The organism is Streptomyces mangrovisoli, from assembly GCF_000974985.2.
GTDB lineage: Bacteria > Actinomycetota > Actinomycetes > Streptomycetales > Streptomycetaceae > Streptomyces > Streptomyces mangrovisoli.
In genome coordinates, this window is record NZ_LAVA02000068.1 from 1 (window position 1) to 43,561 (window position 43,561).

Below are 43,561 nucleotides of genomic sequence, written 5' to 3' on the forward strand. Positions count from 1 at the left end.
CCCGGCCACCCGGACGTGGAGGTCACGGAAAGGTCTCGTCCGGGGTACTGACTCCGACCCCCCGATGTGGCTAACATCACGCCAGCGCGGCGATGTTGCCGCGGGGTTACGGAGGTGCGACGTGCTGCCAGTACGGGGACGAGACGGCCGTGGCGCCAGGCGTGCCCGCATCCTGGGCACGCGCACCGCGTGGACCTCCGTCGGCGACGGCGACTTCTTCTGCCCCGGCTGCGGCGGCGACCGCAACTACCAGCGCCTCACCGGCCGCCGTCGGCTCACCCTGCTGGGCCTGCCCGTGCTGCCGCGTGGAGTGACCGGACCCGTCGTCGAGTGCGCCTCCTGCCGCGCCCACTTCGGCGCCGACGTCCTCGACCACCCCACCACCAGCCGCTTCTCGGCGATGCTCCGGGACGCCGTGCACACCGTCGCGCTCGCCGTGCTGGCCGCGGGCGGCGCCTGCGCCCCCACCTCGCTCGCGGCAGCGGTGACCGCGGTCCGCGCGGCCGGCTTCCAGGAGTGCACCGAGGACCAGCTCGGCACCCTGGTCGAGGCGCTCGCCGCGGACACCGGCCGGCTCTTCGACCAGCCGTCCGGCGCGGGCCTCGCCATAGAGCTGCACGAGGCGCTCGACCCGCTCGCCCCGCACCTCGCCCCCGGCGGACGCGAGGCGATCCTCCTCCAGGGCGCCCGCATCGCCCTGGCCGACGGCCCCTACACGCCCGCCGAACGCGACGTCCTCGCCACCGTCGGCGCGGCGCTCACCATCTGCTCCACCGACGTCACCCGGCTGCTGGCGGCGGCCCGCACACCGTCGTAGGCCCCGCGCCGCCCCGGGCCCGCCGCCGTAGCCCGTACGGTTGGTGACGGAGTCGGCACGGGTGGCGCCGGGGAGCATCACAGCGTGATCACCCTGAGCCGCACCCTCCTCGCCACCGCCGTGCTCCTCGGCCCGCTCACCGCCGCCGCCCCGCCCGCCGCCGCCTCCACCGGCTCCGTCGGCTGCACCGCCTCGGTCCCGTACGTCTCCGGCGAGGGCGGGTACGCCACCTACCGCATCCCCGCCGTGGTCACGACCGCGCGCGGCACCCTCCTCGCCTTCGCCGAGGGCCGGCGCAACGGGCCCGCGGACTCCGGCGACATCGACGTGGTGCTGCGCCGGTCCGGCGACGGCGGCTGCACCTGGGGCCCGCTGCGGGTGGTGGCCGCGGGCCGCGGTGACACCCGGGGCAACCCGGCCCCCGTCGTCGACTCCCGCTCCGGCGCGGTCGTCCTGCTGACCAGCTACAACAGCGGCGCCGTGACCGAGGCACAGATCATGCGCGGCGAGGTCACGGCGGAACAGGGCCGCCGCGTGTTCGTGCAGCGCAGCCGGGACGACGGGCTGCACTTCGACGCGCCCCGCGACCTCACCGGCGCGGTCAAGCCGGCCGGCTGGCGGTGGTACGCCACCGGGCCCGGACACGCCGTCGCGCTCACCCGTGGCCCGCACGCCGGACGGCTCGTCGTCGCCTGCGACCACTCCTCCGCGCCGCCCGCGGGGTCCCCCGACACCGGCCAGGAGGCCCGCTACTACGGCGCCCACGCCCTCTACAGCGACGACGGCGGCCGCACCTGGCGGCTCGGTTTCGTCGACGCCTCCCGCGACGGCGTCGACAACGCCAACGAGACCACCGCGGCGCAGCTCCCCGACGGCAGCCTCTACCTCAACGCCCGCGACCAGCGGGGCGGCAGCACGGGCAACCGGCTCGACAGCGTCTCCACCGACGGCGGCCGCACCCTGGAGCGGGCGTTCGCGGTCCAGCACACCCTGGACGACGTGCCCGTCGTCGAGGGCAGCGCGCTCCAGCTGACCGGGCCCGGCGCCCCGCTGCTGTTCTCCGGTCCGTCCACGCCCGGGGTGCGCAAGGCGATGGCCGTCTGGTCCAGCGGGGACGCGGGGCTGACCTTCCGCAAGGCGGTCACGGTCTCGCCGGACCGGGCCGGGTACTCCGACCTCGTGCAGGTCGATCGGTCGACGGTCGGGCTGCTCTACGAGACGGGTGCGGCGGGCACGTACGACACGATCACCTTCCGCCGCCTCCCGATCGGCGCCCTCGAAGCCCCCTGACCCCTTCCGCGCCGTTCCCCGCGCCCCTGAATTCTGCGGGCCGGTGGGGGCTGATCGCGCAGTTCCCCGCGCCCCTTGGATCCACCGGCCGGTGAACCCCCACGGGCCCGTCGCGCCCGTTCGCGCAGTTCCCCGCGCCCCTTTCAGGGGCTTCTCGCAGCCGTGCCCCGGAAGGGGCGCGGGGAACTGCGCGACCGGCCACGACGGGCCCGCACATTCCAGGGGCGCGGGGAACTGCGCGAAATGGCCCCACCGAACCCGCAGATTTCAGGGGCGCGGGGAACTGCGTGACAAATGACCCCGCCGGGGTTACAAGAGGCCCGCGCTCGCCAGGTACTTGCCGACCCGTTCGACCTCCTCCGGAGACAGCGGTACCTGGGGCTCCGCCGTCGCCGGGCAGTCGATGACCCCCCGCAGATGCAGCGCCGCCTTGAACGCCCCCAGCGCCGACGAACTGCCCCCCATCCGGCCAGGATCCCCCGCCTCGACGAGCCCGAACAGCGCGCACAGCCGCTCCTGTTCGGCCCGGGCGCGCTGCCAGTCACCCGCCCGGCACAGCCGCACCAGCCGGACGTACCCGTGCGGGTCGACGTTGGCGAGCCCCGGCACCGCCCCGTCCGCGCCCAGCGCGAGCGCCGAGTCGACGAGCAGTTCGGAGCCGGTCAGCACACCGAACCCGCTGACGCCCGGCCGTTCGCGCGCCCCGGTGACCACCTCGCGGAACCCGGCCAGGTCGCCGCTGGAGTCCTTCAGCCCGGCCAGCACCCCCTCCGCCGCGAGGTCGAGCACCAGCGGCGCCGGCAGCTTGCTGTGCACGGCCGACGGGATGTCGTAGGCGATGACCGGGACCGGGGAGGCCGCCGCGACCAGCCGGAAGTGGCGGGCGATCTCGGCCGGGTGGGTGCGGGTGTAGAACGGCGCGGTCACCACGACCGCGTCCGCGCCCGCCGCCGCGACCGACCGGACGTGGTCGATCACCCGCGGGGTGGTCATGTCGATGGCCCCGGCCAGCAGCGGCAGCCGCCCGCCGATGTGCCCCGCGACCGTCTCCACCACCAGCCGCCGCTGCGCGTCCGTCAGATACGCGGCCTCCGACGACGAGCCGAGCACGAACAGGCCGTCCACCCCGGCCTCCACCAGATGGTCGACGAGCCGGGTCAGGGAGCGGACGTCCACCTCGCGGTCCGGTGTCAGGGGCGTGCAGACGGGCGGTACGACACCGGTCAGCGGGGCGGGAAAGGTCATCAGGGCTCCCTGGGATCCGTCTGGTGCACGAGGTCGCGGGTGGACCGGTCCTCCTCCACAGGATGGTGGCAGCGGTAGCGGTGACCGGGCCGCGACGCGGCCGAGAAGTCCGGCATCCGGGCCACGCACGACGCGTCCGCCTTCCAGCAGCGGGTGCGGAACGGGCAGCCGCTCGGCGGGCGGGTCGCCGACGGGACGGGACCGGTCAGCGGGATCGGGTCGATCGGCGCGAGCAGACCGGGCGTCGCCGAGAACAGCGCCCGGGTGTACGGATGCCGTGAGCGGTCGGTGACCTCGCCCGCCGGGGCCTCCTCCACGATCCGCCCCAGATACATGGTGATCACGCGGTCGCTCATCCGCCGTACCGTCTGGATGTCGTGCGAGACGAAGACCAGCGCGAGGCCGAGCCGCTCCTTCAGGTCCAGCAGCAGATTGAGGATCTGCGCGCGCACCGACACGTCCAGCGCGCTCGTCGGCTCGTCCGCCACCACCAGCGCCGGGTCCAGGGCGAGCGCGCGGGCGATGGCCACCCGCTGCCGCTGCCCGCCGGAGAGCTGTCCGGGCAGCGCGTCGGCGAGCGCCGGGGGCAGGCCCACCAGGTCCATCAGCTCCCGCACCCGCTCGGCGCGCGCGGCCCGGGTGCCCCGGGCGTGGACGTCCAGCGGGTCGCGCAGGATGCGGTGGACCGGCAGCCGCCGGTTGAGCGCCGTGGACGGGTCCTGGAAGACCATGCCCGCGTTCGCGCCGACCGTCGTACGGCGTTCCGCGGGCGGCATCGACCACAGGTCGCGCCCCTGGAACGACACCGAACCGGCGGTCGGCCGCTCCACCCCCACCAGCACCTTCGCCAGGGTCGACTTGCCGCAGCCGGACTCGCCGACCACGCCGACCGTCTCACCGGGCGCGACCGTCAGATCGGCGCCGGTCAGGGCGTACACCCGGTCGCGGGAGAACAGGCCGCCGCTGCGCGCCCGGTGCACCACGTGGGCGTCGGCCAGCCCGACGACGGCGGTCCCCGCGGGGCCGGCGGGCGCGGTGGGCCCGGGGCCCGGCCGTCCGTCGTCGCTCACGCTCGCGGTCACGTCACGGCCTCGCTCTCCGTCGTCAGCAGGTCGACCGCGGGATGGTGGCAGGCGGCCGTGTGGGTGGGCGGGCCCGCCGGGGCCGGGGCGGTGCTCCGGCACACCTCGCTCGCCCGCGGGCAGCGGTCGGCGAAACGGCAGCCCGCCGGGAAGTCGGCCGGCGACGGCACCACGCCCCTGATCTGCGTCAGCCGCTCCGCCGCCGACTCCAGCGACAGCACGCTGCCGAGCAGGCCGCGCGTGTAGTGGTGGGCCGGTGCCTCCACCAGGTCCGCGGTCACGCCCGTCTCCACGATCTGGCCGCCGTACATCACCGCGACCCGGTCGGTGACGTCGGCGATCAGCGCGAGGTCGTGCGAGACGAGGACGAGGGCGAAGCCGAGTTCCGCGCGCAGCCGCAGCAGCAGCTCCATGACCTGCGCCTGCACGGTGACGTCCAGCGCGGTCGTCGGCTCGTCGGCGACGATCAGCCGCGGGTCGCGGGAGAGCGCCATGGCGATCAGGACGCGCTGGCGCTGGCCGCCGGAGAGTTCGTGCGGGTAGGCGCGCAGGGTGCGTTCGGCGTCGAGCCCGACCAGGGTGAGCAGCTCCGCGGGGCTGCGCCGGCCGCCCCGCCGCACGAGCTGCTTCAGCTGGGCGCGGATGGTCATCGCCGGGTTCAGCGAGGACAGGGCGTCCTGGTAGACCATCGCCATCTCGTGGCCCAGCAGCCTGCGGCGGACCCGCGGCGGACCGGCGAGCAGGTCCAGGCCGTCGAAGAGGATCCGGCCGGTGACCCGGGCGCCTGGCGGCTGGAGGCCCATCACGGCGAGCGCGGTCAGCGACTTGCCGCAGCCCGACTCGCCGACCAGGCCGAGGACCTCGCCCGGCCCCACCGCGAAGCTGATGCCGTCCACGATGTCCACGCCCCGGTGCCGGCCGGGGAACGCGATCCTGAGGTCCTCCACCCCGAGCACGGGCGCCGCGTCGACGGGCAGCGGCGGACGGGCCCGCGCGCGCAGCCGCAGCGCCGCCTGCGTGAGCCCCGGCAGCCGTACGACATCGCCGGTGCCCGGCTCCGGCGCCTGCGGGCGGTCCTCCTCGCGCACCTCCACCTCGCGGGCGGCGGGCGCCGCCCACGCGTCGGAGACGCCCTCGGAGAGGATGTTGAGGCTCAGCACCGTCAGCAGCATCAGCAGCCCGGGGAAGACGGTGGCCCACCAGCCGCCGGTCAGCACCATGTTCTTGCCGTCGGCGATGACGCTGCCCCAGGACGGGTCGGGCGGCCGCACGCCCGCGCCGATGAAGGACAGCGACGCCTCGAAGACGATCGCCTCGGCCACCTGGACCGTGCAGAAGACGAGCACGGGCGCCGCGCAGTTGATCGCCACGTGCCGCCACACGATGTGCGGGGTGCGGGCGCCGATGACCCGCTCGGCGGTGACGTAGTCCTCGCCGTACTGGTCGAGCACGTTGGCGCGGACGACACGGGCCACCGGCGGGGTGAACAGGAACGCGATGGCGCAGATCAGGACGGTGATGCCGCCGCCGAAGACGGAGACGAGCACGGCGGCCAGCGCGATCCCGGGGAACGCCATCACCACGTCCAGGCAGCGCATCAGGGTCTCGTCGACGCCCTTGCGCGAGGTGGCGGCGACCGCGCCGAGCAGGGCGCCCACCACGAGCGCGAGCGCGGTGGCGCCGAGGCCGATCGCCAGCGACCAGCGGGCGCCGTACATCAGCCGGCTGAGGATGTCGCGGCCCAGGCTGTCCTGGCCCATCCAGTGCGCGGTGGAGGGGTGGCCGGTGCCGTCCACGGGGTCCTGCTGGTCGAGCGGGTCGTGCGGGGCGAGGACCGGGGCGAGCAGCGCCACCAGGACCACCAGGGCGAGGAAGCAGACGGCCGCCCTGGACGGCACCGGCAGCCTGCGCCAGCCGCGCAGCCGGATCCCGGGCCGGGCGAGCGCGCCCGCGAGCGCCTTCCGGCTGAAGGTCATGTCGCCTCCCCGGGGCGCGGGTCGAGCGGCGGACGCGTCATGTCGCCCCCCGCAGCCGTGCGTCGAGCGGCCGGACGGTCATGTCGCCTCCCGGAGGCGCGGGTTGAGCAGCAGGTAGAGGACGTCGATGACGAGGTTGACGACGACGAAGCCGGTCGCGGTGGTCAGCACCACGCCCTGCACCACGGCCGGGTCGCCGTTCTGCACGGCGTCGATCATCAGCTTCCCCATGCCGGGCAGCGAGAAGATCGTCTCGATGACGACCGCGCCGCCGAGCAGATAGCCGACCCGCAGCCCGAGCACGGTCAGCGGGTTGACGAGCGCGTTGCGCAGCACGTTGCGGCCGACCACCACCCGGGCCGGCAGCCCGCTGCCGATCGCGGTGCGGACGTAGTCCTTGTCCAGCTCCTCCACCACCGACGTCCGCACGATCCGGGTCAGCTGCGCGGCCACCGGCAGGGAGAGCGCGAGGGCGGGCAGGGTCATCGTGCGCAGCCAGCCGGTGAAGGAGTCGGCCGGGTTGATGTAGCCGCCGGTGGGGAACCAGCCCAGGTCGACGGCGAGGTACTGGATCATCAGCAGCGCCAGCCAGAAGGAGGGCGCCGCGACCCCGGTCAGCGAGACCACCCGGATGATCTGGTCGGGCAGCCGGTCCCGGTGGATCGCCGCGGTGACGCCGCCGACCAGGGCCAGCACCACCGCGATGCCGAGGCCCAGGAAGGTCAGCTGGAGGGTCAGCGGCAGCGCGGTGGCGACCTGGTCCAGCACCGGCGCCCGGGTCAGCGCCGAGGTGCCCAGGTCGCCGTGGAGCAGATCCCCGACGAAGTGCGCGTAGCGCACCGGCAGCGGGTCCAGCAGGCCGTTCTGCTCGCGGAAGTCGTGCAGCTGGCGCGCGGTGGGGTTCGCGCCCTGGAAGAACGCGGACGCCGGGTCGACGTCCGAGAACCGCATCACCAGGAACACGAACAGCACGATCCCGAGCAGCAGCGGCACGAGCAGCGCGATACGCCGGGCCAGGATGCGGACGACGGCCGTCATGCCGTCAGGCCCACTTGGCCTGGAGGAGGTTGATGCCGGGGTACGGCTGTGCCCTTATGCCGGTGAGCCGGTCCGGGTTCCAGGCGGTCATCAGCTCGTTGTGGACGACCGGGTAGAGCACGGCCTGTTCGGCCACGGTGTCGACGTAGTCCTGGATCATGAGGGTCTTCCGCGTGGCGTCGGGCTCCTGCGCCGCCCGGTCCATGTCCTTGAAGAGCTGTTTGGCCACCGGGTCGCCGGCCCAGCGGGCGTAGCCCATCCACAGGTTCTGCGGGCCGTAGTTGTAGTGCATGATCAGGTCGGCGTCGAGGCCGAACTGATTGGGGTTGGAGGCCGCCGCGACCACCTGGTAGTCCTGCTTCTGGTCCATCTTGGTGAAGACGGCCGTGGTCTCCTGCGGGGCCAGCGTGGTCTTCACGCCGACCGCGTCCCAGGACGCCTTGATCGTCGGCAGGCAGTCGACGATCCAGCTGACGTTCACCGCCAGGATCTCGATCTTCAGCCCCTTCACCCCGGCCGCCTTCAGCAGCGCCTTGGCCTTGTCGGGGTCGTGGTCGTAGACCGTCTTCGCGCGACGGTAGGCGGGGTTGCCCTCGTTGAGGAAGGACGAGGACGGCCTGCCGTGGCCCTTGAGCGCGACCCGCACCATCTTCTCGGTGTCGATGGCGTAGTGCAGGGCCTGCCGTACCCGTACGTCGTCGAACGGCTTGTGCTGCGTGTTGAACATCAGGAACAGGTTGTTCATCCCGGCGCCGCCCGCGACGGTCAGCCCGCCCTTGCGCAGCTGGGTGATGTCGGCGTAGGGGATGTTGTCGGAGATCTGGGCGCCCGCGCCGCTGCCGGAGATCCGGGCGACGCGGGGTGCGGCGTCCACGATCGTCAGCCAGTTCATCTTCTTGAAGGCGGGCGGGCGGGGGCCGTTGTACTTGTCGTACGCGGCGAAGGTGGTGTTCGACTTGGGGTGGTGCGCGGTCTGCCGGTACGGTCCCGAGCCCACCGCGAGCCCCTTGATCGCGTCGTCCCAGGCGCCGGGCCGGGAGAAGACGTGCTTCGGCATGACCTTGGCCAGGGTGAGCCGCGAGAGCCCGTCCGGGAAGGGGTACTTGAGCACCAGCTCCACCGTCCGCGCGTCGACCTTGCGGGCCTCCTTCAGCCAGCTCGCGAAGAAGCCCTTGGCGAGGGTCTGGGTCTTCGGGTCGAGGATGTGGTCGTAGACGAAGACGACGTCGTCGGCGGTGACCGGCTTGCCGTCGTGGAAGGTCGCCCCGGAGCGCAGGGTGAACCGCCAGGTGGTGGCGGAGGCGTTCGCCGGTACCGCCGTCGCGAGGGCCGGGTAGGGCTTGCGGGTGATCGGATCGGTGTCCAGCAGGCCCTCGTAGATGTGGTTGTTGGCCGCCATGGCGAACGCGGACGCGGTCTGCGTCGGGTCCCAGCTGCCGTCGTTGCCGTAGCCGATCACCGCGGTCAGGGTGCGGCCGGTGCCGCCACCCCCGGTGTCGTTGGTCGACGCGGGCCCCGACGAGCAGGCCGCGAGCGACGAGGAGAGGGCGGCGGCCGCGCCGAGCGCGCCGGAGTGGATCAGGAACGACCGGCGGGGCAGCGCCGGCACGTCGTGGGTCACGTCGCGCACGGTTCCTCCAGCGAAGGGGGGTCTGGTGGATGGAGAGATACGACGTCCTACGTCCTGGGTCAGCGCGACCATAGGAGCGGCGGTGAGGAGGGTCAAGGGATCGCACACGAATGGCGTAGCCGTCAGAGGTCGGACCAATGGCGGGTCGGAATGGCCGAGTTGACTACCTATCAGGGGAAGTGGTCCACCGGGTACCGCCGGACGTGGGACGTGGGACGTCCGATGCGCGTACGATGCGGCGCATGGCCGGGGAGTCCAGGAACAGCCGGTTGCAGCGCCAGGTCGTCGAGCTGATCCTCGACCGCGGCCTCGGGCCCGGCGCGCCCCTGCCCACCGAGGCCGAGCTGACGGCGGGGCTCGGCGTCAGCCGCAACTCCGTGCGCGAGGCGCTCAAGGCGCTCCAGGCCCTCGACATCGTGGAGATCCGGCACGGCCACGGCACCTATGTCGGGCGGGCCTCGCTCACGCCGCTGGTCGACGGGCTGACCTTCCGCACGCTGACCCGGCACGCGGGCGACCCCGGGGCCCTCGCCGGGATCCTCCAGATCCGCGAGGTGCTGGAGGAGGGGCTGGTGGGCCGGGCCGCCGAGACGCTCACCGAGGCGCAGCTGCGGCGCCTGGAGCGGATCGTCGCACGGATGGAGGCGGCCCGCCTGGCCGGCCGGCCCTTCCCCGAACTCGACCGGGCCTTCCACGAGTTGCTGTACGCGCCGCTCGGCAACGCGCTGGTGCCGGAGCTGCTCGGGGTGTTCTGGACGGTGTTCAGCCGGGTCGCGCGGGCCCGCGGCTGGACCGACGACCCGGCGCCCGGGACCACCGTCGGCCGCCACCGCGACATCGTGACGGCGCTGCGCGCCCGCGACGTGGCGGGCGCGCGGCGCGCGATGGCGGTCCACTTCCGCGGCATCGAGGCGCGGGCGGCGCAGGAGTCGCGGGGGGTGGGCTGAGCCGCGGGTCCTTCCGGCCTACGGCAGGGTCTTCTCGTACTGCGGATCCTGGTCGGAGTCGTAGACGAGCTTGCCGTGGGCGTCGTAGCCCTTGATGTGCGGTGTCAGGGTGACCTTGCGGTCCAGGCTGCCGGTGGCCACGAACCAGCCGTGGTCCAGTACGGCCACCGAGTGCGAGTTGCCGTAGGAGACCGTCACCTTCGCCACCGACGGGCGCACGGTGCCGATGTCCCCCCAGCGGAACGGCAGCTTCCAGGCGCCCTTGTCGAGGGCGGACTCCTGGTAGAGCTTGCCGGCGTTCATGTCGGGGACGACTGCCGCCGAGCCGTCCTGGCCGCTGCCCGAGGTGTTCAGGCCCTCCGCCTTGCCGCCCTTGACCGTGCAGATCAGCCGCGTCCGGGAGGCCGCGTGCGAGTCGGCGGTGACGGCCACGACGTAGATGCCGTCGCCGGGGGCGTTGGTGTCGCCGGTGGCGGGCATCGCGAGGATGATCCGGTAGTCGTGGGCGGTGCCGAGGCCGCCGCTGACCCCGGACATGCTCGCGAACTCGGAGGAGAGGCAGGCGCTCAGCCCGTCGCTCGCCTGCGCGAAGGTGATGCCGTCGAGCAGCTGGTCGCCGGTGGCGGGTGCCGCGGGCCCGGCGGCGGCGGTGGTCCCGGACGGCGTGGGCGGCGCGGACGACGTGGCGGGCGCGGAACCGGAGGGGTCCGGCACGGGCGTGGTGGCCGTCGAGGCGGGCGTGGTGGTCGCGGGCCGTGTCACCAGCACGGAGGGGGTGGGCGCGGCGGGGCTCGACGTCGTGTGCCCGCCCAGCGCGTACGCCCCCACGGGCACCGCCGCCAGGGCCGCGAACGCCGCCCCGGCCACCACGATGCGCTGCCTGCGCTCGATCATTCCACGCCTCCTGATCGTGTGGTACGGCACCGGCGACGGCCGGATGTCGTGTGCGCCTTCGGCCAGCAGGTCCCGCAGCCGGTCCTCGAACTCGGGGTCGCCCCAGGCCCGTTCCCAGGCGCGGGCCCGGGACTCGCCCTCCGCGGGCTCCGGGGACGCGGCGCCGGAGCCGAAGTCCCGCTCCCCACCCTCGAACTGCTCTTCCCCCCACCCGTTCTCACTCATCGACTGCCTCCCCGCCCCGTGGACGACTCGTCCGCGACCCGGGCCAGCCCCGGGAGCGCGCGCAGTTTCGCCAGCCCCTTGGACGCCTGGCTCTTGACCGTGCCGGGCGAGCAGCCGAGCACCTCGGCCACCTCCGCCTCGGACAGGTCCTCCCAGTACCGCATCACCACCACGGCCCTTTGCCGGGGCGGCAGTTGGGCCAGTGCGCCGAGCAGCGCGCCACGCTCGGCGATCCGGCCGACATCCCCGTCGGCGGCCGGCGGCTCGGGCGGAGCCGCGGTCAACGCCTCCTGCACCCGCCGCTTGCGGAAGCGGTCGCTGTTGCAACTGACCAGCATCCGGCGGACGTACGCCTCCGGATTGTCCGTACGCGCCACGCGCCGCCAGGACCGGTACGCCTTTGTCAGGGCGGTCTGCGTCAGGTCCTCGGCGTGGTGGGCGTCGCCCGTCAGCAGATACGCGGTGCGCACCAGGTGCGACCAGCGTGCTCTGACGAACTCCTGGAACTGGCCCTCAAGTTCGGCCTGCATTCGGTTACCCCCTCGCCCTCCAGACCACCGCCCACCCGGATTCGGTTGCCCGGCCGTTCCACCGGGGTTCGCGGGAATCCGGCCGCGGCCCGGTGGGGGCTGATCGCGCAGTTCCCCGCGCCCCTGAAGATCGTCCAGGGCCCCCACCGGGCCGCAGGGTGTTTTCAGGGGCGCGGGGAACTGCGCGAAGGGCCCCCACCGGGCCGCGGTGACCCACTCCCTCCCCGGCCCCCGGGCCGTACGGGACAATGGGTCCATGAGTCTGTTCCGTGATGACGGTGTCGTGCTGCGTACCCAGAAGCTGGGTGAGGCGGACCGGATCATCACCCTGCTCACCCGCGGCCACGGCCGCGTGCGGGCCGTGGCCCGAGGCGTGCGCCGCACCAAGTCGAAGTTCGGGGCACGGCTGGAGCCGTTCTCCCACGTCGACGTGCAGTTCTTCGCCCGCGGCAGCGAGCTGATCGGCCGCGGGCTGCCCCTGTGCACGCAGAGTGAGACCATCGCTCCCTACGGTGGCGTCATCGTCTCCGACTACACCCGCTACACCGCCGGGACGGCCATGCTGGAGACCGCCGAGCGGTTCACCGACCACGAGGGCGAGCCCGCCGTCCAGCAGTACCTGCTGCTCGTCGGCGCCCTGCGCACCCTCGCCCGGGGCGAGCACGCGCCGCACCTCGTCCTCGACGCCTTCCTGCTGCGCTCCCTCGCCGTCAACGGCTACGCCCCCAGCTTCGGCGACTGCGCGAAGTGCGGAATGCCCGGACCGAACCGGTTCTTCTCCGTGGCCGCTGGCGGCAGCGTCTGCGTCGACTGCCGGGTCCCCGGCAGTGTCGTACCCTCGCCGCAGACCCTGGTCCTGCTCGGCGCGCTGCTTACGGGAGACTGGGAGACCGCGGACGCAACCGAGCCGCGGTACGTCCGGGAGGGGAGCGGGCTGGTGTCCGCCTATCTCCACTGGCACCTGGAACGCGGGCTGCGCTCGCTCAGGTACGTGGAAAAGTAAGGGAGACGAGGAGCACATGGTCGTACGCGGGATCCTGGGCCGCCAGCGCCGCGAGTACAGGACGCCGGAGCCGCACCCGTCCGGCGCGCGGGCGCCGAAGGTCCCCGGCGAGCTCGTCCCCAACCATGTGGCGATCGTCATGGACGGGAACGGCCGCTGGGCCAAGGAGCGCGGGCTGCCCCGCACCGAAGGCCACAAGGTCGGCGCCGAGCGCGTCCTCGACGTCCTCCAGGGCGGCATCGAGATGGGCGTCGGGGCGATCTCCCTGTACGCCTTCTCCACCGAGAACTGGAAGCGCTCGCCCGACGAGGTGCGCTTCCTCATGAACTTCAACCGCGACTTCATCCGCAAGACCCGCGACACCCTCGACGAGCTCGGCATCCGGGTGCGCTGGGTGGGCCGGATGCCGAAGCTGTGGAAGTCCGTCGCCAAGGAGCTCCAGGTCGCCCAGGAGCAGACCAAGGACAACGACCGGCTGACCCTCTACTTCTGCATGAACTACGGCGGCCGGGCCGAGATCGCCGACGCGGCCAAGGCGCTCGCCGCCGACGTCGCCGCCGGCCGGCTGGACCCGGACAAGGTCAACGAGAAGACCCTGCAGAAGTACATGTACTACCCGGACATGCCGGACGTGGACCTGTTCCTGCGGCCGAGCGGCGAGCAGCGCACCTCCAACTACCTGATCTGGCAGAGCGCCTACGCCGAGATGGTCTTCCAGGACGTGCTGTGGCCGGACTTCGACCGCCGCGACCTGTGGCGGGCGTGCATCGAGTTCGCCTCCCGCGACCGCCGCTTCGGCGGCGCCATCCCGAACGAAGAACTCCTCGCCATGCAGGGCCGCCCGACCACCTCGGACGAGGCCGGCGCGTAGCCGGGGGAAATCCTCCGGCCGCGGCCGATCTTTGCCACTACGATCCCGCCTCATGGTCATGGACATGGGGCGGGACGCCGAACAGGCGGCGGTGGAGCTGGAGTTCCAGCCCGTCGTGAAGGACTTCTCAGGGCTGCTCAAGGAGCGCCGGCGCATCACGAAGGCGGGCCGCAGATCGCTGTGGGTGGCGCCGCTGGTGATGCTCATCGGCGTCGCGGAGATCGCCGGCTCGCTGGCCGGTCAGGACACGAGCGTGCCCGTGGCGTGCGGGTTGCTGGCCGGGAGCGTGGCGATGTGGTTCATGCCCCACTTGCAGGGCCGGGCCTTCCAGCGGCTGGCGGCCCGCAACGGTGTCATGCGCACGGTCGTGACGGACGACGGGGTGACGGTGAGCAACGCCAACACCACGACCACGGTCAGGTGGCCGGCCCAGCCCCGCTACCGCGAGACCGCCGACCTGTTCGTCATGTTCAGCGATGACAAGAACGCGAGCTGCTTCACCGTCCTGCCCAAACGCGGCCTCGCCGACCCCGCGGACGCCGACCGGCTGCGCGCGATCTTCGACCGGCACCTCGCCCGCATCTAGTGCTGCGACCGGAAAGGTTCACCGGCTCGCCCGCGCGCAGGCGTCCCCTCGGGCGGCCTCAGCCCGCCGCGGGCGGCGCCGCGCAGTCCGCGCACGTGCCGAAGATCTCGACCGTGTGCGCGACGTTCACGAAGCCGTGCTCGCTCGCGATCGCCTCCGCCCACTTCTCCACCGCCGGGCCCTCCACCTCGACCGCCTTGCCGCAGGAGCGGCAGACGAGATGGTGGTGGTGCTCGCCGGAGGAGCAGCGGCGGTAGACGGACTCGCCGTCGGAGGTGCGCAGCACGTCGACCTCGCCCGCGTCGGCGAGGGACTGGAGGGTGCGGTAGACCGTCGTCAGGCCGACCGAGTCACCCTTGTGCTTGAGCATGTCGTGCAGTTCCTGCGCGCTGCGGAACTCCTCGACCTCGTCGAGGGCCGCCGCCACGGCGGCACGCTGGCGCGTGGAGCGACCCCGCACGGGTCCGGCCGTCGTCACCGTTGCCTCCTCGACACGTCTGCCTCCTGCCCGGCCATTGTGCCAGCAGGGGCTGTGCCCGGTCAGGCGCCGACCCCGTCGGCGGTGGAGCGGGCGGCCGGAATCGCACGCTCCGCGAGCGGTGCCGCCTCCGGGCTCACGGCGGCCGCCGCCGCGCGGGCACGGCGCCGGGCCAGCGGCGCGGCCAGCGCGGTGAGGAGGACGAACACGCCGATGGCGAGCAGCACGATCGTCGCCCCGGGCGGCACGTCCTGGTAGAAGGAGGCCGTCGTGCCGCCGAGCGCGACCGCCACCCCGATCACCGTCGCGAGCACGAACGTCGCCCGGAAGCTGCGGGTGAGCTGCTGCGCCGCCGCGACCGGCACCACCATCAGCGCCGAGACCAGGATCAGGCCCACCACGCGCATCGACACGGTCACGGTGACCGCGGCGGTCACGGCGGTGAGCAGGTTCAGCGCCCGCACGGGCAGGCCGGTCACCCGGGCGAACTCCTCGTCGTGGGCGACCGCGAACAGCTGCCGGCGCAGCCCCAGGGTCACCAGGATCACGAACCCCGCCAGGATCGAGATCGCGGTGATGTCGGCGGGGGAGACGGTCGTCAGGGACCCGAAGAGATACGAGCCGAGGTTGGCGTTGGAGCCGTTCGGCGTCAGGTTCACCAGCATCACGCCGCCCGCCATGCCGCCGTAGAAGAGCATCGCGAGGGCGATGTCGCCGCGGGCCTTGCCGTACCAGCGGATCAGCTCCATCAGCACCGCGCCGAGGACGGACACGGCGGTCGCCATCCACACGGGGGAGGAGTGCAGCAGGAAGCCGAGGCCGACGCCGGTCATCGCGACATGGCCGATGCCGTCGCCCATGAGCGGCTGGCGGCGCTGCACGAGGTGGATGCCGATGGCGGGGGCGGTGATGCCGACCAGCACGGCGGCGAGCAGCGCCCGCCGCATGAAGTCGTAGTCGAGGAGGTTCATCGGATCGGCAGACCCCTGGAGTCGGCGCCGTCGCCGGCGTGCGGGTGGTGGTGTTCGTGGCCGTACGGCAGAGAGCCGTCCGCGGTCCGCGGGGGCGGGCCGTCGTGCACCACGCGGCCGTCGCGCAGCACGACCGCGCGGTCGATCAGGGGCTCCAGCGGCCCGAGTTCGTGCAGGACGAGCAGAACGGACGCGCCGGAGGCGACCAGTTGGCGCAGGGTCGTCGCGAGCACCTCCTGGCTCGCCAGGTCCACGCCCGCCAACGGCTCGTCCATGACCAGCAGTTCGGGCTCGCTCACCAGGGCGCGGGCGATCAGGACGCGCTGCTGCTGGCCGCCGGAGAGGGCGGTCACGGTGTCCTTGGCGCGGTCCGCCAGGCCGACCAGGCCGAGGGCGCGGTGCACCGCGGCGCGGTCGGCGGCGCGGAACGGGCCGAAGCGGGTGCGGGCGAGCCGTCCCGAGGCGACGGTCTCCGCGACCGTGGCCGGCACGCCGCCCGCGGCCCCCGCGCGCTGCGGCACATAGCCGACCCGCGCCCAGGCGCGGAAGCGGTGCCGCGGCGTGCCGAACAGCTCGACGGTGCCCGCCGTGGCCGGCACCTGGCCGATCAGGGTGCGGATCGCGGTGGACTTGCCGGAGCCGTTGGCGCCGAGCAGCGCGACCACCTCGCCGCGCCGGACCGCGAGGTCGACGCCGCGCAGCACGGGGCGCGCACCGAGTTCGGCGTGCACGCCGCGCAGCGCCACGACGGGCACGGCCGGATCCTGCGCGGGAGTGTGGGTACCGGTCACTTCGCCCCCAGGGCCGTACGCAGTGCGGTGAGGTTGGCGTCCATGACGGCGAAGTAGTCCTTGCCGCGGGACGTGGCGGTGATGCCCTCGACCGGGTCGAGGACGTCGGTGCGCAGGCCGGTGTCGCCCGCGACGGTCTTCGCGGTCTTGTCGCTGACCAGCGTCTCGTAGAAGACGGTGGTGACGCCGTCGGCCTTCGCGATGTGCTCCAGGTCCTTGATGCGGGCGGCGCTGGGCTCCGACTCGGGGTCGAGGCCGTTGATGGCCTCCTCGGTCAGGCCGTAGCGCTCGGCGAGGTAGCCGAAGGCGGCGTGGGTGGTGACGAAGACCTTGGACGTGGTGTGGGCGAGGCCCTCGCGGTAGCGGGTGTCGAGGTCGCCGAGCTGTTCGACCAGGGTCGCGGTGTTCTTGCGGTAGGCGGCCGCGTGCGCGGGGTCGGCCTTCTCGAAGGCGGCGCCCACGCCCTGGGCGACCTGCGCGTAGCGCACGGGGTCGAGCCAGATGTGCGGGTCCTTGCCGGCCTCTTCGTCGTTGGTGGAGGTGTCGTGGGCGGCGGCGTGGCCGCCGACCTCGTTGCCGTGCTCCTCCAGCGTGGTCAGGGTGCCCGCGTCGATCTTCGTGCGCACCTCGGACTGGGCGATGGCGTCGTCGACGGACGGCTGGAGGTTCCTGAGGTAGAGCACCGCGTCGGAGTCCTGGAGCCCCGCCATCTGCCGGGCGCTGATCTCCAGGTCGTGCGGCTCCTGGCCGGGCTGCGTCAGATCGGTGACGTGCACATGGGCGCCGCCGATCCGCTCGGCGAGGAAGGCCATCGGATAGAAGGACGCGACGACGTCGAAGGTGCCCGGACCGCCGGCGGCCGCGCTCTCGGCCGAGCAGGCGGAGAGGGTGCCGAGGCCGAGCGCGGTCACCGCCGCGACCGCGATGCCCGGTATGCGGTGGCGCCGGAGGGATCCGGATCGTCGAGTGTTCATGACTGTCATTTTCAACAAAAATGGAAACCGTTGTCAACAAGCTCGGGGGCGGGCGTATAAGCGGAACCGATTTGGTCGCGGGGGAGCACCCGCCGGTACTCTGAAGCATTCGCTGTGAAGCGTCTCGCTTCGTCGCCCGTCGTCGTAATGAAGAGAGCACCGTGGCCGCCGACAAGATCGACACCATCGTCAGCCTGAGCAAGCGCCGAGGCTTCGTATTCCCCTGCAGTGAGATCTACGGCGGCCAGCGCGCCGCCTGGGACTACGGGCCGCTGGGTGTCGAGCTCAAGGAGAACCTCAAGCGCCAGTGGTGGCGCTACATGGTGACCTCGCGCGAGGACGTCGTCGGTATCGACTCGTCCGTGATCCTGGCCCCCGAGGTCTGGGTCGCCTCCGGTCACGTCGCCACCTTCACGGACCCGCTCACCGAGTGCACCGCCTGTCACAAGCGGTTCCGCGCGGACCACCTGGAAGAGGCGTACGAGGCCAAGCACAACCGCCTGCCGGAGAACGGTCTCGCGGACGTCAACTGCCCCAACTGCGGCAACAAGGGCCAGTTCACCGAGCCCAAGCAGTTCTCGGGTCTGCTCTCCACCCACCTCGGCCCGACCCAGGACACCGGCTCCGTCGCCTACCTGCGCCCGGAGACCGCCCAGGGCATCTTCACCAACTTCGCCCAGGTGCAGACCACTTCGCGCCGCAAGCCGCCGTTCGGCATCGCGCAGATGGGCAAGTCCTTCCGCAACGAGATCACGCCCGGCAACTTCATCTTCCGCACTCGCGAGTTCGAGCAGATGGAGATGGAGTTCTTCGTCAAGCCGGGCGAGGACGAGCAGTGGCAGGAGTACTGGATGGAGCAGCGCTGGAACTGGTACACCGGCCTGGGTCTCCGCGAGGAGAACATGCGGTGGTACGAGCACCCGAAGGAGAAGCTCTCCCACTACTCCAAGCGCACCGCCGACATCGAGTACCGCTTCCAGTTCGGCGGCAACGAGTGGGGTGAGCTGGAGGGCGTCGCCAACCGCACCGACTACGACCTCGGCGCGCACTCCAAGGCCTCCGGCCAGGACCTCTCCTACTTCGACCAGGAGGCCGGCGAGCGCTGGACGCCGTACGTCATCGAGCCCGCGGCCGGTGTCGGCCGCGCGATGCTGGCGTTCCTGCTCGACGCCTACATCGAAGACGAGGCGCCCAACGCCAAGGGCAAGCTGGAGAAGCGCACGGTGCTGCGCCTCGACCACCGCCTCGCGCCGGTGAAGGTCGCGGTGCTCCCGCTCTCCCGCAACCCCGAGCTGTCCCCGAAGGCCAAGGGCCTCGCCCAGGCGCTCCGCGCGAACTGGAACATCGAGTTCGACGACGCCGGCGCCATCGGCCGCCGCTACCGCCGCCAGGACGAGATCGGCACGCCGTACTGCGTCACCGTCGACTTCGACACGCTCGAGGACAACGCGGTGACCGTCCGCGAGCGCGACACCATGAAGCAGGAGCGCGTCTCGCTCGACCAGATCGAGGGCTACCTCGCCGGTCGCCTGATCGGCTGCTAGTCGACCGCTCGCACACGTCGGCCCCCGGCGCGGGGTCCCTTCGGGGACCTCGCGGCGGGGGCCTTCCGCATGTCCGGGACCGGAAGGCGGGCCGGAGCCGGAGGATAGCGAGGCGGGCGGGCCGGGGTGACAGATGACAGATATTGAAATCTGTCACCTGTCATGCGAGGCTGGGTCGCATGACGACGACCACCACCCGAAGCCTCGGAACCACCGGCCCGGAGGTCTCGGCCCTCGGCCTCGGCTGCATGGGCATGTCCGCGCTCTACGGCCACGCCGACCGGGCCGAGTCCATCGCCACCGTCCACGCCGCCCTGGAGGCGGGCGTCACCCTGCTCGACACCGGTGACTTCTACGCCATGGGCCACAACGAACTGCTGGTCGGCGAGGCGCTGCGCACCGCGCCCGCCGCCCGCCGCGAACAGGCCCTGCTCAGCGTCAAGTTCGGCGCCCTGCGCGACCCGGACGGCGGCTGGTCCGGCTACGACGGCCGCCCCGCCGCCGTGAAGAACTTCGCCGCGTACTCGCTCCAGCGCCTCGGCGTCGACCACATCGACGTCTACCGCATCGCCCGCCTCGACCCCGACGTGCCCATCGAGGAGACGGTCGGCGCCATCGCCGAGCTGATCGAGAAGGGGCACGTACGGCACATCGGCCTGAGCGAGGTCGGCGCCGAGACCATCCGCCGGGCCGCGGCCACCGCGCCGATCGCCGACCTCCAGATCGAGTACTCCCTGATCAGCCGCGGCGTCGAGCGGAAGATCCTCCCGGTCATCCGGGAACTGGGCATCTCCGTCACGGCGTACGGCGTGCTCGCCCGCGGGCTGATCTCCGGCCACTTCGGCCGCGACCGGCAGCTCGCCAAGGACGACTTCCGCGCCTACTCGCCGCGCTTCCAGGGCGACAACCTGCACCACAACCTCGACCTCGTCGACGCGCTGCGCAAGCTCGCCGAGCAGAAGGGCGTGAGCGTCGCCCAGCTCGCCATCGCCTGGGTCCTCTCCCGCGGCGAGGACATCGTGCCGCTGATCGGCGCCCGCACCCGGGAGCGGCTCGCGGAGTCGCTCGGCGCCCTGGACGTGACCCTGGACGAGGCGGAACTCGCGGCGATCGAGGCCGCCGTGCCCGCGGACGCGGCGGCGGGCGAACGCTACGCGGCCGCGGCCATGGCCCACCTCGACAGCGAGCGCTGACCACCTGGCCGGGTACGGTCTAGGCCATGGCACCACCCGCTGAGACCCTGACCGCCGAGCGCATCCTCGAAGCGACCGAGGAGGTGCTGCGCCGCCACGGCCCGGCCAAGGCCACCGTGGTGGACGTGGCCCGCGCGCTCGGCGTCAGCCACGGCAGCGTCTACCGGCACTTCCGGACCAAGGCGGCGCTGCGTGAAGCGGTGACCAAGCGGTGGCTGGACCGGACCTCGCAGCGCCTGGCGGGCATCGCGGGCGCCACCGACCGGGACCCCGCGACGCGGCTGCGGGAGTGGCTGGCCGCGCTGTTCGACGCCAAGCGGCACAAGGCGGGTGACGACCCCGAACTCTTCGCCACCTACACCGTGCTGACCGACGAGTACGGCTCGGTGGTCGGCGAGCACATCGAGGACCTCGTCACCCAGCTGACGGAGATCGTCGCCGCCGGCGTCGCGACCGGCGCCTTCACCGCCGACCCGCGACCCGCGGCCCGCGCCGTCTTCCACGCGACGGGGCGCTTCCACGACCCCGGCTACGCCAGGGAGTGGCAGCGCCCCGGAGTGGACGAGGAGTTCACCGCGGTCGTGGACCTGCTCCTGCGGGGCCTGACCCGGTAACTCCTGGTCGCGCAGTTCCCCGCGCCCCTTTCGGGGACGCCCGGACAGCCGTGCCCCGAAAGGGGCGCGGGGAACTGCGCGACCAGCCACGGACCACGGGCAGCGGACCACGGTCCACGGGGTCGTGGGCCGCAAGCCCTGGCCCCAGGCCGGGGTGGTGCGGGGCGACGCTCAGATCACCCCCGCGGCATACCGCCAGAACGCCCGCATCAGCGGAGTAGGCGTCGGATTCTCCATCGAGACCTGCGTCAGCAGAACCCCGACCGTGCCGGTCCGCGGGACGACGTGCGCCGTCGTGCCGCTGCCCCCGACCCAGCCGTAGCGGCCAGGCACGTTCCACGGGTCCACGGGGGCGATGTCGACCTGGCCGCCGTAGCCCCAGCCCTGGCCCTCCAGGAAGAGGGCGCCGGCCGCGCGCTGGGCCGCCGTGAGGTGGTCGGTGGTCATCCGGGCCACCGAGGAGCGCGTGAGCAGCCGCCGGCCGTCCGCCTCGCCGCCGTTCAGCAGCAGCCGGCCGAACGCCAGCCAGTCGTCGGCGGTGGAGACCAGCCCGCCCGCGCCGGACGCGAAGGGCGGCAGTTCGGCGTAGTCGCCGTCGGGGGTGTCCGTGCGCACCAGCGCGCCCACGCCGTCGGGGCGGTAGGCGGACGTGAACCGGTGCCGCTTCCCGGGCGGCACCGCGAACCCGGTGTCCGCCATCCCCAGCGGTTCGAACAGCCGCTCCGCCAGGAAGTCCGGCAGGGAGCGGCCCGAGGCCCGGGAGATCAGCGCGCCCTGGAGGTCGGACGCCGTGTTGTACAGCCAGGCGTCGCCCGGCTGGTGCAGCAGCGGCACGCGGGACAGCGCGGCCAGCCAGCCGTCCTGGTCCGCCGAGAGCTGCGGGGAGCGGGTGGGGTCCCGCACCTCGAACAGGGCGCGCACGGCCGGCAGTCCGAAGTCGTCGGGGAAGCCCCAGCCGGGCCGTGAGCTCAGCAGGTGCTCGACGGTGATCGGGCGCACGGCCGGCACCACGTCGTCGAGCGGGCTGCCGGGCGTGCGCACCACCACCGGCTTCTCCAGCTCCGGCAGCCAGCGCGCCACCGGGTCGTCCAGGCCGACCGTGCCGTCGTCCAGCAGCGTCAGCAGTCCGGCGGCCACCACCGGCTTGGTGATCGAGGCGAGGCGGAACAGGGAGTCCCGGGCCATCGGCGCGGAGCCGTCGGCGTCCACCGACCCGACGGCCACCACCTCGACGTCCTCGCCCCGGGCCACCAGCCCCACGGCCCCGGGCACGGTTCCGTCGTCGACGTGACGTCGCAGGACGTCGTACAGATCACTCATCAGCGGGCCTCTCCGATGCGGGCGGGTGCGATGCGCCGTTTTCAGGGGTGACCGCGGGCCGCACGGAAAATCATCGGTGGCGGGCAGGCGCGGGGCGGCGGGGCGCACGGACGGTGTCCACGGCCCCCGCCCCCGCTCAGCGCTCCGCCGTGGCTGTGGCCGTCGGGTCCACCGTCGCCTGGTGGGCCTCGGCCAGGTGCTCCTCCGCCTTCAGCCAGGGCAGGAACTGGGCCGGCCTGCGCCACCCGCAGGTGTCGCACTTGATCGTGCGCTGCACTCCCGTGCGCTGCACCCGCACCACGTGCTCCCGCCCGTGCCGGTCCCAGCGACTGACCTTGCTCGAGTCGATCTGCGGCATGACGCCTCCAGCGTCCGCGTCCGGTTTAACTCTCGAACAGCAGGAGTGTGCAGCAAGACCAACATCAACAGGGGATTCTCGGCGGATCAGCCGATGCCCCGCGGCAGCCGCAGGCTCAGCAGCCCGGTCAGGAGCACGCCCGCGAGCTGCACCAGCAGCGTCGTCACCAGTGCGTCCCGCATCCCCATGCCGGGAGCCAGGGAGAGGAACAGCGTGCCCAGGGTGGCCACGCCGAGCGTGAGCGCCGACTGCTGCGTGGTGATCATGACGCCGCCGCCGACCCCCGCGCGGGCGGGCTCCACCTCGGACAGCACGATCCGGAACAGGATCGGCAGCTGCATCGCCTGGCCCGCGCCCGCGACCGCCGCGCCGGGCAGCAGCTGGACCAGGCCGAGGTCCGGCCACGAGCGCCACGCGGTCAGCGCGATCAGGCCGACGCCCAGCCCCTGGAGCACCGCCCCCGCGGGCACCACCCGGGTTCCCCAGCGCGCCACCAGCCGCGGACCGGCCAGCGAGACGAGGAAGAACACGGCCGCCATCGGGGCCAGCGCGAGACCCGCCGGGACCGGGCCGAGCCCCGCCCCGCGCTGCAGCGCCACCGCGACGACGAACATGAAGCCGCTGAAGCCGATGGACAGCGGGAGGATGATCACCAGCCCGCGGCGCAGCGAGACCAGCGCGAACAGGCTCGGCGGGACCAGCGGGGTCCGGCCCAGCCGGTCGGCCCTGCGCTCCACCGCCCAGAACGCCACCGCCAGCGGCCCGAACGCCGCCAGCGACAGCCAGGTCCACAGCGGCCAGCCGGCCGACCTGCCCTCGGTGAGCGGGGCGAGCAGCGCGAGCAGGGCCGCGCCGAGCAGCACCGTGCCGGGTCCGTCGACCGGCTCGGGGCGCTGCGAACGCGTCTCCGGCACGGCCCGCGCCGCCAGCACCAGGCCGGCCAGCACGACCGGCACGTTCAGCAGGAACACCGCGCGCCAGCCGGTGCCCGCGATGTCGGCGGCGACCAGGATCCCGCCGAGGATCTGGCCGGCGATCATGGAGAGCCCGGCCGTGGCGCCGTACAGGCCCATGGCCTTGGCGCGGCGCGGGCCCTGGGTGGCCGCCTGGATGGTGGCGAGCACCTGCGGCAGCATCGCGGCGGCCGCGGCGCCCTGCGCGATCCGCGCCGCCACCAGGGTGCCCGCGCTCGGCGCGAGCCCGCAGGCCAGCGAGGTCAGACCGAACGCGGCCATGCCGCCGAGGAAGAACCGGCGGCGGCCGAACAGGTCGCCGAGCCGCCCGCCGAGGACGAGCAGCACGGCGTAGGCGAGGCCGTAGCCGGAGACGACGAGTTCGAGGACGGCCTCGCTCGCGTGCAGGTCGGAGCCGATGGTGGGCAGTGCGACGTTGACGATGAAGAAGTCGATGAGGGGGAGGGCCGCGCCCAGCAGCACGGTGAACAGCCCGAGTCCGCCCAGGGCGGGCGCCGCGGGCGGGCGTACGGTGCGTGAGGTGATGGTTTCGGTCACGCGGTCGAGCCTGCGCCCCGGCCCAGACGGGTACCAGAGTGTCCTTGTCCTGGTACAAGAAGTACCTGGCAACAGGGTCCGCGGCACGGCAGGCTGGAGACCATGGCGACCACGGTGACCACGTCGACGACCCGGACCGCAGCCTCCACGGCCACTACCGCAGCCTCCACGGCCACTACCGCAGCCCCCACGGCCGCTACGGCGGCCGCCCGGCCCACAGCCTCTTCGGCTGCCCCGGCCGCCCCGGCCGACCGCGGCGGCCGTATCCGCCGCCACGAGCTGGCCGTGTTCCTGCGCAGCCGCCGCGAGCGGATCAGCCCGGAGCAGGTCGGCCTGCCCCGTGGCAGCCGCCGCCGCACGCCGGGCCTGCGGCGCGAGGAGGTCGCGCAGCTCTCCGCGGTCGGCGTCACCTGGTACACGTGGCTGGAGCAGGGGCGGGCCATCCAGGTCTCGGTGCAGGTGCTCGACGCCCTCGCCCGCACCCTCATGCTCGACGCGAGCGAACGCGGGCACCTCTTCCAGCTCGCGGGCGCCGCCGACCCGACACCGGCCGCGCACTGCACGGGCGTCACGCCCGCCCTGCGGGAGATGCTGCGGGCCCTGGAGCCCGTCCCGGCCTGCATCCAGAACAGCCGCTACGACATCCTCGCGTACAACCGCACGTACGCGAGGCTGATGGGCGACCTGGACGCCGTACCGCCGGAGGACCGCAACTGCATGCTGCTCGTCTACACCAACGACGAGTGGCGCGACTCGATCGTGCACCTGGAGGAGACCCGTCGGCTGATGGCGGCGAAGCTGCGCGCCTCGCTGGCCGGGCATCTGGGCGAGCCCGCGTGGAAGATGCTGGTCAAGCGGCTGGAGACGGAGTCACCGGAGTTCCGCGAGATCTGGCCGCGCTACGAGGTGGTCGCCTCGCGCACCAAGACCAAGGAGTTCCGCAACGCCCTGGTCGGGCTGCTTGTTTTGGACCACACCGACCTGTGGCTGGAGCCGCAGTCGGGCGCGCGGATGGTCACCTACGTGCCCAAGGACGAGCAGACCCGCGAGCGCCTGGAGCGGCTCCACCTGCTGGCCCTGGAGGCGGAGGCCGCGCGGGGCCAGGACGCCTGAGGCCGCCCCCGGTCCCGGCCGGGACACCCGAGGCTGGGGCGTGTTGCGCCCTAGCCGCGGTCCGCGGCCCCGGCGCCCACGACCTCCCGCACCTCGGCCGACTCCAGCTCGCTCGCCGTCCGCTCGGCGGTCCGGCGGGCCCAGCGGCCGCTGGTCAGGGCGCCCAGGACCAGTACGGAGGCACCGCAGGCCACGAGGATCCACCAGCCGGGCCGGGCGGCCTCGACGAAGGTGTCCTTGTACCGCGAGGCGTCCACGCCGGCGGCGAGCACCGCGCCCACCACCGCGACGCCCAGCGTCTGTCCGAGCTGGCGGCTGGTGGAGGCGACGGCCGCGGCGACACCGGCCTGCGCCCGCGGCATCCCGGAGACGGCCGTGTTGGTGATCGGCGCGTTGACGAAGCCGAAGCCGATCCCGAAGAGGACGTAGCCGACGAAGAGCGTGGTGTTCGACGTCTCCGCCTCGAATCCCGCGAAGAGCAGCGCGCTCACGGTCATCGCGGTACCGGCGATCAGCAGCGGCAGCCGCGGCCCCCGGTTGCCGACCAGCCGCCCGGACAGCGGCGCGCACAGGATCGTCGGCGCGGCCATCGGCAGCATCCACAGACCCGCGTGCAGGGCGTTCAGGCCCCGCACGTTCTGCAGGTAGAGCGTCGACAGGAACAGGAAGCCGCCGAGCGCGGCGAACGCGCTCACCGCGATCACCGTCGCGCCGCTGAACGGAGCCGAGCGGAAGAACCGCAGGTCGATCAGGGGTTCGGCGCGCCGGGGCTCGTACAGGACGAGTCCGATCAGGGCGGCCACGGCGAGGACGGCGAACGGCAGGACCGCCGTGAAGCCCAGGTCCGGGGCCTGGATGATCGCGTACGTCAGCGCGCCGAACAGCGCGATGACCAGGATCTGGCCGACCGGGTCGGGGCGGCGCGCCTTGGGGGCCCGGGACTCGGGCACGAACCGCAGGGTGAGCAGCAGGGCGGCGAGGCCGACCGGGAGGTTGATCCAGAAGATCGAGCGCCAGCCGACCGACTGCACCAGCAGGCCGCCGACCAGCGGTCCCGCGGCCATCGAGACGCCGACGACCGCGCCCCACACGCCGATGGCGCGGGCCCGCTCGCGCGGGTCGGTGAAGGTGTTGGTGATGATCGACATCGCGACCGGGTTCAGCATCGAGCCGCCCACCGCCTGGATCATGCGGAAGACGATCAGTGTGTCGAGGTTCGGCGCGAGCGAGCACAGCACGGAACCGGCGGTGAAGACGACGAGCCCGGTCATGAAGACGCGCTTGCGGCCGATCCGGTCGGCCGTGGATCCGGCGAGCATCAGCAGCGAGGCGAGCACCAGGGTGTACGCGTCGATGGTCCACTGCAGACCCGAGGTGCTGGCGTGCAGGTCGCGTTGCATCGACGGCAGGGCGACGTTGAGAACCGTGACGTCCAGACTCACGATCAGCAGGCTCATGCAGCAGATCGCGAGTACCAGGAAGCGTCGGCGGTGGCTGAGCTCCGGCATGCCGTTCATCGTACCCGCAAATCGATAGTGCGTCTAACTAATTACAGTTACATGGTCTTCGGCGACCCGCCTCGGCGATGCGCGACAATGGGGCAATGCCCACGACCGAGTCCCCGCTCCAGATCGGCCCCCACACCGCCGCGCCGCCCGTCGTCCTCGCGCCGATGGCCGGCATCACCAACGCGCCCTTCCGGACCCTGTGCCGGGAGTTCAGCGAGGGCAAGGGCCTGTTCGTGAGCGAGATGATCACGACCCGGGCGCTGGTCGAGCGCAACGAGAAGACCATGCAGCTGATCCACTTCGACGCGACCGAGAAGCCGCGCTCGATCCAGCTGTACGGCGTCGACCCGGCGACCGTCGGCAAGGCCGTCCGCATGATCGCGGAGGAGGACCTCGCCGATCACATCGACCTGAACTTCGGCTGCCCGGTCCCCAAGGTGACCCGCAAGGGCGGCGGCTCCGCCCTGCCCTACAAGCGCAACCTGCTGCGCGCGATCCTGCGCGAGGCGGTCAGCGGCGCCGGGGACCTCCCCGTCACCATGAAGATGCGCAAGGGCATCGACGACGACCACATCACCTACCTCGACGCCGGCCGGATCGCCGTCGAGGAGGGCGTGACCGCCATCGCGCTGCACGGCCGCACCGCCGCCCAGCACTACGGCGGCACCGCCGACTGGGACGCCATCGCCCGCCTGAAGGAGCACGTGCCGGAGATCCCGGTCCTCGGCAACGGCGACATCTGGTCGGCCGAGGACGCGCTGCGGATGGTGCGCGAGACCGGCTGCGACGGCGTGGTCGTCGGGCGCGGCTGCCTCGGCCGCCCGTGGCTGTTCGCGGACCTCGTGGCCGCGTTCGAGGGACGTACGGACGACGTCGCCCGCCCGTCCCTGCGCCAGGTCGCCGACGTCATGGTCCGCCACGCCACGCTGCTCGGCGAGTGGATCGGCGACGAGGCGCGGGGCGTCATCGACTTCCGCAAGCACGTCGCCTGGTACCTCAAGGGCTTCGCGGTCGGCTCCGAGATGCGCAAGCGGCTGGCGATCACCTCGTCGCTCGCGGAGCTGCGGGCGGGCCTCGACGAGCTGGACCTCGACCAGCCCTGGCCGACGGGCGCCGACGGGCCCCGCGGCCGTACGTCCGGCAACAACCGGGTGGTGCTGCCGGACGGCTGGCTGAAGGACCCCTACGACTGCGCGGGCGTCTCCGAGGACGCGGAACTGGACACGTCCGGGGGCTGAGCGCCGACGTGCCACGGCCGGGGGCCGAGCGGATGCGCGGAACGGCCGGGGGCCGGTCACCACTTCGGTGACCGGCCCCCGGCCGTTTCCCGCTGCCGCGGGTCAGCTCGTCTTCGGGTGCTTCGTCGAGCCGTACGCCGCGAGGAAGCGGTCGCGGAACGAGCTCATCTTCCACACCGGGGCGTCGTGCGCCGGGCGCAGACCGTCGCTCCAGTTCCAGTCGGAGATCTTGTCGAGCACCTTCGGGTCCTTCGCGACGATCGAGATCGGCACGTCACGGCTGGCGTGGTTGCCGCTGACCCGGGCGATCGGCTGGTGGTCGCCGAGGAAGACCAGCACGGTGTTGTCGTTGCCGTAGCGCTCCAGCCACTCGGTCAGCGCGGTGACCGAGTACTGGACCGACTTGCCGTACTCCTGGCGGGACTTGGTGGTGTCGGCGATGACGTCCGCGGACTTGTTGCCCGCGTCGTGGATCGCGTCGAAGATCGAACCGTCGCCGAGCTGGTCCCAGTCGACCATCTTCGGGATCGGCGCCCACGGCTGGTGGCTGGAGGTCAGGATCAGCAGCGACATCCGGGACTTGCCGTCGGTCAGCGGCTTGCTGTGCACGCGGTCCTGGTACTGCTGGAGCGCGTACTGGTCCGGCATCGTCGACCAGCTGAACTTCGGTCCCTGGTAGCCGAGCTGGAAGGCGTTGTAGACCTTGTCGAGGCCGTACCACTTCTGCTCGGGCCAGCCCTTCTGCACGCCCGGCATCACGCCGACGGTGTCGAAGTCGCCGGTCTTCTTGAACGCGTCCGTCAGGCTCATGTGGTCGCTCGCCATGACCGTGCGGTAGCGCTGCTGGTTGCTGATCCACAGGCCCGACATGGTGGTGGAGTGGCCGAGCCAGCTGCTGCCGCCGTACGTCGCCGACGTCAGCCAGCCGCTCTTGGCGTGGTAGCCCGCCTTCTCCAGCGCCGCCGTGCGCTCGTCGAGCGTCTTGTCGACGCCCGGCGCCTCGATCGGGTCCTCGATGGCGCTGCGGCCGTAGCTCTCGATGAACGTGAAGATCACGTCCTTGCCGCGCAGGTCGGTCAGCAGCTGGGAGCCCGGGGTGTTGCCGTAGTCGTCGACCTTGGCGATCTTCTGGAACTCCGCCTCGTCCCGCAGCGTGTCCTGGATGGTGCGCGCCTGGGTCTTGATCACGCCCGCCGTGTGCTGCGCGGCGAGCGGCACGCCGGCCACCTGGACGCTGAACGCCGTGCAGGTGATCCACACCGTGCCCGCGATCAGCGCGCCCCGGGAGGCCTGCGCCTTGTGCCGGGCCAGCGCGTTGCTCAGCCGCACGGTGGCCAGCGCGACCAGCGCCATCAGCAGCACGATGAGCAGCGCGGCGCCGACCGTGATGCCGAGCGCGGCCGTGTCGCCGAGCGTGTCCTTCAGGTAGGACTGCGCGTCGGGCAACAGGCTCCAGTCCAGGATGATGTTGAAGTGCCGGCCCAGGTATTCGTTGAAGCCGATGTCGAACATGTTGAGCACGGTCAGGAAGCCCAGCAGCGCCCCCGCGACCGCCGCCACGCCGAGCCGCCACCGGCGCGGCAGGCTGACCAGGACGACGGCGCCCATGATCGCCTCGGCCGGTATGCGCATGAACTCGACCGGCTTGAGGGTGCCCAGGGTGTTCGGCATCTCCAGGCAGACGTACACGAGCACGGTGGCGAGCGTGGTGACGGCGACGGAGACGGCGGTGGCGCCGGCGGGGTGGTCCGCCCGCCAGTCGCGGTAGCGCCGGCGCGGACCGCGACGGGGGCGGGCGGGAGCGGCTTCGGGGGTGACCTCGGGGGTGACGTCCGGGTCGGCGTCCGGGGTGTCGGAGGCGGTGGTGTCGGCGACGGCGGTGGTGTCGGCGGCCGGTTCCTCGGCGGTGGTGGACTCCGCGACGGTGTCCGCGGCCTCCGCCTCCGCCTCGGCCTCCGCTTCTGCGTCCGCCTCCGCTTCTGCCTCCGGCTCGGCTTGCGGCTCTGCCTCGGTGACCGTCCCCGGCTCGGCTTCCGCCTCCGGCCGGGTCTCCGCCTGAGGCTCCTCGGCCGCTTCGGCCTTCTCGGCGGCGGCCCCGGTCTCCTCGGCCGGTTCGGTGGCCTCGGCTTCCGCGGCCGATGCGTCCGCCTCGGCCGCCTCCACCGCCCCGGCCGCCTCCACCGCCCCGGCCGCCTCCGCCGGGTCGGCCGTGGACTCGGACACCGCGGCGGTCTCGGTCTCGGTCTCGGCCGACACCTCGGGGTCGGCCGGGACCCCGGTCGCGGGCGTGGTCCCGCTCGCGCCCTCGGTCTCGTTCGTGTTCTCGGACGGTTCTACGGCCTCGTGCCCGGACGTCGTCCCTGCGGCGGCCCCGGCGTCGCCCGCCTCCGGCGGCAGGACCTCGCCCTCGGCCGCCTCGGCCGTTCCCGATGACTGGCGAATGCTCGTGTGCTGCGGCAACCCGGAGGTTCCTTCCGTGCGAAGCCCTGTTCCGTGGACGGAGTGGCGGGCCCCGCTGGGGAGGCTCAAGACCCGCCACTTGTCCGTACGGCGTGCTCCGCGCGCCCGTTCAGGAACCTCGGCAAACACCCGGCAAATGGCTGCCCAACGGTTCCCCAGACAGGACCTAGGCACCCCCGACGGCTGTGAGCAGCGCCAACGGTGCCGCCGCCGAGCGGGACTCGCGGACGCAGGCGTGCGGGTAGGGGACCGGCTCGGGGTGCGTGTCGCGGCCGTAGCCGGCGAGCACCTCCGGCAGCCGGTGGCCCGTCGCGGTCGCCGCGTCGACCAGGGCGTGCGCCACCGTACGGGCCTCGTCGTGCAGGCCGTAGCGGGCGAGACCCAGCGTGATCAGTGCGTTGTCGTGCGGCCAGACCGAGCCGCGGTGGTAGGACAGCGGGTGGTACGCCGGCTGCCCGGCGGCGAGGGTGCGGACGCCCCAGCCGGAGAAGAAGTCCGGCTCCAGCAGCCGCCTGCCGACGAGTTCGCCGTACTCCTTGTCCAGCAGCCCCGACCACAGCAGATGACCGGCGTCCGAGGCCAGCGCGTCGACCGGGCGGCCCTCGCCGTCCAGTGCGAGCGCCGGGAAGGACCGGTCCCGCATCCAGAAGTCCCGCTGGAAACGGTCGCGCAGGTCGGCGGCGGCCTGTTCGAGCAGGGCCGCGTAGACCCCGTCCTCCCACGCGGTGCGGGCCACCCAGGCGGTGCGGCGCAGCGCGTCGTAGGCGTAGCCCTGGGCCCCCGCCGCCATCACCGGCCCGTTCGGGCGGGTGCCGTCGGCCGAGCAGATGGCGCCGGGGGAGTCCTTCCAGTTCTGGTTGGCGAGCCCGCCCTGGTCGGCGCGGTAGACCAGATAGCCGCGCGAGGTGAGCCCGCCGTGGTCGAGCATCCAGCCGATCGCGGCGCGGGCGTTCGGTTCCAGGCGGCGGGCGAGGGCCGTGTCCCCGGTGTGCTCCACGTACGCGCCGAGCAGCACGAGGAAGAGCGGGGTGGCGTCCACGGAGCCGTAGTAGCGGCCGTAGGGCACCTGGCCGAAGTGGGCCAGCTCGCCCTGGCGCACCTCGTGCACGATCTTGCCGGGCTGGGAGACGGCCGTGACCACGGTCGAGGTCGCCTGCACGGCGGCGAGCGCCGGGAGCGTGGCCGCGGCCAGCTGCGGCCGGTACGGCAGCGCGAACAGCGAGGTCAGCAGGGCGTCGCGGCCCATCAGGGTGAGGAACCAGGGGGCGCCGGCCGCGGGCACCCGCAGCTCCTCGCCGTCCGGGCCGGCCGCCGGGACCTGGAGCGAGGCGAGGTCGCCGAGGCCCCGGGCGCAGGCCGCGGCGAGTTCGGGCCAGCCGGTCGGGAAGGCCACGCCCTCGACGAACTCGCCCTCCTGCGCCAGTAACTGCCGGGTGAGCGCGGCGGGGGAGCGGGGCACGCGCAGCGCCCGCCGGTCGCCGTTGGGGCGGGCCATGACGCGCAGCGTCAGCTCGGTCGTGCCGTGCGGCTCCAGTTCGAGGGTCCACACCAGGCGGCGGGCGCCGGTGCCGGTCTCCTCGACGCCGGTCGGGGCCGGGTCCGACGTCACCGTCGTACACGAGCGCCAGTCCCCGCGCGTGTAGACGAACTCCACGCCGTCGTCCATGACCTGGCGGGAGCGGACGGCGCCGGACTTGGTGTAGGTGCGGTGGTCGGAGCGCAGCTCGAACTGGTCGGTGAAGTCGGCGTCGGCGGTGACCGCGATGCGGACCGTGGTGGGCTCCGGGCGGTTGCTGGTCACGCGCAGCAGCTCGACGAACGAGCTGTCGCCGACCGCCTGTTCACGGAAGAGGGTGTGCGCGGGCGGCTCGCTGCGGCCGCCGCGCGGGACGAGGACGCAGGTTGCGGTGTCCCCGTCGGCTACCGGGGTCAGCGCCTCCGGCACGGCGCCGTCGACGGTGAGCTGCCAGCGGCTGAGGTGCCGGGCGTCCCGGACGAACAGACCGTCCGGGGAGCCCGCGCCCCGGACGCCCGTGATGTCGCCGCCGTCGCCCACCGCGGCGAAGGTCGCGCCGTGCACGAGCAAGTGATGCCGGTCCCTCATGGCCGGTCCCCTCCCTTGACGCCCTTGATGTGCCTGTCGCTGATGTCGAACGTGCCGGTCCCGGTGCGGGACACGCCCCCCTCGGGGGGCTCGTGGAGCAGATCGAGCGTGAGTGCGGCCGTCCAGCTGAAGCCGAGCGCGCCGCAGGGCTCGCCGGTGCGCGGATCGACGTACTCCGCGAAGTCGCTCTCCTCGGCGGTGCGCAGCAGCGCCTCCCGCAGGGCGTCGGCCCGCTCCCGCTCGCCGTGGGTGCGCAGCCCGCGCTCCAGGAGCCAGCCGGTGTTGAACCAGGCCGGGCCGCGCCAGTAGCGGTGCGGGTCGAACGCCTCGCCGAGCAGGTCGTAGCTGGGCACCAGGCGGGTGGTGCGGCCGAGGCCGAAGTGCGGGCCGGCCAGGGTGGCGACGAGCGCGCCCGCGATCTCGCGGGGCAGCTCGGGCAGCAGCAGCGGCACGAGCCCGGAGACGCTCCGCTCGGGGATGAGCGCGCCGCCGGGAACGCCGCCCCGGGCGCCGTCCGGGCCACGGGTCCCGTCCCGTCCATGGCCCCCGTCCGGCCCCCGTGCATCCGCCCGCAGGTCGCGGCAGAAGAACATGCCCTCCGCCGGGTCCCACAGCCGCTCGACCAGTGCCGCGGTCAGCCGCTCGGCGCGCGCGTGGCGGGCCGAGCCGGTCGCGCCGAGTTCGTGCGCGATCTCCGCCAGGGCGTGTTCGGAGGCGATCAGCAGGGCGTTGAAGGCGGGGTCCTCGACGGCGAAGCCGCCGGTCGCGTCCGTGCCGTCGGCGTATCCGCCGTCCCGGTAGTCGGTGGCCAGCCGCACGTAGCGCCCGTAGTCCAGGTCGGTCGGCCGGTCCTCGGCGGCCCCGTGGTCGAGGTCGGCGCGGCGGAAGGAACGGGCCGGGGCCGGTGTGATCCGCGCGAGCGGGGCGTCCCAGCAGGGGCTGTTGTCCATACCCTGTTCCCAGGGGTGCACGACGGACGCCAGCGAGCCGCCGCCGAGGTCGCGCCGGTGCAGCAGATAGCGGTGCCAGGCGGCCAGCCGCGGGTAGGCGCGGGCCAGGAAGCCGCGGGCCCGCGACAGCCCCGGATCGGCGCGGTGCACCAGCCAGGCCGCCAGCGCGTGCACCGGTGGCTGCACGATGCCGGACGTCTGTACGGTGCGCGGGGCGCCCGCAGCGCGCCCCGCGGTCGAGGAGCGCCAGAAGTCGGGGCTCGGGAAGTAGGCGTCGAGCGGCACGGAGGGGTTGAAGACGATGTGCGGGACGCGGCCGTCGGCCCACTGCGCGGCCAGCAGTGTCTCCAGCTCCGTCTGGGCCCGCAGCGGCGACAGATGCCTGAGGCCGATCGCGATGAACGCGGAGTCCCAGGACCACTGGTGCGGGTACAGCCCCCGCGAGGGAACCGTGGACGTTCCTGTCCAGTTGCTCTCCAGCACCTGTGCGGCCCTGAGATGCGGCGATCCGGCCGGGAACGGCGGATCGTATGCAATGGCGGGCTCCGCGAGGCGGGCGGTCAGCTGGGCGGTGCGATCCACTCGGGGCTCCCCGGAAGACGTCGGGCCGACCGGTTCGGTCAGGGCTACCGTAGGGTTACGCCTATTTAACACGCAAAACTCAATATGTAATGCAGAGTTGAGAAACACAAGGGGGTGCGCATGACGGGACGTCCCGGAAGGACGGGCAAGGGCGCGAGCCAGGCCGGCGCGGGCGATCTGCTGGAGCTCGTGCGCAGCGGGCGGGCGACCACGCGCGGCGCGCTCCAGCAGGCCACCGGGCTGTCCCGGGCGACCGTCGGGCAGCGCCTGGACCGGCTGTTCCGGGCGGGCTGGCTGCGCGAGGGCGCGGGCGGCCCGGTCGACTCGCCGCTCGGCGGGCGCCCCTCCATCACGCTGGAGTTCGACGACTCCCATGCCGTCGTGCTCGCCGCCGACCTCGACACCCGGCACGCGCGCGCGGCCGTGCTCACCCTGACCGGCGAGCTGCTCGCCGAGCGCGCCGGCACGCTGGTGATCGAGGACGGCCCCGACGCGGTCCTCGGCGAGCTGGGCGGATGGTTCGCCGGGCTGCTGGAGCGGGCCGGGCAGTCGGTGGACGACGTCTGCGGGATCGGGCTCGCGGTGCCCGGACCGGTCGACAGCGAGACCGGCCGGGTCGTGCAGCCCCCGATGATGCCCGGCTGGGACGGCTACGACATACGGGGCCGGCTCGCCCGTGCCTTCACCGAGCGCACCGGCGCCCCGGCCGTGCCGGTCCTCGTCGACAACGACGCGAACCTGATGGCGTACGGCGAACAGCGCACCGGATACCCCGACTGCTCGGCGTTCGTCCTGGTCAAGGTGTCGACGGGCATCGGCGCCGGGGTCGTGGTGGACGGCTCGGTCTACCGCGGGATCGACGGCGGCGCGGGCGACATCGGCCATATCCGGGTGGGCGCGGAGGCGCTGTGCCGGTGCGGTTCCTACGGCTGCCTCGCCGCCGTCGCCAGCGGTGGCGCGGTGGCCCGGCGGCTCGCGGAGGCCGGGGTGAGCGCCTCCTCCGGCTCGGACGTGCGCGGGCTGCTGGCGGACGGGCACCCGGAGGCGACGGCGCTGGCCCGGGAGGCCGGGCGGCGGGTCGGGGACGTCCTCGCGACCGTCGTCACGCTGCTCAACCCGGGCGTGCTGATGATCGCGGGCGACCTGGCCGGCACGCCGTTCCTGACCGGCGTACGGGAACTGCTCTACCAGCGGGCGCTGCCGCGCTCGACCGCTCATCTGGACGTGGTCACCTCGCGGCTCGGGGAGCGGGCGGGCCTGGTCGGGGCCGGGGCGCTGGTGGTGGAGCACCTGTACGCGCCCGAACGGGTGGAGGAGCGCCTGTCGGCGCTGGGGGTGTGACGGGCGCGTTTCCGTTCCACGACCACGTCCGCATGGTGAAATTCCGGCGCCTGTGAAAGCGTGATTCTCGCCACCCTTGATAAGGGATGCGCTCAGATGAGCGGATCATGGGCGACTGCACTTCCTCAAGGGGTGGCACTGGGTGCCACCCCTTGATCGTTCATCGATCGAAATCAGACGTGGAGTGAGCTGCTCATTTGAGCGCCATGGCGGCCCCTGAGGGCGCAGTTGCGTTCAAGAAGTGAAAACATCCGGCCCCGACGGCTTGCCAAGCTTTGACTTTCGATCCGCTGGCGGACGACTGGTTACGGGCGCATGACGCGCGAGTGGACGTACCCATGAGCCTTCGATCTGGGTATGTTCCTGGCCGTCAGGGCAGCCACCGAGTCCTCGAGGAGTCGAGACCCGTGTCGGAAAACAAAGATTCCCACGTAGCGAAGTTCGTTTACGACTTCACCGAGGGCAACAAGGACCTCAAGGACCTCCTCGGCGGCAAGGGCGCGAACCTCGCCGAGATGACCAACCTGGGTCTCCCCGTTCCCCCCGGGTTCACCATCACCACCGAGGCGTGCAAGGTCTACCTCGACAGTGGCGAGGAGCCCGCGGCACTGCGTGACGAGGTGAGTGCGCACCTCGACGCCCTCGAGGCCCGGATGGGCAAGAAGCTCGGGCAGGCGGACGACCCCCTCCTCGTGTCGGTCCGCTCCGGGGCGAAGTTCTCCATGCCCGGCATGATGGACACCGTCCTGAACATCGGTCTCTCCGACAAGTCCGTGCAGGGCCTCGCGGGGCAGGCCGGCGACGACCGCTTCGCGTGGGACTCGTACCGCCGCCTCATCCAGATGTTCGGCAAGACGGTCCTCGGCGTCGACGGCGAGCTGTTCGAGGAGGCCCTCGACGCGGCCAAGGACGCCAAGAAGGTCACCGTCGACACGGACCTCGAAGCGGCCGACCTGAAGAAGCTGGTCACCAAGTTCAAGCGGATCGTCAAGGCCGAGGCCGGCCGCGACTTCCCGCAGGACCCGCGCGAGCAGATGGACCTCGCCATCCACGCGGTCTTCGACTCCTGGAACACCGACCGCGCCAAGCTCTACCGGCGCCAGGAGCGCATCCCGGGCGACCTCGGCACGGCCGTCAACGTCTGCTCGATGGTCTTCGGCAACCTCGGCCCCGACTCCGGCACCGGCGTCGCCTTCACCCGCGACCCCGCCTCCGGCCACCAGGGCGTGTACGGCGACTACCTGCAGAACGCGCAGGGCGAGGACGTCGTCGCGGGCATCCGCAACACCGTCCCGCTCGCCGAGCTGGAGTCGATCGACAAGAAGTCGTACGACCAGCTGATGCAGATCATGGAGACGCTGGAGAACCACTACAAGGATCTCTGCGACATCGAGTTCACCATCGAGCGCGGCCAGCTGTGGATGCTCCAGACCCGCGTCGGCAAGCGCACGGCGGGCGCGGCCTTCCGCATCGCCACCCAGCTCGTCGACCAGGGCCTGATCGACGAGGCCGAGGCGCTCCAGCGGGTCACCGGCGCCCAGCTCGCGCAGCTGATGTTCCCGCGCTTCGACGAGGACGCGAAGGTCCAGCAGGTCGGCCGGGGCATCGCGGCCTCGCCGGGCGCGGCGGTCGGCAAGGCGGTCTTCGACTCGTACACCGCCGTCAAGTGGTCCCGTTCCGGCGAGAAGGTCATCCTGGTCCGCCGGGAGACCAACCCCGACGACCTCGACGGCATGATCGCCGCGGAGGGCATCCTGACCTCCCGCGGCGGCAAGACCTCGCACGCGGCCGTGGTCGCCCGCGGCATGGGCAAGACCTGTGTCTGCGGCGCCGAGGAGCTGGAGGTCGACACCAAGCGCCGCCGGATGACCGTGCCCGGCGGGCACGTCGTCGAGGAGGGCGACGTCATCTCCATCGACGGCTCCAGCGGCAAGGTGTACCTCGGCGAGGTGCCCGTCGTGCCCTCCCCGGTCGTGGAGTACTTCGAGGGCCGGATGCACGCGGGCGCGGACGACGCCGACGAGCTGGTCGAGGCCGTGCACCGGATCATCGGGTACGCCGACCGGGTCCGCCGGCTGCGGGTGCGCGCCAACGCCGACAACGCCGAGGACGCGCTGCGCGCCCGCCGGTTCGGCGCCCAGGGCATCGGCCTGTGCCGCACCGAGCACATGTTCCTCGGCGACCGGCGCGAGCTGGTGGAGCGGCTGATCCTGGCCGACACCGAGGCCGAGCGCGAGGAGTCCCTCAAGGAGCTGCTGCCGCTCCAGAAGCAGGACTTCGTCGAGCTGTTCAAGGCGATGGACGGACTGCCCGTCACCATCCGCCTGCTCGACCCGCCGCTGCACGAGTTCCTGCCGGACATCACGGAACTCTCGGTCCGTGTGGCCCTCGCCGAGTCCCGTCAGGAGCCCCACGAGAACGAGCTCCGCCTCCTCCAGGCCGTGCACCGCCTGCACGAGCAGAACCCGATGCTGGGCCTGCGCGGCGTGCGTCTCGGCCTGGTCATCCCCGGCCTGTTCACCATGCAGGTGCGGGCGATCGCGGAGGCCGCGGCGGAGCGCAAGGCCGCCAAGGGCGACCCGCGCGCCGAGATCATGATCCCGCTGGTCGGCACCGTCCAGGAGCTGGAGATCGTCCGCGAGGAGGCCGACCAGGTCATCGCGGAGGTCCAGGCCGCGACGGGCACGGAGCTGAAGCTCGCCATCGGCACGATGATCGAGCTGCCGCGCGCCGCCCTGACCGCCGGCCAGATCGCGGAGGCCGCCGAGTTCTTCTCCTTCGGCACCAACGACCTCACCCAGACCGTGTGGGGCTTCAGCCGGGACGACGTGGAGGCGAGCTTCTTCACCGCGTACCTGGAGAAGGGCATCTTCGGCGTCTCCCCGTTCGAGACGATCGACCGGGACGGCGTCGGCTCCCTGGTGAAGCTGGCCGCCGAGGCGGGCCGCGCGACCCGCCCCGACCTGAAGCTCGGCGTCTGCGGCGAGCACGGCGGCGACCCGGAGTCCGTCCACTTCTTCCACGAGGTGGGCCTGGACTACGTCTCCTGCTCCCCGTTCCGCATCCCGGTGGCCCGCCTGGAGGCCGGCCGCGCCGCGTCCACCGCCCAGGGCAGCGACCACCGCTAGCGGCACCGAACCCCGGAGCCGACGTCCGTCCCCGACCCTCAGCACCGATGGGCGACGGCTCCGGACCACCAGGAGGGCGGCACCCTGTGCGGGGGTGCCGCCCTTCAGGGCATGGCCTGGCCCAGAGTGTCAAGACAACGCTCTGTGCCACCCCGTTGCTATCGTGTCCGCGTGCATCGGACCACCCTGAAAATCTGCGCCGCGCTGGCGCCGTTTCTGCTGCTCAGCGCATGTGCAGGCAGTCAGCCGACGACCAAGGTCGCGGCTGGCCGAATCGCCGGGAACTGGGTGGGACCGCACGGCGAGAAGTTCAGCTTTGCCCCTGACCGGACCTTCGCAGCCAGTCATCTCGACTCGAAGAACCTCGTTGAGGCAATGTGCACCGGAAAGCCCTCCGAAGGCGGCTGGGCTTTCTACGTGGCAGAGGGCAAGAACACCGAAATCGCGGAGAAGACCGCCAAGTCCGGCTCCTGGATCGGTCTTTCGTTCCACGGTGCGGCCGAGGACTGCCGCATCGACCTCGCGGTGGTGGACGGCGGCACGGCGTTGTGCGCGACGGACGACCGGGATGCGCCGTGCGGGTTGGACGTGAAGTTCACCAAGGAGTCGTAACGGTGCGGTCCGTCGTGTGCGCGGTGGGGTGAGGGGGGCGGGCCGGGGCGGTCGGTGTGCGCTGCCCGTTCGGACCCGGTGTCAGGCCGTCGCGCCGCTGTCCACGACCAGGTCCGTGCCGACCACCGACGCCGCGTCGTCCGAGGCCAGGTAGAGGACGGCTGCCGCGACCTCGCGGGTCGCCGCTATGCGGCCCAGGGGCAGGGCGGTGCGGGCGCGGGTGGCGCGGTCCGACTCCGTCTCGCCGGGGCGCAGCGACATGGGGGTGTCGGTCGCGCCGGGGCTCACCGCGTTGATGCGTACGCCGTCCCCGATGTGGTCGCGGGCCGCGCCCCGGCTGAGCGCGGCCACGGCCGCCTTGGTGGCCGCGTACGCGGTGGCCCCGGGGACGCGGGCATGGGCGCCGAACGTGGACGCGACGTTGACGATCGCGCCGCCGGACTCCTGTCCGGCCATCCGGCGGACCTGGGCGCGCAGGGCCAGGAAGACGCCGGTGACGTTGGTCTCCAGCTGGTCCTGCCAGTCCGCCTCGGACAGCTCGGCCAGCGGCGCGCCGCCGCGGAACACCCCGGCGTTGTTGACCGCCACGTCCAGCGAGCCGAAGCGGTCCACGGCGGCCCGCACCAGGGCCTCGTGGTCGGCGGCCCGGGAGACGTCGGCGGTGACCGCGAGGGCCTTGCCGCCCAGCTCCTCGATCAGCTGGACGGTCCGCGTCAGCGGGTCGTGGCGCCGGCCCGCCACGACGACCCGGGCGCCCTCCGCGGCGAACGCGAGGGCGATCGCCCGGCCGATGCCGGAGCCCGCGCCGGTGACCAGCGCGGTCCGGTCCGTGAAGCGGGCGGCGGCCGATGTGGTGGTGGCCGAGAGGGTGGTGGTGGGCATGAGGTCCCCTGTTCTTGACCGATCGGTTCAGTATGAGATGACAGAGAAGCCCCTCGCCGTCGAGGGGCTCTCAGTCGAGCAGGGTCAGCGCCTGTTCCGCCGCGTCCCGTACCCGGGCCGGGTCGGTGGACGCCTTGCCGACCAGCCGCAGGCCCTGCAGCAGTACCAGCAGCATCCGGGCGAGGGTGAGCGGGTCGCGGTCGGCGGGCAGTTCGCCCTGTTCGCGGGCGCGGACCAGGGCCGTGTGCAGAACCGTCTCCAGACGGTCCCAGCTGCGCTCGACCCGCCGCGCCGCGGCGGGGTCGTGCGGGGCCAGCTCGGCCGCCGTGTTGGTCACGAAACACCCGTTACGCCGCAGGTCGTCGGCGGTCGCCTCGTCCGCGTAGCGGCGCACGAGGGCGCGTACGGCGGGCAGTGCGGGACCGGGCCGGGACAGCTCCCGCACATGGGTGCCGTGCCCGGCCCGGTCGTAGCGTTCCAGTGCCTTCAGGTACAGATCGTGCTTGTTGCCGAAGGTCGCGTAGAGGCTGGCGCGCCCGATGCCGAGGTGCTCGACCAGGTCCGTCATCGACGTCGCCTCGTAGCCGCGCCGCCAGAACAGCTCCAGCGCCGCCCCGAGCGCCGCGTCGGGGTCGAACTCCTTGGTCCTCGCCATGCGCCGCAGCGTAGGCAGGGATGGAACGATCGGTCAAGAAAGTTCGGCGGCGACCGCCTGCGCGGCGCGGATGTCGTACGTCGGGATGCGGACCGACTCGTCGTCCAGGCACTGGCCCGACAGCAGGTCGAAGCGCTGCTTCAGCAGGGGGGAGGCGACGAACGGGCGGCCCCGGTGGGTGCCGGTCAGGCCGCGGGAGAGGACCGCGGCGCCGCCGAACGGGTCGCGGTTGCCGACCGCGTACAGGGTGCCCTCGCGGTCCCGGAACAGCGCCACCTGGCGTCCGTCGGGCAGCAGGGCCGCCACCCCCCGGCCGGGGACCAGCCGGGTGAGGTCGCACACCGTGAACCAGTCGCCGTCGAGCAGCAGCTGGACCTTCAGGTCGGTGGTCTCGGGAGCCAGGGTCATCGGGCGCTTCCTTCCAGGAGGTCTTCGGCGGGACGCATGCCGATCGACAGCAGCGGCAGGTCGGGCTTGATCTGGTCGCGCTCCGGGACGAAGGCGACGACCGGGTCGGGCGTGTCGGGGGCGTTGACGAAGGACACGAACCGGGCGAGCTTCTCCGGGTCCTCGATGGTCCCGGCCCATTCGTCGCGGTAGTGGGCCACATGCGCCGTCATCAGCGACTCCAGCTCCTCGCAGATGCCGAGGGAGTCCTCCACCACCACCTCGCGCACATGGTCCAGGCCGCCCGGGATCCGCTCCAGCCAGGTCGAGGTCCGCTCGAGGCGGTCCGCGGTGCGGATGTAGAACATCAGGAACCGGTCGATCAGGCGCACGAGTTCGGCGTCCGAGAGGTCCTGCGCCAGCAGGTCCGCGTGGCGCGGGGTCGCGCCGCCGTTGCCGCCGACGTAGAGGTTCCAGCCGTTCGCGGTGGCGATGACGCCGAAGTCCTTCGACTGGGCCTCGGCGCACTCGCGGGCGCATCCGGAGACCGCGGACTTCAGCTTGTGCGGCGACCTGAGCCCCCGGTACCGCAGCTCCAGGTCGATCGCCATGCGCACGGAGTCCTGGACGCCGTAACGGCACCAGGTCTGCCCCACGCAGGACTTGACGGTGCGCAGCGCCTTTCCGTACGCGTGGCCCGACTCGAAGCCCGCGTCGACCAACCGTGCCCAGATCAGGGGCAGTTGTTCCACCCGGGCGCCGAACAGGTCGATCCGCTGACCGCCGGTGATCTTCGTGTAGAGGCCGAAGTCCCGGGCCACCTCGCCGATGACGATCAGCTTCTCCGGGGTGATCTCCCCGCCGGGGATGCGCGGGACGACCGAATAGGAACCGTTCTTCTGGAGGTTGGCGAGGAAGTGGTCGTTGGTGTCCTGGAGGGCGGCCTGCTCGCCGTCCAGGACGTAGCCGCTCGCGCCGATGCTGGGGGCGAGCGAGGCGATGATCGAGCCCACGGCCGGCTTGCAGACCTCGCAGCCGTCGCCGCCCCGCGCGCCCTCGCGGCCGTAGCGGTCGAGCAGGTCCTGGTAGGTGTTGATGCGCAGGGCGAGCGCGATCTCGTACAGCTCCTCGCGGGTCCGCGCGAAGCAGCCGCACAGGCCCTTGTCGACCTCGACGCCGTTCGCGGCCAGCTCGGCGTCGACCAGCTGCCCGAGCACCTTCACGCAACTGCCGCAGCCCGTACCGGCCTTGGTGCACTTCTTCACCTCGGGCACCGACGTGCACGCGTGGTCGGTGACCGCGCCGCGGATCGTGCCCTTGGTGACGTTGTGGCAGGAGCAGATCACCGCCTCGTCCGGCAGCGCGGACGGGCCGAACTGGACCGGCCCGCCGGCGCCCGCGGGCAGCACCAGCGACTCCGGCGCGATCGGCGGGACCGTCCCGGTGAGCGCGCGCAGCGTGCCGTACGTCTCCGCGTCGCCGACCAGGATGCCGCCGAGCAGCGTGCCGTCCCGGCCGATGACCAGCTTCTTGTACAGGCCGGAGCGGGCGTCGGAGTAGACGACGTCCAGGCAGTCCGCGGCGGTGCCGTGCGCGTCGCCGAAGGACGCGACGTCCACGCCGAGCAGCTTCAGCTTCGTGGACAGGTCGGCGCCGGTGAAGGACGCCTCGTCCGCGGCGATCGTCGCGGCCGCGGTCTCGGCCTGCTCGTAGCCCGGCGCGACCAGGCCGTACACCCGGCCGTCGGATGCCAGCGCGCACTCGCCGATCGCGAAGACCCGCTCGTCGCCGACCGTACGGCACTGCGCGTCGACCGTGATGCCGCCGCGCTCGCCGACCACCAGGCCGCAGTCCCGGGCCAGTTGATCGCGGGGCCGCACACCGGCGCTGAACACCACCAGATCCGTGGCCAGTTCGGAACCGTCGGACAGCTTCATGCCGGTGACCGCGCCGTCGGTGCCGGTGACGATCTCCTGCGTGCCGGTGCCGGTGTGCACCGTCAGGCCCATCTCCTCGATGGTCCGCAGCAGGGCCGCGCCACCGCCCTCGTCGACCTGCACGGGCATCAGCCGGGGCGCGAACTCCACGATGTGGGTGGCCAGTCCGAGGCCCTTCAGCGCGCCGGCCGCCTCCAGGCCGAGCAGCCCGCCGCCGACCACCGCGCCCGTCGTCGCCCGCGACCTCGCGTACTCCTCGATGGCGAGCAGGTCCTCGATGGTGCGGTAGACGAAGCAGCCCTCGGCGTCCTTGCCCGGGACGGGCGGCACGAACGGGTAGGAGCCGGTGGCGAGGACGAGGACGTCGTAGTCGAACACCCGGCCGGAGCGGGCCGTCACCGTGCGCGCCGCGCGGTCGACGTGCTCCGCCGGGTCGCCGACGTACAGCTCGATGCCGTGGTCCTCGATGAACCGCGGGTCGGTCAGGGAGAGTTCCTCGGCGCTGCGGCCCGAGAAGTACGAGGTGAGCTGGACCCGGTCGTAGGCGGGGCGCGGCTCCTCGCACAGCACGACCACGCGGTGGGTGGCGGTCAGGCCGCGTTCGGCCAGGGCTTCGAGGAAGCGCTGGCCGACCATGCCGTGGCCGACGAGCACGATCGTGGGGGTGGCCCCCGGGGTGGCGGCGGTCATCGGGAGCCTCCGTCGTGGACGGTCGCGCAGGGGCCCACGGCCTGGGTGGGGCGGGGGTCTGCGGGTGCGGGTGTGTGGGGTGCGGG

The 43,561-nt window shown here is 72.7% G+C and carries 36 protein-coding genes; 14 read left to right on the forward strand and 22 right to left on the reverse strand.

What is annotated here, in order from left to right; genetic code table 11:
• Window positions 1–121 precede the first annotated feature (121 nt).
• Window positions 122–817 carry a tellurite resistance TerB family protein gene (locus WN71_RS26300; RefSeq protein ID WP_046592567.1) on the forward strand — a complete coding sequence of 232 codons (696 nt, stop codon included), beginning with the start codon at window positions 122–124 and terminating at the stop codon, window positions 815–817.
• An 84-nt stretch (window positions 818–901) separates the two neighbouring features.
• Complete coding sequence (locus WN71_RS26305) at window positions 902–2,107, forward strand: sialidase family protein (RefSeq protein ID WP_046592568.1); 1,206 nt, start codon at window positions 902–904, stop codon at window positions 2,105–2,107.
• Between the two features lie 309 nt (window positions 2,108–2,416).
• Here WN71_RS26305 and WN71_RS26310 read toward each other — a convergent pair whose 3' ends face one another.
• The 5 genes from WN71_RS26310 to WN71_RS26330 form a co-directional block, all read right to left on the reverse strand.
• Window positions 2,417–3,352: a dihydrodipicolinate synthase family protein gene (locus tag WN71_RS26310; RefSeq protein WP_046592569.1), complete on the reverse strand. Its 936-nt coding sequence runs from the start codon at window positions 3,350–3,352 to the stop codon at window positions 2,417–2,419.
• Window positions 3,352–4,350 (reverse strand): oligopeptide/dipeptide ABC transporter ATP-binding protein, encoded by a 999-nt coding sequence (locus WN71_RS26315; RefSeq protein ID WP_240529769.1) that lies wholly within the window; start codon window positions 4,348–4,350, stop codon window positions 3,352–3,354. Before WN71_RS26315 ends, WN71_RS26310 begins: the two co-directional genes overlap by 1 nt.
• An 80-nt stretch (window positions 4,351–4,430) precedes the next feature.
• Window positions 4,431–6,410, reverse strand: coding sequence for a dipeptide/oligopeptide/nickel ABC transporter permease/ATP-binding protein (locus WN71_RS26320; RefSeq protein ID WP_046592570.1), 1,980 nt, complete (start codon window positions 6,408–6,410; stop codon window positions 4,431–4,433).
• A 78-nt stretch (window positions 6,411–6,488) separates the two neighbouring features.
• Entirely contained in the window at window positions 6,489–7,448 is a 960-nt protein-coding gene (locus WN71_RS26325) for an ABC transporter permease (protein WP_046592571.1), read from the reverse strand.
• 4 nt (window positions 7,449–7,452) lie between these two features.
• On the reverse strand, window positions 7,453–9,078 hold the full coding sequence (locus tag WN71_RS26330; RefSeq protein WP_046592572.1) for an ABC transporter substrate-binding protein: 1,626 nt from the start codon (window positions 9,076–9,078) through the stop codon (window positions 7,453–7,455).
• 233 nt (window positions 9,079–9,311) lie between these two features.
• Here WN71_RS26330 and WN71_RS26335 point away from each other — a divergent pair, with 233 nt between their 5' ends.
• Window positions 9,312–10,025 (forward strand): FadR/GntR family transcriptional regulator, encoded by a 714-nt coding sequence (locus WN71_RS26335; RefSeq protein ID WP_046592573.1) that lies wholly within the window; start codon window positions 9,312–9,314, stop codon window positions 10,023–10,025.
• Window positions 10,026–10,043: 18 nt separating this feature from the next.
• Here WN71_RS26335 and WN71_RS26340 read toward each other — a convergent pair whose 3' ends face one another.
• Entirely contained in the window at window positions 10,044–11,144 is a 1,101-nt protein-coding gene (locus tag WN71_RS26340; RefSeq protein ID WP_167382961.1) for a hypothetical protein, read from the reverse strand.
• Entirely contained in the window at window positions 11,141–11,674 is a 534-nt protein-coding gene (locus tag WN71_RS26345) for a SigE family RNA polymerase sigma factor (RefSeq protein ID WP_046592574.1), read from the reverse strand. Before WN71_RS26345 ends, WN71_RS26340 begins: the two co-directional genes overlap by 4 nt.
• A 256-nt stretch (window positions 11,675–11,930) precedes the next feature.
• Between WN71_RS26345 and recO the strand changes: the two genes are divergently transcribed.
• The 3 genes from recO to WN71_RS26360 are packed head-to-tail and all read left to right on the forward strand — an operon-like array spanning window position 11,931 to window position 14,134.
• The gene (recO, locus tag WN71_RS26350; protein WP_046592575.1) at window positions 11,931–12,677 is read left to right on the forward strand and encodes a DNA repair protein RecO; all 747 of its coding nucleotides are present in this window, start codon (window positions 11,931–11,933) and stop codon (window positions 12,675–12,677) included.
• 16 nt (window positions 12,678–12,693) lie between these two features.
• Window positions 12,694–13,548 carry an isoprenyl transferase gene (locus tag WN71_RS26355; RefSeq protein ID WP_046592576.1) on the forward strand — a complete coding sequence of 285 codons (855 nt, stop codon included), beginning with the start codon at window positions 12,694–12,696 and terminating at the stop codon, window positions 13,546–13,548.
• A gap of 52 nt (window positions 13,549–13,600) precedes the next feature.
• Window positions 13,601–14,134 carry a YcxB family protein gene (locus WN71_RS26360; protein ID WP_052743244.1) on the forward strand — a complete coding sequence of 178 codons (534 nt, stop codon included), beginning with the start codon at window positions 13,601–13,603 and terminating at the stop codon, window positions 14,132–14,134.
• Between the two features lie 58 nt (window positions 14,135–14,192).
• Here the strand turns inward: WN71_RS26360 and WN71_RS26365 are convergent, their stop codons facing one another.
• From WN71_RS26365 to WN71_RS26380, 4 genes are all read right to left on the reverse strand, one after another.
• Window positions 14,193–14,612, reverse strand: a complete 420-nt coding sequence (locus WN71_RS26365) for a Fur family transcriptional regulator (protein WP_046592577.1) — start codon at window positions 14,610–14,612, stop codon at window positions 14,193–14,195.
• Window positions 14,613–14,674: 62 nt separating this feature from the next.
• Window positions 14,675–15,583, reverse strand: a complete 909-nt coding sequence (locus tag WN71_RS26370) for a metal ABC transporter permease (protein WP_046592578.1) — start codon at window positions 15,581–15,583, stop codon at window positions 14,675–14,677.
• Window positions 15,580–16,338: a metal ABC transporter ATP-binding protein gene (locus tag WN71_RS26375; RefSeq protein ID WP_107469773.1), complete on the reverse strand. Its 759-nt coding sequence runs from the start codon at window positions 16,336–16,338 to the stop codon at window positions 15,580–15,582. The genes WN71_RS26370 and WN71_RS26375 overlap by 4 nt, the downstream gene beginning before the upstream one ends.
• Window positions 16,339–16,370: 32 nt before the next feature.
• Complete coding sequence (locus WN71_RS26380; protein WP_046592580.1) at window positions 16,371–17,348, reverse strand: metal ABC transporter substrate-binding protein; 978 nt, start codon at window positions 17,346–17,348, stop codon at window positions 16,371–16,373.
• Between the two features lie 161 nt (window positions 17,349–17,509).
• Between WN71_RS26380 and WN71_RS26385 the strand changes: the two genes are divergently transcribed.
• From WN71_RS26385 to WN71_RS26395, 3 genes are all read left to right on the forward strand, one after another.
• Window positions 17,510–18,892, forward strand: a complete 1,383-nt coding sequence (locus WN71_RS26385; protein WP_046592581.1) for a glycine--tRNA ligase — start codon at window positions 17,510–17,512, stop codon at window positions 18,890–18,892.
• A gap of 179 nt (window positions 18,893–19,071) precedes the next feature.
• Window positions 19,072–20,085, forward strand: coding sequence for an aldo/keto reductase (locus WN71_RS26390; protein WP_046592582.1), 1,014 nt, complete (start codon window positions 19,072–19,074; stop codon window positions 20,083–20,085).
• Between the two features lie 26 nt (window positions 20,086–20,111).
• Window positions 20,112–20,699 (forward strand): TetR/AcrR family transcriptional regulator, encoded by a 588-nt coding sequence (locus tag WN71_RS26395; protein WP_046592583.1) that lies wholly within the window; start codon window positions 20,112–20,114, stop codon window positions 20,697–20,699.
• Between the two features lie 171 nt (window positions 20,700–20,870).
• Here the strand turns inward: WN71_RS26395 and WN71_RS26400 are convergent, their stop codons facing one another.
• From WN71_RS26400 to WN71_RS26410, 3 genes are all read right to left on the reverse strand, one after another.
• Complete coding sequence (locus tag WN71_RS26400; protein ID WP_046592584.1) at window positions 20,871–22,019, reverse strand: serine hydrolase domain-containing protein; 1,149 nt, start codon at window positions 22,017–22,019, stop codon at window positions 20,871–20,873.
• A gap of 136 nt (window positions 22,020–22,155) precedes the next feature.
• Window positions 22,156–22,377: a hypothetical protein gene (locus WN71_RS26405; RefSeq protein ID WP_046592585.1), complete on the reverse strand. Its 222-nt coding sequence runs from the start codon at window positions 22,375–22,377 to the stop codon at window positions 22,156–22,158.
• 86 nt (window positions 22,378–22,463) lie between these two features.
• Window positions 22,464–23,888, reverse strand: coding sequence for an MFS transporter (locus WN71_RS26410; protein ID WP_046592586.1), 1,425 nt, complete (start codon window positions 23,886–23,888; stop codon window positions 22,464–22,466).
• A 102-nt stretch (window positions 23,889–23,990) separates the two neighbouring features.
• On the opposite strand from WN71_RS26410, the gene WN71_RS26415 reads away from it, so the two are divergent.
• Window positions 23,991–25,001 (forward strand): helix-turn-helix transcriptional regulator, encoded by a 1,011-nt coding sequence (locus tag WN71_RS26415; protein WP_079178131.1) that lies wholly within the window; start codon window positions 23,991–23,993, stop codon window positions 24,999–25,001.
• A gap of 50 nt (window positions 25,002–25,051) precedes the next feature.
• On the opposite strand, the gene WN71_RS26420 is transcribed toward WN71_RS26415, so the two are convergent.
• On the reverse strand, window positions 25,052–26,509 hold the full coding sequence (locus tag WN71_RS26420) for an MFS transporter (RefSeq protein WP_046592592.1): 1,458 nt from the start codon (window positions 26,507–26,509) through the stop codon (window positions 25,052–25,054).
• Between the two features lie 95 nt (window positions 26,510–26,604).
• Between WN71_RS26420 and dusB the strand changes: the two genes are divergently transcribed.
• Window positions 26,605–27,747: a tRNA dihydrouridine synthase DusB gene (gene dusB / locus WN71_RS26425; RefSeq protein ID WP_046592587.1), complete on the forward strand. Its 1,143-nt coding sequence runs from the start codon at window positions 26,605–26,607 to the stop codon at window positions 27,745–27,747.
• Between the two features lie 102 nt (window positions 27,748–27,849).
• Here dusB and WN71_RS26430 read toward each other — a convergent pair whose 3' ends face one another.
• From WN71_RS26430 to WN71_RS26440, 3 genes are all read right to left on the reverse strand, one after another.
• Window positions 27,850–29,418 (reverse strand): LTA synthase family protein, encoded by a 1,569-nt coding sequence (locus WN71_RS26430; RefSeq protein ID WP_046592593.1) that lies wholly within the window; start codon window positions 29,416–29,418, stop codon window positions 27,850–27,852.
• A gap of 955 nt (window positions 29,419–30,373) precedes the next feature.
• Complete coding sequence (locus WN71_RS26435; RefSeq protein WP_046589349.1) at window positions 30,374–32,311, reverse strand: amylo-alpha-1,6-glucosidase; 1,938 nt, start codon at window positions 32,309–32,311, stop codon at window positions 30,374–30,376.
• Window positions 32,308–33,843, reverse strand: a complete 1,536-nt coding sequence (locus WN71_RS26440; protein ID WP_046589350.1) for an MGH1-like glycoside hydrolase domain-containing protein — start codon at window positions 33,841–33,843, stop codon at window positions 32,308–32,310. The genes WN71_RS26435 and WN71_RS26440 overlap by 4 nt, the downstream gene beginning before the upstream one ends.
• Before the next feature lie 120 nt (window positions 33,844–33,963).
• Here WN71_RS26440 and WN71_RS26445 point away from each other — a divergent pair, with 120 nt between their 5' ends.
• The 3 genes from WN71_RS26445 (at window position 33,964) to WN71_RS41560 (ending at window position 38,924) form a co-directional block, all read left to right on the forward strand.
• Complete coding sequence (locus tag WN71_RS26445) at window positions 33,964–35,184, forward strand: ROK family protein (RefSeq protein ID WP_206300149.1); 1,221 nt, start codon at window positions 33,964–33,966, stop codon at window positions 35,182–35,184.
• A 407-nt stretch (window positions 35,185–35,591) separates the two neighbouring features.
• Window positions 35,592–38,312 (forward strand): pyruvate, phosphate dikinase, encoded by a 2,721-nt coding sequence (gene ppdK / locus WN71_RS26450; RefSeq protein ID WP_046589354.1) that lies wholly within the window; start codon window positions 35,592–35,594, stop codon window positions 38,310–38,312.
• A gap of 171 nt (window positions 38,313–38,483) precedes the next feature.
• Window positions 38,484–38,924, forward strand: a complete 441-nt coding sequence (locus WN71_RS41560; protein WP_046589356.1) for a hypothetical protein — start codon at window positions 38,484–38,486, stop codon at window positions 38,922–38,924.
• Between the two features lie 81 nt (window positions 38,925–39,005).
• Here WN71_RS41560 and WN71_RS26460 read toward each other — a convergent pair whose 3' ends face one another.
• The 4 genes from WN71_RS26460 to nirB form a co-directional block, all read right to left on the reverse strand.
• Entirely contained in the window at window positions 39,006–39,806 is an 801-nt protein-coding gene (locus tag WN71_RS26460; RefSeq protein ID WP_046589358.1) for an SDR family NAD(P)-dependent oxidoreductase, read from the reverse strand.
• A 70-nt stretch (window positions 39,807–39,876) separates the two neighbouring features.
• Window positions 39,877–40,461: a TetR/AcrR family transcriptional regulator gene (locus tag WN71_RS26465; protein ID WP_046589360.1), complete on the reverse strand. Its 585-nt coding sequence runs from the start codon at window positions 40,459–40,461 to the stop codon at window positions 39,877–39,879.
• A gap of 33 nt (window positions 40,462–40,494) precedes the next feature.
• Window positions 40,495–40,869, reverse strand: coding sequence for a nitrite reductase small subunit NirD (gene nirD, locus WN71_RS26470; protein ID WP_046589361.1), 375 nt, complete (start codon window positions 40,867–40,869; stop codon window positions 40,495–40,497).
• Window positions 40,866–43,475, reverse strand: a complete 2,610-nt coding sequence (nirB, locus tag WN71_RS26475) for a nitrite reductase large subunit NirB (protein WP_046589363.1) — start codon at window positions 43,473–43,475, stop codon at window positions 40,866–40,868. The genes nirD and nirB overlap by 4 nt, the downstream gene beginning before the upstream one ends.
• Between the last annotated feature and the right edge of the window lie 86 nt (window positions 43,476–43,561).

Bases quoted from the DNA above. Each gene is read 5' to 3' on its own strand.
- WN71_RS26370 (WP_046592578.1), bottom strand. From the start codon at position 15,583: ATGAACCTCCTCGACTACGACTTCATGCGGCGGGCGCTGCTCGCCGCC.
- WN71_RS26360 (WP_052743244.1), top strand. From the start codon at position 13,601: ATGGTCATGGACATGGGGCGGGACGCCGAACAGGCGGCGGTGGAGCTG.
- WN71_RS26405 (WP_046592585.1), bottom strand. From the start codon at position 22,377: ATGCCGCAGATCGACTCGAGCAAGGTCAGTCGCTGGGACCGGCACGGG.
- nirB (WP_046589363.1), bottom strand. From the start codon at position 43,475: ATGACCGCCGCCACCCCGGGGGCCACCCCCACGATCGTGCTCGTCGGC.
- WN71_RS26355 (WP_046592576.1), top strand. From the start codon at position 12,694: ATGGTCGTACGCGGGATCCTGGGCCGCCAGCGCCGCGAGTACAGGACG.
- WN71_RS26415 (WP_079178131.1), top strand. From the start codon at position 23,991: ATGGCGACCACGGTGACCACGTCGACGACCCGGACCGCAGCCTCCACG.
- dusB (WP_046592587.1), top strand. From the start codon at position 26,605: ATGCCCACGACCGAGTCCCCGCTCCAGATCGGCCCCCACACCGCCGCG.
- WN71_RS26395 (WP_046592583.1), top strand. From the start codon at position 20,112: ATGGCACCACCCGCTGAGACCCTGACCGCCGAGCGCATCCTCGAAGCG.
- WN71_RS26320 (WP_046592570.1), bottom strand. From the start codon at position 6,410: ATGACCTTCAGCCGGAAGGCGCTCGCGGGCGCGCTCGCCCGGCCCGGG.
- WN71_RS26310 (WP_046592569.1), bottom strand. From the start codon at position 3,352: ATGACCTTTCCCGCCCCGCTGACCGGTGTCGTACCGCCCGTCTGCACG.
- WN71_RS26430 (WP_046592593.1), bottom strand. From the start codon at position 29,418: ATGCCGAACACCCTGGGCACCCTCAAGCCGGTCGAGTTCATGCGCATA.
- WN71_RS26390 (WP_046592582.1), top strand. From the start codon at position 19,072: ATGACGACGACCACCACCCGAAGCCTCGGAACCACCGGCCCGGAGGTC.
- WN71_RS26445 (WP_206300149.1), top strand. From the start codon at position 33,964: ATGACGGGACGTCCCGGAAGGACGGGCAAGGGCGCGAGCCAGGCCGGC.
- WN71_RS26420 (WP_046592592.1), bottom strand. From the start codon at position 26,509: ATGCCGGAGCTCAGCCACCGCCGACGCTTCCTGGTACTCGCGATCTGC.
- nirD (WP_046589361.1), bottom strand. From the start codon at position 40,869: ATGACCCTGGCTCCCGAGACCACCGACCTGAAGGTCCAGCTGCTGCTC.
- recO (WP_046592575.1), top strand. From the start codon at position 11,931: ATGAGTCTGTTCCGTGATGACGGTGTCGTGCTGCGTACCCAGAAGCTG.
- WN71_RS26465 (WP_046589360.1), bottom strand. From the start codon at position 40,461: ATGGCGAGGACCAAGGAGTTCGACCCCGACGCGGCGCTCGGGGCGGCG.
- WN71_RS26435 (WP_046589349.1), bottom strand. From the start codon at position 32,311: ATGAGGGACCGGCATCACTTGCTCGTGCACGGCGCGACCTTCGCCGCG.
- WN71_RS26345 (WP_046592574.1), bottom strand. From the start codon at position 11,674: ATGCAGGCCGAACTTGAGGGCCAGTTCCAGGAGTTCGTCAGAGCACGC.
- WN71_RS26325 (WP_046592571.1), bottom strand. From the start codon at position 7,448: ATGACGGCCGTCGTCCGCATCCTGGCCCGGCGTATCGCGCTGCTCGTG.
- WN71_RS26335 (WP_046592573.1), top strand. From the start codon at position 9,312: ATGCGGCGCATGGCCGGGGAGTCCAGGAACAGCCGGTTGCAGCGCCAG.
- WN71_RS26380 (WP_046592580.1), bottom strand. From the start codon at position 17,348: ATGAACACTCGACGATCCGGATCCCTCCGGCGCCACCGCATACCGGGC.
- WN71_RS26460 (WP_046589358.1), bottom strand. From the start codon at position 39,806: ATGCCCACCACCACCCTCTCGGCCACCACCACATCGGCCGCCGCCCGC.
- WN71_RS26340 (WP_167382961.1), bottom strand. From the start codon at position 11,144: ATGAGTGAGAACGGGTGGGGGGAAGAGCAGTTCGAGGGTGGGGAGCGG.
- WN71_RS26400 (WP_046592584.1), bottom strand. From the start codon at position 22,019: ATGAGTGATCTGTACGACGTCCTGCGACGTCACGTCGACGACGGAACC.